This window comes from Empedobacter brevis (assembly GCF_965118635.1).
Classification (GTDB): domain Bacteria; phylum Bacteroidota; class Bacteroidia; order Flavobacteriales; family Weeksellaceae; genus Empedobacter; species Empedobacter brevis_A.
On the sequence record NZ_CBCPHV010000002.1, the window covers coordinates 173,015 to 230,685 of the forward strand.

Sequence of the window (57,671 nt, forward strand, 5' to 3'; positions counted from 1 at the left end):
ATTCACGAAGGTTCAGGAATTTTAAAAACAGGTTATGGGCAAATCGAATTCGAATATGGAGATTATTTGGTGATTCCACGTGGAATTATTTATCAACTTCATTTCAATGATTCAAATAATCGTTTATTTATTACAGAGTCTTTTAGTCCAGTTGAAACTCCTCGACGTTATCGCAATCATTTTGGACAATTAATGGAGCATTCACCTTTTTGTGAACGAGATATTAAACGCCCACAAAATCTTGAAACCAATGATGAACATGGAGATTTTAAGATTATGATAAAAAAGGAAGGATTGATTTATCCTTATGTTTATGGAACACATCCTTTCGATTTTGTTGGTTGGGATGGTTATCATTATCCATGGGCTTTTTCTATTCATAATTTCGAGCCAATTACAGGACGTATTCATCAGCCGCCACCAGTTCATCAAACTTTCGAAGGTGAAGGATTTGTGATCTGTAGTTTTGTTCCGCGCCTTTTCGATTATCATCCAAATGCAATTCCAGCGCCTTATAATCATAGTAATGTCGATTCTGATGAGATATTATATTATGTTGATGGAGATTTTATGTCGAGAAAATCGGTAGAAAAAGGACAAATTACGTTACATCCAGCAGGAATTCCACATGGTCCGCATCCAGGAACAGTTGAAAAATCTATTGGAGCGAAAGAAACACATGAATTAGCTGTGATGATTGATCCTTTTAGACCGTTAATGTTAACCGAACAGGCTTTGGAAATAGAAGATCCAGATTATTATAAATCTTGGCTTTACTAAGAAATTTTAATTCTAAGTTATTTTCATTTCGTAGTTAGAAGGAATCACAAAACATATTATTACATAATACATCAAAATAAAAACACAATAAAATGAGTACACAAACATTTGCAGAAAAAATAGCATTAGCACAAGATTTTCTTCCAATCAATGGAACAGATTATATCGAGTTTTATGTTGGTAATGCCAAACAATCTGCACATTATTACAAAACAGCTTTCGGATTTCAAGAAGTTGCTTATGCAGGTCCTGAAACAGGAGTAAGAGATAGAGCTTCTTATGTTTTACAACAAGGAAAAATTCGTTTGGTTTTAACTTCTGGTTTAAAATCTGATTCTCCAATTTGCCAGCATGCAATGAAACATGGAGATGGAGTGAAAATTTTAGCACTTTGGGTAGATGATGCGTATGATGCTTTTGAGCAAACAACAAAGCGTGGTGGGAAACCTTATTTAGAGCCAACAACTATTACAGATGAATTTGGAGAAGTAAAAATGGCTGGAATTTATACATATGGTGAAACAGTACATATGTTTATTGAACGTAAAAATTATGATGGTCCTTTTATGCCAGGTTATATAAAATCTGAATCGACATATCAACCAACAGATTGTGGTTTATTATATGTCGATCATTGCGTAGGAAATGTAGGTTGGAATCGTATGAATGATTGCGTAGCTTGGTACCAAGATGTAATGGGATTTGTCAATATTTTATCTTTTGATGACAAGCAAATTAATACAGAATATTCGGCTCTTATGTCCAAGGTAATGAGTAATGGAAATGGTTATTCAAAATTTCCAATTAATGAGCCAGCAGAAGGACAAAAGAAATCTCAGGTAGAAGAATATTTAGATTTTTATGAAGGAGAAGGAGTGCAGCATATTGCAGTTGCTACTAAAGATATTGTGAAAACTGTTACAGAGTTAAAATCTCGCGGAGTTGAGTTTTTATCTGCTCCGCCTGAAGCGTATTACGATATGATTCCTGAACGTGTTGGAGAAATTGATGAAGATATCAAAAAGTTACAAGATCTTGGAATTTTAGTTGATTGTGACGAAGAAGGTTATTTATTACAAATTTTTACAAAACCAGTTGAAGATCGTCCAACATTATTCTATGAAATTATCGAACGACATGGAGCACAATCGTTTGGAGCAGGGAATTTCAAAGCGTTATTCGAAGCGCTAGAAAGAGAACAAGAACGTAGAGGAAATTTATAAAATATTTATTTTTAAAAGCCATTGGATTATTTTTAATGGCTTTTTTATTTAAAGCTCGTTAAGAATACAACAGAATTTTGTGACAGAATTTTAAATAAAAACTCATCAAGTGTATTTTACACATTAAAATAAAAAAAAGTAAGTAAATAAGTGAAAATGAACTAAATTTTAAAAAGAATATCTTGGATGAGATTCTATATTTTGTAAAATAATGAAAGAATAATTTAACTAACATTCATTAGTTTTTGTAAAAAATCATTATCTTCAACGCTGAAAAACTGCAAAAAAACAAAATGAAGAATATAGAACTAACAATCCCAAAATTGGGAGAAAGTGTTGAGTCTGTACAATTGGTTCGTTTTACAAAAAACGTTGGTGATTTCATTCAAGAAGATGAAGTAATTGCCGAAGTTTCGACGGATAAAGTAGATTCTGACGTACCTTCTACAACAGCTGGGAAAATTATTGAATTTAGATTTAATGAAGGAGATGAAATTAAAATAGGAGAAGTTTTCGCCATAATTGAACCTTCAGAAAATCAACAGCAATCAGCTCAAAAAAATATAAGTAGTGAAGAAAAAAAGGTTGAAATTATAACTACTTCACAAACGACAAATTCAATTGATACGAATCAATTTTTATCGCCTTTGGTAAAAAGTATTATTCAAAAAGAGAATCTTCAATCAGCTGATATTTTACAAATAAAAGGTTCTGGTCGAGATGGAAGAATTTCAAAAAATGATGTTTTGAATTATATTGAAAATAAATCATTTATATCAAATGATTCAAGTAATACTTTAGGTGAAAATAATGTAATATCAAGTTCTTCTTTTGGTGCAAAAGACGAAATTATTGAGATGGATAAAATGCGTCAAATGATTTCGAAACACATGAAAAAAAGTAAACAAACTTCTCCTCATGTGACGGCTTATGTTGAACCAGATGTAACGAATTTTGTGAAATGGCGCGAAGAAAACAAAGTCGCTTTTCAAGCAAAATACAATCAGAAATTAACGTTTACGCCGTTAATTGTGGATTGTGTTGTTCGTGCAATTAAAGACTTTCCTATGATTAATGTATCAGTTGATGAAACTGAAACTAAAATAATCAAACACAATGAGATAAATATTGGAATTGCAACAGCTTTACCTAATAATAATTTGATAGTTCCTGTTATTCATCAGGCGAATGAATTAAATTTAGAAGGCTTAGCAAGAAAAGTAAATTCAATTGTAGAAAAAGCTCGAACAAATAAACTTTCACCAGATGATGTTCGTGGAGGAACTTTTACAATTAGTAATGTAGGAACGTTCGGAAATTTGATGGGGACGCCAATTATTAATCAACCAGAAGTAGCAATTTTAGCAACTGGTGTAATTAAGAAAAAACCTGCGGTTTTAGAAACTGAATTCGGTGATATTATTGTAGCAAGACAATTTATGTATTTATCACTCTCATTTGATCATCGTGTGATAGATGGATCGTTAGGAGGAGTTTTCTTGAAACGAATTTCAGATTATATGGAAAATTGGGATATTAACACACAAATTTAATCAGAATGGAAACCACAATATCAACAACAACTTTACTTAAAAAAGCATATGAATTATTGGTTACAGCAAAATCTTTAACCGAATTGTATGAAGAAAATAAAACTGTAACAAGTAAATATGTACACGCGACTTCTCGTGGACACGAAGCTATACAAATTGCTACTGGATTACAATTATTGCCACAAGATTATTTGAGTGCTTATTATCGTGATGATGCAATGTTATTATCAATCGGAATTACACCGTATGAATTAATGTTGCAATTATTAGCGAAACGAGATGATATTTTTTCAGGAGGAAGGACTTATTATTCACATCCAAGTTTACGTCGTGATAATATGCCAAAAATTCCACATCAAAGTAGTGCAACAGGAATGCAGGCGATTCCAACAACAGGAATTGCAATGGGAATGCAATACAAAGAATTAGAAGGGCTTTGCAATGAAGAAATAAAACCAATTGCAGTTTGTTCTTTGGGTGATGCATCTTGTACAGAAGGAGAAGTTGCAGAAGCTTTCCAAATGGCAGCTTTGAAACAATTACCAATTTTATATTTGGTTCAAGATAATGAATGGGATATTTCAGCTTCGGCAGATGAAATTCGTGCGCAAGATATTGCTCAATATGCAAAAGGGTTCAAAGGTTTGGAAGTTTTTGTTGTTGACGGAACTGATTTCTTATCTTCTTATGAAACGGTGCAAAAAGCAATTGAAATTATTCGTACAGAACGTCGTCCAGTTTTGATTCATGCAAAAGTTCCTTTATTGAATCATCATACATCTGGTGTTCGAAAAGAATGGTACAGAGATGATTTGGAAGAAGCTAAAGCTCGAGATCCTTATGATAAATTGAAGTATGTTTTATTAAATGAAGGTTTTGAAAAAGAAGATTTAATCGAAATTGAAACTAAGATAAAAGAACAGGTTCAAGCAGAATATCAAGCAGCTTTGAAGGCGGAAGATCCACAGCCAGAAGATTTATGTACACATGTTTTTGCTCCAACACCGATTACTGAAGAAAAAGGAAATCGTTCACCAGAAGGAAAAGAAAAAACAGTCATGGTAGATTCTGCATTATTTGCGATTCGTGAATTAATGGCAGAACATCCAGAAGCTTTATTATATGGACAAGATGTAGGATTACGTTTGGGAGGAGTTTTTCGTGAAGCAGCAACTTTAGCAAAACAATACGGAAAAAACCGTGTATTTAATACACCAATTCAAGAAGCATTCATTATTGGATCTACTGTTGGAATGTCTGCTGTTGGCTTAAAACCAATCGTTGAGGTGCAATTTGCTGATTACATCTGGCCAGGACTTAATCAATTATTTACTGAAGTGGCTCGTTCTAATTATTTATCAAATGGTAAATGGCCTGTTTCAATGGTTTTGAGAGTTCCAATTGGCGCATATGGTAGTGGAGGTCCATATCATTCAAGTTCAGTTGAAAGTGTTTTGACAAATATAAAAGGAATTAAAATTGCTTATCCTTCAACAGGAGCCGATTTAAAAGGGTTGATGAAAGCTGCATATTACGATCCAAATCCTGTTGTAATGTTAGAGCACAAAGGTTTGTATTGGAGTAAAATAAAAGGAACAGAAGATGCAGCAACAGTTGAACCTGATGAAGATTATGTGTTGCCTTTTGGAAAAGCACGCGAAGTTTTAACTGCTGAATCTTCTCAAAATCATAATTCTGTATCTATTATCACATATGGAATGGGAGTGTATTGGGCAAAACAGGCTGCAAAAAACTTTCCGAATCAAGTTGAAATTATTGATTTGCGAACATTAGTGCCATTAGATGAAGAAACAATTTTTAATAGTGTAAAAAAACACAATCGATGCATTGTTTTGACAGAAGAAGCAAAGCAAAATTCTTTTGCTCAGAGTATTGCAGGGTTAATTAATGAAGAATGTTTTGAATATTTAGATGCGCCAATTCGTGTTTTAGGAGCACAAGATATGCCAGCTATTCCATTAAATTCTATTTTAGAAGAAGAAATGTTACCAAATCCAGAGAAGTTAAAAGTATTGATAAATAATGTTTTAGGTTATTAAAAAGCGTTTTAAAAAATAATAGATGTAATTTTTACACTAAAAAAACTAACAAACGTTAGTTTTTTTAGTTTTTTTGATTAAATTTGTTAGTATCAAAAATCAAAATCTGCAAAAAAATTATGATATTTAATCCTGGTATAGAACAAATGCCAATTGAGAAATTGCGCGTTCTTCAGAATGAGAGACTTCAAAAGATGTTAAAAAAAGTGTACGAAAAAGTACCTTTTTACAAAGAAGCTTTTGATAAAGCTGGTGTAAAACTAGAAGATATTAAAGGTGTTGAAGATTTACATAAATTACCTTTTACCAAGAAAAACCATTTAAGAGAGAATTATCCTTTTGGATTATTTGCAGAACCAAAATCAAACGTTACACGTTTGCATTGTTCAAGTGGAACAACCGGTAAGCCAACAGTAGTTGGATATACAAAAAACGATATTGAATTGTTTTCAGAAGTAGTTGCTAGATCTTTAGCAGCATCAGGATGTGAACCAGGAATGACATTGCAGAATGCTTATGGTTATGGTTTATTTACAGGAGGTTTAGGATTGCATTATGGAGCTGAAAAATTAGGAATGACTGTTGTTCCTATTTCTGGAGGTAATACAGAAAAACAAATAATGTTACTAAAAGATTTTCAGGCTGATGCCATTTGCGCAACACCTTCTTATGCTTTGACAGTTGCCGAAGAAATTAAAAAAAGAGGTGAATCGTTAGAAAATTTTAATTTGAAATTTGCTATTTTAGGTTCTGAACCTTGGTCTGAAGCATTACGTCATGAAGTTGAAGATAGCTTAGGAATAAAAGCATCTAACATTTATGGATTAAGTGAAATTATTGGTCCTGGAGTTTCAAATGAAGATTATGAAGAACAAGGAACAGGTTCTTACATTTGGGAAGATCATTTCTTTCCAGAAATTGTAGACGAAAAAACAGGTGAGCCAGTTCCTTATGGAGAGCCAGGTGTTTTGGTTATTACAACACTTACAAAAGAGGCTTTGCCTTTGGTGCGTTATTGGACAGGAGATATCACAACATTAACTTATGAACATTCTAAGAAAAGAACACATATAAAAATGGGACCAATTATTGGTCGTGCAGATGATATGATGATAATTCGTGGCGTTAATTTCTTTCACACACAAATCGCTGATTTTATTCCAGATTTTCCACAGTTATCTCCAAATTACCAAGTGGTTTTAACGAAACCAAAAAATATGGATGTTGTAGAAGTTGGATTTGAAGTAAATCCTGACTATTTTGCAAAAAAAGGTTTAGCTTGCGAAAATTTGAACGAAGAATCTAATTTAGAATGTTGTAAATTAATCTCAAATATTCATAAAAAAATAAGAGATAACATTGGATTAGGAATGAATGTCAAACTATATCAAGCGAATGAACTTCCAAAAAGTGAAGGTGGAAAATTAAACCGCATTATCGATAATAGACATTTATAATAAATATGCCTAAACAAAGTAAAAGAGAACTGATTATTCAAGAAGCTGCACTAATCTTCAAACAAAAAGGTTATTCGGCAACATCTATGCGAGAATTAGCAGAGAAAGTAGGAATGGAAGCGGCAAGTTTGTACAATCACATTCGTTCGAAAGATGAAATCTTAGAAGAAATTTGTTTTAAAGTAGCCAATCAATATGTTTCTCATATTAGTTCAATTGAAGATACAAAAGAATCAAATGTTCAAAAACTAAGAGATCTTATTCAACTGCATGTTCGAATGATTATTGATGAACCAAATGAAGTTTCTGTAGCGAATAATGATTGGAAAAATTTATCAGAAACCAAAAAGGAATTGTATAAAACAATCCGAAAAGGATATGAAAAAAGAATCGCAAATCTAATTAAATCAGGAATTGAATCAGGAGAGTTTAAAGATCTTAATGTTTCAGTAGCTCTATTTACTTTATTATCATCGTTGCGTTGGATAGAATTATGGTACAAACCAGGGCGAGATATTACGCCAGAACAATTAGAAAACGATTTGATGACATTATTAATTAACGGATTTCAAAAATAATATGGCAATAAATTTTCATAAACTACGCGTCAAAAAAGTTAAAAAAGAAACACCAACTTGTGTGTCTGTTACTTTTGAAGTACCAGAAGATTTAAATCAAAAATTTAAATATAAACATGGTCAATATTTAACGTTCAAGAACCTTCATAATAATGAAGAAATCAGACGTTCATATTCAATTTGCTCTAGTCCTTTGGACGATGAATTGAGAGTCGCTGTAAAGAAAATCGAAGACGGAGTTTTTTCAACTTACATCAATGATCAAATCAAAGTTGGTGATGTTCTTGATGTAATGACTCCACAAGGAAATTTTTTCACAGAATTACACGAAGACAATAAAAAACTATATGTCGGAATTGTAGCGGGATCTGGAATTACACCTGTACTTTCAATCATCAAAACAGTTCTAAAAACAGAACCAAATAGCCAATTTGTGCTATTGTACGGAAATAGAAACAAAGGATCAATCATCTTTAAAGAAGAAATTGAAGCATTAAAAAATAAATACATGCAACGTTTTAGCGTGTACAATATTTTAAGCCGAGAAACAGCTGATGCTGAAATTTTAAGTGGAAGAATTGATAAAGAAAAAATCGAATATTTCTTACAATATATCATAAATCCAGAAGATGTTAGCGAAGTTTTCCTTTGTGGTCCCGAAGAAATGATTTTAAGCGGACGCGATGCATTTGTAGAAGCTGGAGTTGATGCAAAACATTTGCATTTCGAATTATTTTACAGCGCTTCTGCTGAAGCTAAAAAGGTTGAACGTCAAAAAGCGGTTAAGCAATCAAATGATACAATGAGTAAAGTAACCATCAAATTAGATGCAACAGCTTTACAAATTGATTTGGGATACAATGGCGATACAATCTTAGATGCAGCTTTACAAAATGGTGCCGATTTACCTTATGCTTGCAAAGGTGGTGTTTGTGCTACGTGCAAATGTAAAGTAGAGAAGGGTGAAGTAGAAATGGACATCAACTACTCACTTGAGCCAGATGAATTAGAAAGAGGTTTTGTATTAGCTTGTCAAGCTCATCCTCGTTCTGCTGAAGTCGTGGTAGATTTTGATGCCAAATAATCAACTTTAAAAACAGTTAAAATGAGTGCAAAAGAAATTGATTTTCAAGAAATCTTTGACAATAAGATTGAAAATGAAGTTCGTATCGAACCAAAAGATTGGATGCCAGATGCATACCGTAAAACATTAATTAGACAAATATCTCAACATGCTCATTCAGAAATTGTTGGTATGTTGCCTGAAGCAAACTGGATTACAAGAGCTCCTTCTTTAAACAGAAAGAAAATCTTGTTAGCAAAAGTACAAGATGAAGCAGGACATGGTCTATATTTATATTGTGCCGCAGAAACATTAGGAGTTTCTCGAATTCAAACATTAAATGATTTACATTCAGGTAAAGCTAAATATTCATCAATTTTTAATTATCCAACACTTACGTGGGCAGATATAGGAATGATCGGTTGGCTAGTAGATGGAGCTGCAATTTTGAATCAAGTTCCATTATGTAGAACATCTTACGGACCTTATGCTCGTGCAATGGTACGTGTTTGTAAAGAAGAATCATTTCACCAAAGACAAGGTTACGAAGCATTAGTTGTATTATCACAAGGAACACCAGAACAAAAAGCGATGTTGCAAGATGCAATGAATCGTTGGTGGTGGCCTACATTAATGATGTTTGGACCAAAAGATGAAGAATCTTCTAATTCAGAATTATCAATGAAATGGAGAATTAAACGTTTTTCGAATGACGAATTACGTCAACGTTTTGTCGATATATCTATTCCTCAAGCCGAATATTTAGGATTAACAATTCCAGATCCAGATCTAAAATTTAATGAAGAAACAGGACATTACGAATTTGGAGAAATCGATTGGGAAGAATTCTGGAATGTAGTCAAAGGAAATGGAAAATGTAATAAACAACGTTTAGACGCACGCCGAAATGCTCACAACGAAGGAGCTTGGGTTCGAGAAGCAGCTACAGCTTATCACGAAAAAAGAAAACAAAGAGAATTAGAACAAGAACAACGCAAAAACGCATAAAAAGATGGAAAATAGAGATTGGCCTTTATGGGAAGTATTTATTAGAAGTAAACAAGGATTAGATCACAAACACGTTGGTAGTTTACATGCTGCAGATGCTACAATGGCGTTAGAAAATGCACGAGATGTTTACACACGTCGTTTAGAAGGAGTAAGTATTTGGGTTGTTGAATCAGTTAATATTCATGCTTCAAATCCTGATGAATCTGAACAATTCTTTGATCCTGCAGAGGATAAAGTTTATCGTCATCCAACTTTTTATGATGTTCCAGAAGAAATAAAAAATATGTAATTCTATGACAAGTACAGTTTATCAAAACAATCAAAATTACATCGATTTTATTTTGCATTTAGCAGATACAAATCTTATTCTGGCGCAGCGTCTTTGCGAATGGTGTGGTCATGGACCAATTTTGGAACAAGATATTGCAATGTCTAACATGGCATTAGATTTATTGGGACAAACATCAAACTATTACAATTATGCGGCTGAAATGATTGGAAATGGAGCAACAGAAGATACATTGGCAATGTTACGTGAAGAACGTGATTACAAAAATTTATTGTTAGTCGAATTGCCAAATGGACATTTTGGAGATACAGTTGCACGTCAATTCTTTTATTCTAGTTATCACATCTTGTTATTAGAACAATTCTTGAAAGTGAAAGATCTTAAACTGCAATCTATTGCAGAAAAATCACTCAAAGAAGTGAAATATCATTTAAAATGGTCATCAGAATGGATGATTCGTTTGGGTGACGGAACACAAGAATCTCACGATAAAATTCAACAAGCTGTCAATGATATTTTACCTTATGTAAAAGAAGCATTTGTTTTATCAGATTATCAAAAAGCCTTGATAGAAGAAGGATTAATTGACAATCCAGAAGAATTTAAAGCAACTTGGTTAGCAAATGTAAAATCAATTTTAGACGAAGCGACAATTGTTGCTGATGTTGAAAATGCATTTGTTCAAAAAGGAGGGAAAGAAGGAGTTCATACAGAACATCTAGGTTTTATCTTGACAGATTTACAATATTTACAAAGAACATATCCAAATTCGCAATGGTAACAGAAAAAGAAATTTGGCAATTGTTGGAGGAAGTTCCAGATCCAGAAATACCTGTTATCAGTGTTCTTGATTTGGGAGTAGTGCGTAAAGTAGAAATTACAGAAGACGAAAAAGTAAATGTAACGATTACGCCAACATATTCAGGTTGTCCTGCAATGAATGCAATTTCTATTTCTATCCGATTAAAATTAATCGAAAAAGGATTAAAAAATATCAATGTTATCAATCAGTTAAGTCCATCATGGACAACTGATTGGATGACAGAGGAAGGAAAACAAAAAATGAAAGCGTACGGAATTGCGCCGCCAACAAAAAATCCTTCGAGCGATGCGCTCTTTTCTGATGAAGAAAATATCGAATGTCCACAATGCGGATCTCACGATACACGTCTCATCAGCCAATTTGGTTCTACGGCCTGCAAAGCTATGTATCAATGTAATAGTTGCCACGAACCATTTGATTATTTCAAATGTCATCACTAAAAAAATTATGGAAAATTCAACATCAATCCTATACACACAAGAGGGAGGAATTGCTACGATTACGTTGAATCGTCCTTCTGTATTTAACAGTTTTAATCAAGAAATGATTAAATCTCTTCAACATCATTTAGATGTTGCAGCACAAGACGTTTCTGTTCGTGCAGTTATTTTAACAGCTACAGGAAAAGCATTTTGTGCTGGCCAAGATTTAGGCGAAGTATTAGAAGAAAAGGAAATCGATTTCAATAAAATCGTAACAGAAAACTACAATCCATTGGTTCTAAAAATTAGAAATATGGACAAACCAGTTGTTGCTGCTGTAAATGGTGTTGCTGCTGGTGCAGGAGCAAATCTAGCTTTAGCTTGCGACATTGTAGTTGCAAAAGAATCTGCAAATTTTATTCAAGCATTTTCTAAAATTGGTTTAATCCCAGATTGTGGCGGAACTTATTTTTTACCACGTTTAGTTGGACTTCAAAAAGCAACAGCTTTAATGATGCTTGCAGATAAAATTTCTGCAGCAGAAGCGAAAGAAATCGGAATGATTTACGATTATTTTACAGATGATACATTTGAAGCAGAAGTATCGAAAATTGCGAATAAGCTAGCTAGTTTACCAACCAAAGGTTTGGCTTACACAAAGAAGTTATTAAATCAAACTTTTCAAAACTCAATTGAAGAACAATTAAAACAAGAAGGTGTTTTTCAAGATAAAGCAGGTAATACAGCCGATTACAAAGAAGGTGTAAATGCTTTTTTAGAGAAAAGAAATCCAATTTTTAAAGGTGAATAAGAAATGAGAAAAATAGGAATTATTGGTGGAGGAGCAATGGGATCTGGTATTGCGCAAGTTTTTGCTCAATCTGGTCATCCAGTTGTTTTATATGACACAAATAAAGAAGCATTGGATCGTTCGAAACAAAACTTAGCGAAGACTTTCGAGAAGTTAGTGGCGAAAGAAAAATATACAGCTGAAAAAGCACAAGAAATTCAAAATTCAATCGAATATGTAGAAAGTTTAGAACATTTTGCAGACATCGATTTGATGATTGAAGCAATTATAGAAAACTTAGAAATTAAGAAATCAGTTTTCAAGCAAGTCGAAGAAATCGTTTCAGATGATTGTATTTTAGCTTCAAATACATCTTCATTATCAATTGCTTCAATTGCTTCAGTTTGTTTAAAACCAGAACGAGTAATTGGAATTCATTTTTTCAATCCAGCTCCTTTAATGGCTTTGGTAGAAATTATTCCAGCAGTACAAACGAGAGAAGGTTTAGCGGAAGAAATAAAAACGTTAATTCAATCAGTTGGTAAATTTCCAGTAATTACAAAAGACACACCAGGATTTATTGTCAATCGTGTCGCTCGTCCATTCTATAGTGAATCAATCCGTTTATTAGAAGAAGGTGTTGCAGACGAAGAAACAATCGATTTTGCGATGACTTCTTTAGGAGGATTCCGCATGGGACCTTTCGAGTTAATGGATTTTATTGGACATGATGTTAATTATCGTGTAACAGAATCAGTATTCGAATCATTTTTCTATGATCCTCGTTTCAAACCATCATTTTCTCAAAAAAGATTATTCGAAGCAGGATTCTACGGAAGAAAATCAGGGCGCGGATTCTATAATTATGCTGAAGGTGTTGAAAAGAAAGCGCCATCACAAGATCAAGATTTATTAGAAAAAATCTACAAACGTGTTTTAGTTATGTTGATTAATGAAGCAGCCGATGCATTATTCTTGAATATTGCCAATCGTGAAGATTTAGATACAGCAATGACAAAAGGAGTAAACTATCCAAAAGGATTATTGAAATGGGCAGATGAATATGGAATCGAGAATGTGAAGAATGATCTAGATGAATTGTATCATTATTATCATGAAGATCGTTACCGTTTAAGTCCTATTATCCGCAATATGATTAAAGAAAACAAAACATTTTACTAAATAGTTATCAAAGAAATGGAACCACAAAAGTTATTGAATAAAATGCTTGACCACGATAAATTTAGTGAATGGTTAGGTTTAGAAGTAATCGAAGTAAAACCAGGATACGCAAAGTTGAAAGCTAAAATTCGTCCTGAAATGATGAACGGAGTAGGTTCTGTTCATGGCGGAGTTACGTTTGCAATGGCAGATTCAGCTTTCGCTTTTTCATGCAATATGTACAATAATATTTCGGTTGCATTAGATGTTCATATTTCCTTTACAAAAGCAGGAAGAGAAGGAGATATTTTCACAATAGAATCTCAAGAGATTTCTTCAACGAAAAGAACGGGAATATACGATATCAAAGTAACCAATCAACATAATGAATTAATTGCTTTATTCAAAGGAACTTGTTTTAGAACAGGTAAACCTTTAATCGAAGAATAAAAGGTAAGTTTTACGTTATAAATCTTTTGAATATATTGCGTAAAACATATCATGTAAAACGTATAAAAATGAACCAAACATATATTATAGATGGAGTTAGAACTCCAATTGGGAAATTAAAAGGAGGATTATCAGCTGTTCGTCCAGATGATATGGGAGCAATGGTAATCGCCGAATTATTAAAAAGAAACCCTTCGATTGATCCAGCATCTTTTTACGATGTTGTTTTAGGAAATGCGAATCAAGCTGGAGAAGATAACCGTAATATTGCTCGTATGTCTGCTTTATTATCAGGTTTACCTTATACAGTTCCAGGTGAAACAGTCAATCGTTTATGTGCTTCTGGCTTATCGGCAGCAATTTCTGCATCAAGAGCAATTCAAGTAGGAGATGCTCAATTAATGATTTCAGGAGGAGTAGAATCCATGACAAGAGCTCCTTTAGTGGTTTCAAAATCAGCTTCTCCATTTGGTGGAGATGCAAAAATCTATGACTCCACTTTTGGATGGCGCTTCATTAATCCTAAAATGAAAGAAATGTGGGGAGTTGATGGAATGGGAAATACAGCAGAAAACTTAGCTGAACGCGATAATATTTCACGCGAAGATCAAGATAAATTTGCTGTTTGGTCTCAACAAAAAACAGCAGAAGCTCAAGCAAATGGTCGTTTAGCAAAAGAAATTATGCCCGTTATAATTCCTCAACGCAAAGGAGATGCAATCATTTTTGATACAGACGAATTCCCAAAGAATAATACAACAATGGAGATTTTATCGAAGTTACGTCCAGCTTTCAAAGCAGATGGTACAGTAACAGCTGGTAATGCTTCTGGTTTAAATGACGGTGCTGCTGCAAATATTTTAGCATCCGAGCAAGCAATCAAAGACTTTGGTTTAACACCAATGGCACGTATTGTTAGTTCTGGTGTAGCAGGAGTAGAACCTCGTATCATGGGAATCGGACCTGTTAATGCAACTAAAATTGCACTTAAAAATGCCGGATTAACAATTGATGACATCGATGTAATCGAATTAAACGAAGCCTTCGCAGCTCAGTCATTAGCTTGTACTCGTGCTTTAGGTTTAGCAGATAACGATCCTCGTATCAATCCAAATGGTGGTGCAATTGCTTTAGGACATCCACTTGGAATGTCTGGAGCGCGTATCTTGAATTCTGCCGCTTACGAATTACAAGCAACAGGAAAACGTTATGCATTAGTAACAATGTGTATTGGTTTAGGACAAGGTTTCGCTGCAATTATCGAAAGAGCATAAAAATAGATTTTAGTATGGAGTAGTTAGCTCTTATATTTTCGTCATGCTGAACTTGTTTCAACATCACATTAATTTAATGAGATGCTGAGTTTATTTCAGAATAACAATTAAATAAATAAAACCTCATTACTCAATACTACGATCTCAAATCTATAAATTATGATTTACGAATTCAAAGGATACAAACCAGTTGTTCACCCAACAGCCTATATTCATCCACAAGCGGTTGTTACAGGAAATGTAATTATTGGTAAAGATGTTTACATTGGTCCAGGTTGTGCGTTACGAGGAGATTGGGGACAAATTATCATTGAAGATAACTGCAATGTACAAGAAAACTGTACAATTCATATGTTTCCAGGAACTACTGTTCGCCTTAAAGAGAAAGCACACATAGGGCATGGTGCAATTATTCATGGTGCAACCATTGGTCGTAATTGCATGGTTGGGATGAATGCCGTAGTAATGGACAATGTAATTGTAGAAGACGAATGTATTATAGGGGCTTTGGCTTTTGTAAAAGCTGATACGCATATTCCAACAAGAAGTGTAGTTGTAGGCAACCCTGCAAAAATCGTAAAACAAGTTTCAGACCAAATGATAGAATGGAAAGATCAAGGGACTCAACAGTATATGCAATTACCAAGTGATTGCCATGAGAGTTTAAAACCTTGTGAACCATTAACAGAAGTCCCTGATTATTATTATGATTCAATGGCTTCGAATTATAAAACTTGGAATGAAACCAAATAGTTAACTCTATATAATAAACACAAACAACAAAAAAATGGCTAAACAATTAGAAAATTATGCTTTAGGACAATGGACAAAAGGTTCGTCTGAAGGGCAAATGTTATATAACGCCATCAATGGCGAAGAAATAGGAACTGCATCATCTGCCGGATTAGACTTTGGTGCGATGATGGATTACGCTCGTACAGTTGGTGGACCAGCTTTGCGAAAAATGACTTTCCAAGAAAGAGGTTTAATGTTAAAGAAACTAGCCTTGTACTTAATGGAAAGAAAAGAAGAGTTCTATGCTGTTTCTTGGGCAACCGGAGCAACACGTGCAGATTCTTGGGTAGATATCGAAGGGGGAATTGGTAACTTATTTGCGAATGCTTCTTTGCGTCGTCAATTTGGCGATCAGCCTTTTTATGTAGAAGGAGAAACGCACAAATTATCAAAGAATGGAACTTTCTTAGGTACGCATATTCTAACACCAAAACGAGGAGTCGCTATACATATCAATGCATTCAACTTCCCAGTTTGGGGAATGTTAGAAAAAGTTGCCGTTAACTTCCTTGCAGGTGTTCCAGCAATTGTAAAACCAGCAACAATTACTTCCTTCTTAACAGAAACTGTTGTCCGTGCAATTATTGAATCTGGAATCTTACCTGATGGTGCATTACAATTAATCACTGGTTCGGCGAATGGTATCTTAGACTATGTAGAATCAGAAGATGTTGTAACCTTTACAGGGTCTGCATCAACAGGACAAATGCTAAAAGCTAATCCAAGAATTACTTCCGAAGGTGTTCCATTCAACTTAGAAGCAGATTCTCTTAACGCTTGTGTTTTAGGAGAAGATGTACAAGTTGGTTCTCCTGAGTTCGACATATTTATAAAAGAAGTAACGCGAGAAATGACAACAAAAGCAGGTCAGAAATGTACTGCTGTTCGTCGTGCATTAGTTCCTGCTCATTTAGTAGAAGATGTACAAATAGCTTTAGGACAACGTTTAGCTACAACTACCATAGGAGATCCAAATGTAGAAGGTGTTCGTATGGGAGCTTTAGCAGGTGCTGCACAAGTAAAAGAGGTTAGAGAAAAGGTAGAAGAATTAGCCAAAACACAAGAGATTGTCTTTGGAGACTTAGACAACTTCGATGTAAAAGGTGCTGATAAGAACAAAGGTTCTTTTATTTCGCCAATCTTATTCTTGAACAACGATCCATTCAATAAAACAGATGTTCATAATATCGAAGCATTTGGACCAGTTTCTACCATTATTCCTTACAACGGAACTGCAGAAGCAGTAGAATTGGTTCGCATGGGGAAAGGATCTTTGGTTTGCTCTATTGTAACAGCAGACAATGACATCGCAACAGAATTTGTCTTAAATGCAGGATCATTACACGGGCGTATCGTTATTCTAGATGCAGAATGTATCAAAGAATCTACAGGTCATGGATCGCCACTTCCATTGCTAGTACACGGAGGACCAGGACGTGCTGGTGGTGGAGAAGAAATGGGAGGTAAGCGTGGTGTATTGCACTATATGCAACGTACAGCCGTACAGGGTTCGCCAAACAAACTGACAGCCGTTACTCAACAATATCAATACGGAGCAGATTATATAGAAGAAGACAAACACCCATTCGCTAAGTATTTCGAAGAAGTAAAAGTTGGAGATACATTAATCACAGCAAAACATACAATTCAACAGTCGGATATTAATGCATTTGCAGCCTTGTCTGGCGATAACTTCTACGCTCACGTAGATGCGACTTCGCTAGAAGGTACTATTTTCGAACGCAATGTAGCACACGGATATTACTTATTATCTAAGGCAGCAGGACTATTTGTTTTAGCCAAAAAAGGTCCAGTTTTATTAAACTATGGCTTAGACGAATGTCGTTTTGTGAAGCCAGTTTACCCAGGTTCTACAATCGGAGTTCGTTTTACGTGCAAAGAAAAAATAGAACAAGAAAAGAAAGACGAGAACGATATTGCTAAAGGTATTGTTCGTTGGTTGGTAGATATCTACGACGAAACAGGGGAAACTGTTGGTATCGCAACAATCTTAACGATGGTTAAAAAATTAAATCAAGATTAATTTAATGTAACAATGTGGTAATTTGTTAATGAGAAGATAGTTTTTAAGTCTAATTCTTTTGATTGTCATGCTGAGCTTGTCGAAGCATCTAATGCTAGTAAAAGGTAATTTAATTTAAGTTCTTTTTCTTGTCATGCTGAGCTTGTCGAAGCATCTAATACTAGCGAAAGGTAATTTAATTTAAGTTCTTTTTCTTGTCATGCTGAGCTTGCCGAAGCATCTAATAGCAATAATTGGTTGAATTAAACAATAAAATATACCATGAATTAGTTATTAATTAAATTTGCTCATTACCACGTTTTAAAATTATCAAAATACTATGGAAGCATACGTAACATCAGACATACAGAACGGAATAGGGACAATAGAATTCTTTCATCCGCAAAGCAATTCAATGCCAGGCGTTCAATTAAGAAACCTTGCAACTGAAATTGAAAAATTAGGAAACGATGACAATGTAAAAGTTATCCTTCTGAAAAGTGCAGGCGACAGAACATTCTGTGCAGGTGCATCTTTCGATGAACTAATCGCTATCAAAGAACGCGAAACAGGATTAGAGTTTTTCTCGGGATTCGCACACGTGATCAATGCCATTCGCAAAGCACCAAAATTCGTCTTAGCCCGTGTACAAGGCAAAGCAGTAGGTGGTGGCGTAGGGATTGCATCGGCAGCAGATTATACATTTGCAACAGAATTTGCATCTGTCAAACTATCAGAGTTGGCGGTTGGTATAGGTCCGTTTGTTGTAGGACCAGCGGTAGAACGCAAAGTTGGTAATGCTGCTTTTACGCAAATGGCGATAAATGCTACAGAATTCCAAACGGCTCAATGGGCAAAAGAAAAGGGCTTGTATGCAGAAGTCTTTGCAACGGCAGAGGAAATGGACGCTTCTATTGCGACATTAGCAAATAAATTAGCCCAATCTAATCCTGATGCAATGAAACATCTAAAACGTGTTGCTTGGGAAGGAACAGAGAACTGGGACGAATTACTTATAGAGCGAGCTAAGATTTCTGGCGAATTAGTTCTGTCTGAATTCACGATTAATGCAATTAATCAGTTCAAAGCTAAATAAAAAAATAACTTACTCGATGATTCATTCATCATAAGAAAATACATCAATAATCCTTGTCTAGTTCCTGATAACTAAGCAAGGATTATTTGTTTTACAAGGTATAATCATCTGGCTGATAATGAGGTTTATAATACTATTCAGTATCTATTTATAGTATTCATAATTAGTTATTACTTAACTCCTGCTTAGGAGTTGCCTAACTCTTGCTTAGGAGTTGCCTAACTCTTGCTTAAGAGTTGCTTAACTCTTGCTTAAGAGTTATATAAGTGCTGCGGAGGTTTCATCTGAAAGGTATTTAGCTTGGTAATGGATTATCGTTTTATTGTTCGTCAATTCAAAATATTCAGTTTAAATTTGCAGCATGGGAGTAGCAGAATTATTACTTAAACGTAAACAAGAATTAGCGGAAAAGAATAAGACCGAAGGCTTAGCTTTTCGTGAAGAATATAAGTTGAAAGAAGGCGTTACCGAGACCGAAAGTGGATTGCTGTACGAGGTAATGACGATGGGCGAGGGTGTAAAACCAACGATGTCCGATACTGTTTTGTGTCATTATCACGGAACAAATATAAATGGAGAAGTGTTTGATAGCTCGGTTTTGCGTAAGAAACCTGCGGCTTTCCCATTGGAAAACGTAATAAAAGGTTGGGCAGAAGGTGTGCAATTAATGCCTGTAGGGAGCAAGTTTAGATTTGTTGTTAAGCCGGAACTTGGTTACAAAGACCGCGAAATATCGAAAGAATTAGGTCCATATTCTATGATGATATTCGAAGTGGAACTAATGGGAATTTTATAAAATAAAAGAGATGTCCGCCAAGACATCTCTTTCATTTTTAATAAATATACTGTTGCATCTTTTGATAGATGCGTATTTTATTTCTCGAGAAGCACTAGAATGCAACTGCAGATCCGCCCAAAGAAACACTCATCTTATTGTATTTTGCAGGTGTTTTCTTCTTCTTTACTTTTATAGAAAAGACAACAGGTTGCAGAGGCAGCTCTTTGTTGGTTTCTACTTCACTAATCTTTATGGCGTTGTTTAAGCCTTTTGTGATTTCGCCAAACACTGTAAAATCGTGATCTAAACGTGGTTGACCTCCATTCTTTAAGTATTCGGCACGTTGTTCTTCTGTGTATTTTATTCCTTTTTTTGCTTCTAAATCATCTAACTCTTGGGCTGTAATCTTTTTACCAACCACAAAATAAATTTGATTATAGTACGATGCTTTCTCAACATTACTGTCTCTACCAGCTCCTAGAGCGCCCATTTTATGAAAAGCTTTCGGGTTGAATTCTGGTGCTAATCGTATAGGTTTCTCCTCTGGATGCTGGGCTTCGCGTGCCAAAATAGGGTCGTCCAATTCGCCTCCTTGTATAACAAAGTCCTTTACAACACGATTGAATTGGGCATTTGTGTAGGTTCCTTTGTTGATTTGACTCAAGATTAAATCTCTATGTTTGGGTGTGAAATCGTACAACATCACATCAAATTTACCGTAATTCGTTTTGAATTTTAAGGTGTATGTCTGTGCCGAAACTAAACTCGAAACTGAGAATCCTATTCCGAGTGCAATATTTTTTAATAATTTATAATTCATAGTGAGTTTTCTTTGTTCTAAAGATAACAACAAATATCGTAAGATAAAGATGCCGATTAAGCGATTTATCTAACAGTTGCAAGTGATGTTACTTTTGCTGTTTGCTGTTCGAATTCTTAACGGATAGCATCTTATTGAAATAAACTTAGGTTGTATTGTTTTACTAAGTCTAAAATCATGTGATAACCTGCAACAGAGTTTCCGTGATCGTCTAATGAAGGACTGAAAACACCAATACCAATTTTGTTTGGCACTGCAACAGTAATTCCACCACCAACACCAGATTTACTTGGCAATCCAACGTTACGAGAATATTCGCCACTAAACTCGTACATACCAGCAGTTAACATTTGTGATTGAATTAATTGAGCAATTTCTGAATTTTTGTAAGTTGTATCTCCATCGAAACGTGTGCATTGGTGTGCAAAGAAATAACCAATTTTAGCCAAATCTTCTGCTGTAACTTCAATAGAACATTGCTTGAAATAGTTGTCTAGCTTGTCTTCGTTACCTTCTATCAATCCACTGTTTTTCATAATATAAAACATTCCTCTGTTTCGATGACCAGTTTCTCTCTCAGAATGATAAACGGACTTGTTGTAATCAATCGAGTCATTTTTGGTAATGTAACGAACCATCTCAAGGATTTTGATAAAAGGAATTTCGCCTTCACCTTCAATAATAGAAGTTGTTAATATCGCACCTGCATTCATCATCGGATTGAGTGGTTTTCCTGTTGTTTCAAGATTCCCGAAATGATTAAAAGGTCTATCTGTACCGTAATATCCCATTTTAGAAAATACATTTTCCTCACCTTTTTCAGAAACTGCAACCATCAACGCAATAATTTTAGAGATACTTTGAATGGTAAATTTTTGATTAACATCGCCAACGTTTATTACTTTACCTTTTTCATCTACAACAGAAAAGGCAATTTTATCGGCTTGCATTTTTCCAAGTTCAGGAATATAATCGGCCACTTTTCCTTCTTTGTAATCAGCTCTATTCTTTTCAAGAATGTCATTTAACGTTTTTTCGCTAATCTGTATACTTTTGGAAATATTCTTCGAAGTATTTTGTCCGTAGACAGTCTTATTGATTGGATTAAAACACGTTAAAGTAAGACTTAAAAGTAATGTTGAAAATGTATATCGTTTCATTTGTATTTAACTAAAGCACAAACATAAAAAATATTTGGTTGATTCGCCGATATAAAATAGTTTTATATAAAATGTTGAATCTATAATTTTATATAAATATGAGATATATCTGCCTGTTATTATCGAGTTTATCTTTTGCGCAATTCTATCAAGTAATCAATGAAGAAAATTCTTCTGTTAGTTACAGAGGTTTAGCTTTTCAAGATGCAAAAACGTTTGTCGTTTCTGGTTCGAAGAATACAATAGGAAAAACTACAGATGGCGGAAAAACATTTAGTTGGGTTAATCCAAAAGTAGTCGAAAACAGAGATTTTAGAGATATAGAAGTTTTGGGAAAAGACAATTACCTAGCCTTAGGAATTGATGCTCCTGCTTATATTTTACAAACCAAAGATGGTGGGAAATCGTGGAATAAAGTCTATGAAAATAATGAAAAAGGAATCTTTCTAGACGCAATTTATGTGGACAAAATCTCGAAGAAAATAACAGTTTTAGGAGATCCCATGTCGCCTGATAAGCCATTTGTACTAACATCTACCATTACGGATCCTACGAAATGGGAAGTTGCAAAATCTTTTCTTAATCAACCATTACGATTAAAAAATCCGAAAGAAGCTTTCTTTGCATCCAGCGGAAGTAATTTGTATGTTGATGTCAAACAAACCTTGATTGTAACTGGAGGAGAATTATCTAATTTATATTACTATACACCAAAAGGTGGACAAATGTATGCATTAGAGAAAACAAAAAGTTCTTCTTCTGGTATTAATGGAATGAGCTATGATGCAACGAATAATGTAGGTTATTTAGTCGGTGGAGATTTTACAAAGCCTGACGATTCGGCTAATAATTTTTACAAATTCAAGATTGTAAATGGAAAGATCGCTTTTCAAGATTCGTGGAAATATCCAACAGGATATAAATCTGGTGTAACCATTATTTCGAAAGAGCAAGTTTTGGTTTGTGGTTATTCTGGTGTAGATTATTCAAAAGATGGCGGACATAATTGGACAAATCTTACAAAAGATAGTTACAATACCTGTACAGTTTCTCCAGATAAAAAATATGTGATTTTAGTCGGAAATAAAGGTAAAATAGGAAAAGTAACATTTTAGGAAATAAGCGGAAGAGAACTTTCATTGTAAATTTTAAGTAAACAATGTATGGAAAGGTTAATCTGATTTTTGTTAAAATTAATCTTAAAGTCTTGAATTAATTCGTCTAACAGATTCATAATATTTAACTTTAAAAGAAACAATCTAAAAAAATATTTAAAATGAAAAGAAGTGCAAAAGCAGTTTGGAATGGTTCGGTAACAGAAGGATCTGGAACTTTAACTACGCAGAGTTCTGTATTAGACAATACGCAATATTCATACAAAAGTCGTTTCGAAGAAGGAATTGGAACAAATCCCGAAGAACTTTTGGCAGCAGCTCATGCTGGTTGTTTTACAATGAAAACATCTGGTTTATTAGGTGAAGCTGGTTATACAGCAGAAAAATTAGAAACAGAATGTAAAATTGTTTTTGAAGGAGGAAAAGTTGTACGTTCAGAATTAAGCTTAACAGCAAAAATTCCTTCGATCACAAATGAAGAATTTCAAAAAATAGCGAAAGAAGCAGAGGAAACTTGTCCTATAAGTGTTTCATTTAGTTTTGAAAAAGTTTTGGTTTCAGCAGTTCTTGAATAGTAGTTGATAGAATCCAACAAAAAAATCCAACAAATATTTGTTGGATTTTTCTATTATTTTAAAACAGGTACCTCGATATAAGAATCGTGATAAATGCGTTGTGTTTGTTTTGAGAAATCTTTTGAAGTTGCTTCGTAAACATTCATATATTGTTGTGGATTACGATCTGCTAGAGGAAACCATGAATTCTGAACTTGAATCATAATACGGTGCCCTTTCTTAAAAGTATGTCCAACATCTGGCATTGTATAGGTTACATCTGTTTTCTGATTTGGAACCATTGCTTCTGGCTTTTCAAAACTATTACGATATTTTCCTCGCATAATTTCAGCACGTATCAAATTTTGGTATCCAGCAATCAATTTTCCATTATATTTTGGTGTATCTTCAGGAAAAACATCAATTAATTTTACAATATAATCTGCATCTGTTCCTGTTGTTGAAACTAATAAATGATTGATAATTGGGCCAGTAATTGTCATGTCTTCTGTTAAAATATCAGATTGATAAACCATAACATCAGGACGAGTTGAAGCAAATCGTTGATCATCGACCATATATTCTCTAGAACGAGTCTCCAAAACTCCTCCTTGATAAGGAACAGGATGATTAGGATCGGCTACATATTCGTCGAAAGAAATGCTATTTGTTTGTTGAAATGCTATTTTTCCATTTGACTGTAAATACATTCTTTGTTTGGTTACATTTTTTGGAGGCCAAGTATCAAATTGTTTCCATTCGTTAGAACCTGTAATAAAGATTTGAGCTTCTGCAGGGTTGAAATTACCTTTATCTTTTAAATAATAATTAAAAAAAGGCAACTCAATTTTATGTTGATAATATTCTGCTGTTGGCGAATGAAATTGCATATCACCAAAGGCATCTCCTTTAGAACGTGTCCAACCTCCATGAAACCAAGGTCCGACAACTAAAATATTTGTACTATTCGGATTTTGTTTTTCAATTGCTTTATAGGTTTCAAAAGTTCCATAAACATCTTCTGCATCAAAGAAACCTCCAACTGTCATCACAGCAGGTTTTATATTCGTAAGATGTGGCAATACATTTCTTTCTTGCCAAAATTGATCATAATCAGGATGAGCAAATAAATCATTGTAAAATTTGATATTATCTTGAAAGTATTTATCCTTCAATTCCTTTACAGATCCACCTTCTAAATAAAATCTGTAATTATCTTTAATAGAATATTCTAATGATTTTGGTCCTTTATCAGGTGTAATAGGTTCTGGACGTTTTACACCAAAAGATGACATAAACTTGAAAGAATCATTCAAAAACAAAACACCATTATGATGAAAATCGTCACCCAAAAACCAATTCGTTACTGGAGCTTGTGGAGAAACCGCTTTTAAAGTTGGATGCGAATTTACTAAACTCATCGTCGAATAAAAGCCAGGATAAGAAGTACCATAAATACCAGCTCTTTGATTATAGTTTTTTAAATTCTTTAGCAACCATTCCAACGTATCATATGTATCTGTACTTTCGTCAATTGCTATCTTATTTTTCGATTTGTTAATTGGACGAACATCTTCAAATTCGCCTTCGCTCATCCATTTTCCTCTTACATCTTGATAAACGAAAATAAAACCTTCGCGCATTTCTGCAGGGAAATTTCCGAGCGATTTTTTATATTCATTTGCTCCATAAGGTGCAACCGTATAAGGTGTTCTATTAAGTAAAACTGGATATTTTTTCGATTGATCTTTCGGAATATAAATAGCCGTAAACAATTTCGTTCCATCTCGCATTGGGATTAATTGTTCGGTTTTTATATAATTATCCCTAACATAAGCAGAATCTGTTTTTGCATCTTGCGCATAACTTATTCCACTGATAAAAATAAGGCTGAGTAGAGTTGCTTTTTGTGTAAATTTTTTCATGTGATTATCAATTTTACAATCGGATAAATTTAAGTAAGTTTTGTATTCAATGGCGATAAATTATATTATTTTCTATTAGATAAATTTAATGTTATTAAGTTTCAATTATTTTATGAAACTCATAAAAAGGAAATAGCTTTTTTTGATTAAATTAGTTAATCAAAATTTTAATAAATGAAGCGAATTATAAAGTATAATTCAGCAACCTAAAAAATAAATAATGTCACAAATCAATAAATTTCTAAAACAATTAGAAAAAAATAATAACCGAGAATGGTTTACTGAACATAAACTTGAATTTGATAAAGCAAAAGCAGAAGCAGATTCAATTTTTACTGCGATTTATCAAGAATTAAGTAAAAAAGAAGAATTAGAACCGCTAAAGATTTATAGAATCTACAGAGATGTTCGTTTTTCACAAGATAAAACACCTTATAAGATTTATTTTTCTGCTCAAACAGGACGCAAAAAGCCACAAAATAGAGGAGGATATTATTTTCATATTCAACCAAACAATAGTTTTATAGGAGTTGGTTTTTGGGGACCAGAACGCGATGATTTACTTCGTATTAGAAAAGATATAGAATATTCTGATGAATTGGCAAAGATCCTTCAATCGAAAACGATTCAAAAAGAATTTGGTAAAATGCAAGGAGATGAGGTAAAATCCGCACCAAAAGGTTTTTCTAAAGATCATGAACGAATTGAACTATTGCGTAAAAAGCAATATCTATTTATCAAAAATTTTACTGATGAAGAAGTTTTAGCAAAAGACTTTCCACAAAAAGTTGCCAAATCAATTCAAATTCTTCAACCTTTTCTAGATTATATGACCGAAGTTTTAACAACTGATGAAAATGGTCAACCTTTATATTAAATCGATTAATAAAGAATAAATTAAAAACGCTCTTTATAGAGCGTTTTTTAGTGATATAATCTAAATCCTAATTTCAGTGCAATATTCGCATGTTTATCAAATAGAGCATGTACAAGTTCTTCTTCGTCATCAATTTCTTTTGCTAAACAAAAGTAATATTGATCTAGAATCGTACTCAATATCGGAGAAGGATTTACATAACCAGATAATGCTTTTGCGCCTGTAACATCTATAAAATATTGGAAACTTTCATCTTCCAAATCAAGATTCATTGTATTCGCAAAATGAACAATCTTATCAGTTAACTTTCCTTGAAAAATTTCAGCAACTTCTTCCAAACTGTAGTAATAATCATCAATTTGAATTTGATTTCCTTCGCCTTCAAAAACTAAATAGATGATTTTATAATCTCTAAAATATTTATCGTGATAAAGAAGATTGGCAATACTTTCTTCGAAACCTTCAAAACTATCTGTTGTTTTATACACATTAGTTAGCTGAAATTCACGCGCCAAATGTTCCAAAAATTCCAATAATTGCGAATCTTTTTGTTCTTCAATATCTTCAACACATTCCAAACAAAATAGCTTGAAATCATCTTCGTCTTGAACTTGTATAATATCTCTCATATAGTCTACTATTTTTCAAAGATAACTTCTAATTTTTAAATGATTTAAATCACAGCATTACTAAATATAATTTATTAATTTAGAATTATTCTATATAAATACAATTAATGAAAAATATAACTGAATTACAGGAGCTTGCGAAACAACTAAGTTGTCCAGATGGAGACGAAGGGATTGCAATTGGAGATGAAATGAATGAAAGTAATTTTGGAATGACGAAGAAAACAATTGATTATTTGAAATTACAAGATAAAGATCAAATTCTTGAATTAGGTCACGGAAATTGTAAGCATTTACCTTATGTTTTAGAACAAGCAAATGATTTAGAATATATTGGTTTAGAACTTTCTCAAGCAATGAAAAATAGTGCTATAATGAACAATTCTGATTATTTGAATGCAAATATTAGATTTGAAATGATTATGGACGAAAGAATTCATTTTTATGAAAAAAGATTCGATAAAATTTTTACAGTTAATACAATTTATTTCTGGAAAAATCCTGAACTTTTTCTGCGTGAAATTTATCGCGTTTTAAAATTTGATGGAAAATTTGCGCTTACTTTTGCTAAGAAAGATTTTATGGAAACTTTGCCTTTTACACAATTTGGATTCAATTTGTATACAGAAGACGAAGTTATAAAATTGTTAAAATCAGCTAAATTTTCAATTGAGAATACAAAAACCTTTTCAGAAAATGTAATGAGTAAAGCTGGCGAAAAAGTTGAAAGAGAGTATACTATAATTATTGCAAAAAAATAAAATGATTTTTATTGATAATAAACTTAATTTATTTCAGAAAAGAATGACGAAATAATTTCAAAAGTAGAAAGAATTAATAGAAATTTGTATCCTTATTTCAAGAATATGAAACAACCACAAAGAATATTCGATTTACCTCGATTTCAAGAAAAAAATACACCTAATATTTCTATTTTTTATCACAAAGAAAAAGAAGAATGGAAGGGAATTTCGACAATAGATTTTATTAATCGAGTAAATAGTATTTCGAAAGGTTTGATTGCAAATGGTGTTCAGCCAAATGATAAAATTGCGTTGATAAGCGAAAATCGTTTGGAATGGAATTTAGTCGATTTTGCAATTCAACAAGTTGGTGCTGTTGTTGTGGCAATTTATCCCAATATTTCAGATAATGATTACGAATTTATTCTAAATGATGCCGAAATCAAACTTTGTTTTGTTAGCAATCATAGTTTATATCAACGATTATTAGGAATTAAAGATCGAATTCCTAATCTTGAGCAAGTTTATACATTCAATACTTATCCGCATACACCAAATTGGATTGAATTAATTTCGAAAGGAATTTCTTTTTCTGATGAGGTTTTACAAGCTAAAATGGATCATGTAAAACCAACGGATTTAGCTACTTTAATTTATACTTCAGGAACAACAGGAAATCCGAAAGGAGTAATGCTTTCTCACGAAAATTTATTGGCTGATGTTAACAGTTCAGAATATTCTTTTCCTGTAAAAGCATACGAGAAAGCTTTGTCATTTTTGCCTGCTTGCCATGCTTACGAGCGCGTTTTTCATTACGTTTATATCAAAATGGGTTTATCAATCTATTATGCTCAATCAATGGATACGATTGGACAAGATATGAAAGAAATAAAACCACATATTTTTTCGGCAGTTCCTCGTGTTTTAGAGAAAGTTTATGATAAAATAATGGCGAATGGAGAACAGTTAACAGGTATTAAAAGAGCGCTCTTCTTTTGGTCAATTTCTTTAGGAGAAAAATATGATTTAGATGAATCAAAACTTTCTACTTGGTACAAAATTCAATTAAAAATTGCACGTAAATTAATCTTTTCTAAATGGAAAGCAGCGCTTGGCGGCAATATAAAAGGAATTGCTTCCGGAAGCGCAACTTTGCAAACGCGTTTATTAAAATTATATTTAGCTGCGGGAATTCCAATTTATGAAGGTTATGGTTTAACAGAAGCCGGACCTTGTTTGTCTGTAAATTGTGTGAAACGCGGAATGAAAATAGGAACTGTAGGAATTCCTTTGATTGATATTGAAATAAAATTAGCCGAAGATGGAGAAATTCTAGCAAAAGGAAAAAATATCATGCAAGGATATTACAAAAATCCTGAAGCTACGGCTGAGGTTCTGAAAGATGGCTGGTTATATACAGGCGATATTGGAGAATGGGTTGATGATAAATTCTTAAAAATTATTGATCGTAAAAAAGAAATGTTCAAAACTTCTGGAGGGAAATATATTGTACCACAACAGATTGAAAAAATTCTTTCAGAATCCAATTACATCGAACAAATAATGGTAGTTGGCGAAGGACGAAAATTTCCAGCAGCATTAATTATTCCTTCTTACGAAAATTGTATAGATTGGGCAAAAACAAATGAATCTTCATTGATTAATTTAACAAAAGAAGAATTCTTAACACATCCAAAAATTTATGAATTAATTGGAAATGAAGTTGGCCAACTAAATGTCAATTTTGGGAATTGGGAAAAAATCAAAAAGTTCTATTTACTTCCGTATGAATTTACGATAGAATCTGGAGAATTAACGCCAACATTAAAAATGAAACGTAAAATTATTACAGAAAAATATAAAAATCAGATCAACGAAATCTATCAATAAAATATATCCTATAATCCCTTTAATTTTATAAAATTAAAGGGATTATTATTTTCAATTTAGCTCAAAAAGATAAAAATATTTGAAATTTTCATCAATTTACGTTACTTTCGGCGAATTCTTTACTAAAATTACAAAAATATAAGCGCGCTATGGAAGCAACCAGAATTTTTGATTTACCAAAACGTCAGCTGGAAAAGTTTCCCGATTTATCCATGTTTGTATCAAAACAAAATGGAGAATGGAAACCGATGAAAACCACAACTTTTTTAGAACATGTAGATTCAATCTCAAAAGGATTGCTTGCTTGTGGAGTTCAACCAGGTGAAAAAGTAGGATTAATATCAGAAAATCGTGTCGAATGGAATATGATCGATTATGCAATACAACAGATTGGAGCTGTTGTTGTAGCGATTTATCCTAATATTTCTGACAATGATTACGAATATATTTTTAGCGATTCGGATATAAAATTGTGTTTCACAAGTAATATTGATTTGTATGCACGCATCGATCAACTGAAAACAAAATTACCTTCGTTAGAACAATTATATTCAATTGATGAATATGAAAATACAGAAAATTGGAATGTTTTAATTGAAAAAGGAAAATCAATTCCGAAAGAAGAAATCGATAAACGTGCGAAAAATGTAAAACACGAAGATTTAGCTTTTCTGATTTATACTTCAGGAACAACAGGAAATCCGAAAGGTGTTATGTTATCTCATAAAAATATTATCGCAGATGTTGTGGCTTGCGAATATTCTACTCCGCTAGATCCTTACGATCGTGCTTTAACATTCCTTCCAGCTTGTCATGCATACGAAAGAACGATTCAATATTTATATGTATATATGGGAATTTCAATTTATTTTGCCGAATCAATGGATAAAATTGGCGAAAATCTAAAGGAAATTAAACCACATATGATTACCGCTGTTCCTCGAGTAATAGAGAAAGTTTATGAAAAAATCATGCAAACTGGAGCGCAATTATCAGGTTTTAAAAAATCTATTTTTGATTGGGCTGTAAAAGTTGGTGATCAATTTGTACTAGAAGACGATAAACGTTCTGCACTTTATAATTTGAAATTAGCAATTGCAAGAAAATTAGTTTTACACAAATGGTACGAAGGACTTGGTGGTGAATTGAAAGCGATTGTAACTGGAAGTGCTTCTATTCAACAACGAATAGTTCGTGTCTTTTTAGCTGCCGAAATTCCAATTTATGAAGGTTATGGTTTAACAGAAGCTTCTCCTGTAATTGCTGTAAATTGTTTTCGTAGAGGAAAAAAAATCGGAACTGTTGGTCCTCCATTGAAAGGAGTTGAAGTAAAATTAGCCGAAGATGGAGAAATTCTAGTAAAAGGTGATATTGTAATGATGGGATATCATAATTTACCAGAAAAAACTGCCGAAGAAATAAAAGATGGTTGGTTATATACAGGTGATATTGGAGAATGGGTTGATCATAAATTCTTGAAGATTGTTGATCGTAAAAAGGAAATGTTCAAAACTTCTGGAGGAAAATATATTGTTCCACAACAAATTGAAATGAAAATGGTAGAATCTCCATTTATAGAACAATTAATGGTTGTAGGAGAAGGAGAGAAGTTTCCTGCTGCTTTTGTGGTTCCTAATTATATTAATCTAAAAAAATGGGCAAGCACAAATGCTCCAGAAATTCTAGATCTTCCGCACGATGAATTTCAGAAAAGTGATCGTGTAAAAAAGAAACTAGAGCAAGAAGTAAGTTTATTCAACTCTAATTTTGGACATTGGGAACAAATCAAAAAAATTGCGATTATTCCAAATGAATTAACAGTTGAAGGTGGAGAATTAACACCAACTCTAAAGTTTAAAAGAAAAATAATTTTAGAAAAATACAAAAAACAATACCAAGAAATATATGGTTAATCAGAAAAAGAGTCTCAAATTTTGAGGCTCTTTTTTTATAACCTTAAATTAAGAATAAAATCAATATTTTTGTAAAAAACGAAATCAGTTGAATTCAGTTAAAGTTTACGCAAAACAAACCAGCAATTGGGGATTATTATTTGGTAGTCTCTTATTTTTAGGCGGTTCTATCTATTTATTTTTTAATGCAAATCAGGTTAGTTCTCCACAAACTGCAAAAATATTAAGCGGAATATTATTCATTCCTAGTATATTATTAATCATTATATCAATCAAAAAGTTAATGAAAAAACAATTAATTTTATTGATAGATAAAAAAGGAATTGTGTACAAACCTTCCGATTCTTTGAATTATATAGAATGGGGAAAAATCCTAGAAATTGAAGAATTAAAATTACCTCGGCAACTTGTTATTAATATAAAAATTATTGATGGAGATGATTTTATCAATAACGAATCAAACAAATTTTTACAAGCTCGTATGAAGTTTTGGAAAAAAATGTATGGAGCAATAGTTTCATTTGATGCCAATACGTTAGATAAAAATCATTTCGAAATAATGAATCTTTTTGATGAATTTATGGAAGATTATAAAGCTAATTTAACATCAAATAAGGCATTTTCTTCTAATTGATAATTAATTTTATTTTAAAGAAAAAACATGAAAAATATTCAACCAACCAAAGAATGGTTAAAACTATACGAAGACAAAAAAAAATTTTTACAACCACAAAATGATTTGAATAATTATTTTACTGCTGATGAAATTTGTGATAAAAAATTATTTCATTTAGATGTAGGGAATTATACTTTTCCAACTGGCGAAATTCTGGTTCGCGATCCTTTGGTTTATCTCCAAAAAAGCGAAGAACCATATTTAGAAACAATTCCAAAAGGTTCTTTTCCACTTACAGTTTTAGTTGTTCAGTTCGAAGAAGATCATTATCGTTATGTAGGTTTCAGATTGAAAACAAAAGAAACAAAAGCAATTTTCCACAAAGAAGCATTGCTTGGAAATGAGAAATTGGAAGAGTTAGAAGAAGGCGAATATTTCGGTTTTGGAGTGGATGCAGGTTTGGCTACAATTGTAGATGTTGCTACGCGAGATGCTTATGCCAACTTTGAAGAAAAGTGGCAACAAGAAAATCCAGATGGAAATATTTATGATGATTATTTAGCCGATTTATTTAAGAAAAATTATCAAAATAATCCATCTTTTCAACGAGAAGGAGGAGATTGGATTCGATTCGATATTCCCGATACAGATTTAAGCATTCCAATGATTCAGAGTGGTTTTGGAGATGGTGCTTATCCTGTTTATTTTGGTTTTGATGATCAAAATGATATTTGCGAAGTAATTGTTCAATTTATTAATATAGAATTGACAATGGAAGGATATGAAGAACATGAGGATTAATTTTAAGATGTTGTTCAATTATTATTGAATTGTCACTATTTTTGCATTATGCAAATCGATTTACTTTATAAAAATTTAGGGATTAAAGATATGAATGCTATGCAACGTTCAGCATTCAAAATGTCCGAAAACCAACGAGATTTAATTCTATTATCACCAACAGGTTCTGGTAAAACATTAGCTTTTTTATTTCCTGTTTTAAGAGATTTAGATTCAGAAGCAAAAGGTGTTCAAGCCTTAATCTTAGTTCCCGCGCGAGAATTAGCTTTACAGATCGAAACAGTTTTCAAATCAATGAAATCTGATTATAAAGTAACATGTTGTTATGGTGGACACAATACAAAAGTTGAGCAAAATAATTTACTAGAAGCTCCAGCTGTTTTAATTGGTACTCCAGGTCGAATTGCTTATCATTTACGAAACGAAAATTTTGATCCTTCAACTGTTAAAACTTTAGTTTTAGACGAATTTGATAAAGCTTTAGAATTAGGTTTTCAGGAAGATATGAGTTTTATTGTAGAACAACTTTCTGATTTAAAACAACGTATCTTAACTTCTGCTACAGAAATGGACAATATTCCGGAATTTGTTGGTTTGAATGATGAAAAAATTGTCAGTTATTTAAAACAAATCGAAGTAAAACCAGATTTACATATGAAAGTGGTTAATACCATTTCAGAAGAAAAATTGGATACTTTATTCAATTTGATTTGTAAAATTGGAAACAAACGAATGTTGATTTTCTGTAATCACCGTGATGCTGTTGATCGCATTAGCAATTTATTGCATGAAAAAGGAATTGCGCGCGAAAGCTTTCATGGAGGAATGGAACAAGATGAACGAGAACGTGCTTTATTAAAATTCCGCAATGATTCGGTTCGAGTTTTAATCACAACAGATTTAGCTGCACGCGGTTTAGATATTCCAGAAGTAGATTCTATCATCCATTATCAATTGCCAGCAAAAGAAGCTGCTTTTATCCATAGAAATGGGCGTACAGCGCGTATGAATGCGAAAGGTTTTGTGTATTTAATCATTAGTAATGAAGAACATTTTCCTTTTATAAACGAAAACTTAGCTGTCGAAAATCTAGGCGGAACATATAAAATTCCAGAACGAACTCCTTTTCAAACAATCTATATTTCTGCAGGAAAAAAAGATAAAGTAAACAAAGTTGATATTGTAGGATTTTTATTTAAAAAAGGAGGATTAGAGAAAAACGATGTTGGTATTATAGAAGTAAAAGATACAACTTCTTATGTTGCTATTAATCGCAAAAAAGTTCCTGAAATTTTAAAAAAATTGAATGGACAAAAAGTAAAAAATAAAAAAGTAAAAATGCAAATCGCATACTAAAAATAGAATTTTATGTTAGCACACCACGTATTATTTTGGCTAAAAGATGATGTTACGCAAGAAGAAGTAAATACATTTCATCAAGCATTGAAAGATTTAGAACAAATTGCGTCTTCTGCATTTTTTCATGTCGGAACTCCAGCAAATATAGAAAGAGATGTAATTGATGCTTCATATTCATTTTCTTTGTTTGTAGCTTTCAAAACAATGGAAGAATTTGAAACTTATCAAAAACATCCACAACACATCGAGTTTTTGAATGGACCGAATAAGTTAGCAAAAAAAGTATTAATCTACGATGCTGATTAATCCTTAAAGATATATAAAATAAAATCCGTCAAATTGACGGATTTTTTTATGATAATAATTGATTCAAATAGTTCTAAATAGAATAATCACGAATTTCTATTAAAATAAACGAATAATCGTTACAAATACACGTAAATTTGCAAATGATTTCGAAAATAGAAATCAATAGAATTTAAGCAATGATTATAGAGACAGAAGAAGAGCTAATCGGAATGAAAAAAGTCAGCGAAGCTGTAGCCGTTACTCTTAAAGAAATGAAAGATTATGTAAAACCTGGAATGTCAACAAAAGAATTGGACGATTTTGGCGCAACCATTATGCACAAATTTGGTTGTAAATCTGCTCCTTTTGAGACGTATCAATTTCCTGGTTATACTTGCTTAAGCGTGAATGAAGAAATTTGTCACGGAATTCCAAGAGCTGATAAAATTCTGAAAGACGGAGATGTTATTAATATTGATGTTTCAGGAGAATTAGGAGGTTTTTGGGCAGATAATGGCGGTTCTATTGTCGTTGGAGAAGATGTAAATGGTTATCAAAAAATTGTTGATGCTTCGATTTCCGCTCTTCAAAAAGCTATAGCAGCAGTAAAATCTGGTGTTAAAATTGCAGATATTGGTGGAATTATAGAAAAAGAAGCAAAAAAACATCATTATCATGTAATCGAAAATTTAACAGGACATGGAGTAGGGCGTTCTTTGCACGAAGAACCTTTAGATTTGTTGAACTTTAGAGATCCAGATGATAAACGACGTTTTCGCAAAAATTCTGTAATTGCTTTAGAAACTTTTATCTCAGAAAATTCTTACGAAGCTATTGAACAAGCTGATGGTTGGACAATGATAGGAAATGAACCTGGCGTATTTGCTCAACATGAACATACAGTTTTAGTAACTTCTGAAGGACCTATGATTTTGACTCACATGAATGGTAATTGGTAAAATTATATGAAGAAAAACGAATATATTAAAGTTGACCGCGAAGTGGTTAAAAAAATGAGTGAAGATATTCAGGATTATTTAGTAGAAAATAATCTTGAACGTGTGAAAACAAAAAACATGATGCCTTTCTTGATTGAAAAAGGTTACTTCCCTCATGATCGTAAAAAAGGTTATCCTTTGAGACAAATCTTAACAGATTTAAAAAAATCGGAGGAATTACATTTACTTCCACAAGCCTTTCCGGAATATCTAGAAATAGAAAATAAAAAGACATCTACCTATTGGTATTTTAGTCCAGTAAAATAATATAAGAAAAACCACTTCTCTTGAAGTGGTTTTTTTATTGTTAACTATTTCGAAATCTTGTCTTTTTGGAATATAAATTGATTAGAATCTAATTGTTCTTTTACATAAAATTCAAGTTTTGTTATTTCTTAACTTATATCAATGAAATCTATTCCATCTCTAAACTAAATTTGTTCTATTAATTAGTGAAAATTAAAACATAGAAAATTTAATCTAAAGAATAGATAATTATTGTAAGTTAAAATCAAATCTAGAGTTTTCAATTATCAATACTAATTAAGTTTTTTTTAGATAAAAAATATAAGTTTAAAAACAGTGAATTTCAACACGTTAAAATCAATAACTTCAACTTTTTCTACAACAGAAAAAATGCCCGTTTTATTTTTAGGACATGGTTCTCCGATGAATGCAATCGAAGAAAATATTTTTGTTGAAGGTTGGAGAAATATTGGAAAAACGATTCCTAAACCAAATGCGATTATTTGTATTTCCGCACATTGGGAAACGAAAGGAACTAAAGTTACAGCTTTAGAACAACCCAAAACAATTCACGATTTTTATGGTTTTCCTCAAGCTTTATTCGATTTTGAATATCCCGCTTTAGGAAGTCCAGAATTAGCAAATGAAATAAAAGATTTAATTAAAACAACATCAATTGATTTGGATAAAATGTGGGGATTTGATCATGGTTCTTGGAGCGTAATCAAATTTCTTTATCCAAATGCAGATGTCCCAATGATAGAGTTGAGTTTAGATGTTCTTAAAACACCAAAAGAACATTATGAATTAGCTAAAGAATTAAATGCTTTGCGTTATAAAGGAGTTTTGATTGTAGGAAGCGGAAATGTTGTTCATAATTTAAGAGCGTTAAATTGGAATGAACCAAATGCTGGATACGATTGGGCTTATGAAGTAAATGATAGTTTCAAAAACATTGTGCAATCTGGTCATCACGACGAATTGTTCAAATTTGTCGAGAAAGGGAATGCATTTAATCTTGCTATTCCATCAATGGAACATTATTTACCTTCAGTATATGCATTAGCATTACAAGGAAAAGAAGAGGAAATAACACTTTTTAATGATAAGCTAATTTATGGTTCATTAGGAATGTTATCATTCAAAATAGGATAAATTAACGATTTAAGTAACAAATAAAAACAAAATATTATGGCAACAAAATGGAATTTAGATCCTTCTCACTCAGAAGTTCAATTTAAAGTAAAACACATGGTAATTTCTACAGTAACTGGAAATTTCGATGAGTTTAATGCAACTATAGAGACTAATGACGACCAATTTTCTGACGCAAAATTCGAGTTTAAAGCATTGACAGCTTCTATTAATACAAAAAATAACGACCGTGATACACACTTAAAATCTGCTGATTTCTTTGCAGCTGATCAATTTCCAGAATTAAAATTTGAAAGCACTTCAGGTATTAAAGACGGAAAAATTGAAGGTACGTTAGAAATTCGTGGAGAGAAAAAAGCAGTTACATTAGAGGCTGATTTTGGTGGAGTTATTACTGATCCATGGGGAAATAAAAGAGCTGGTTTTGAATTCTCAGGAGAAATTAATCGTAAAGATTTTGGATTAGGATGGAGCCAAGTAACAGAAGCAGGAGGATTAGTTGTTTCTGATAAAGTGAAATTAATAGCGAATTTAGAATTTATTCAAGGTTAATACTTGTGTTTCAATAATAATAAAAAAAACCATTTCGGATAGAAATGGTTTTTTTATTGTTATTTATTTTTGTTTTCCCAAAAAGTAGCATTTTTTATTCCAATTTCTGTAGGATTGAAATCAGGGTTTTTAATTCCTTTTTTACGTTTTTCTTTGTAGTCTTTCCAAACCTTAAGTCCAACTCCACTTAATAATAAAATAGCAATAATATTTACCCAAGCCATTAAACCTACACCAATATCACCAATTGCCCAAGCTGTTTCAGCAGTTTTTATTGTTCCATAATAAGTAGCGCAAAGAAAACAAACGCGCAAAATCCATACATAAACTTTTCTATTTCCTTTTTTGAAGATGTAGGTAATATTTGTTTCAGCATAGTAATAATAAGCCATAATCGTTGTGAACGCAAAGAAAAACAATGCAATAGCAATAAAACTATTTCCAAATGAAGGAAAATGATTTGAAACTGCAGCTTGTGTGAAACCTGTATAATCTACTCCTGGAAGATTTTGAGTGATGAAACTTCCTGCTTTTTCAGGATGATTCACATTATATTTTCCTGTAAATAGAATCATAAATGCTGTTGCTGTACAAACAAAAAAGGTATCAATGTAAACAGAAAAAGCTTGAACCAAACCTTGTTGTGCTGGATGATTTACTTCCGCTGCTGCTGCTGCGTGAGGTGCAGTTCCTTGCCCAGCTTCATTAGAATAAACTCCCCGTTTTATTCCCCAAGCAATTGCAGATCCAAAAACACCGCTATACAATGATTCTTGATTGAATGCTGATGAAATTATCAATTTTAAAATTGAAGGAACTTGATGAATGTTCATTCCGATGATAATGATTGCCATCAAAATGTATGCACCTGCCATAAAAGGAACAATAAATTCCGAAGCTTGTCCTAAACGTTTTACTCCTCCGAAAATAATCAAAGCCAATAACCCAATAATTACAAATCCAATAATATTAATTGGGATTCCGATAAAGTTATAAATAGGAATATCAAATGCGTTGTTTAATGCTGATGAAATACTGTTAGATTGAACTCCTGGTAGTAATAATCCGCAACTTATAATTGTGATGATTGCAAACAAAACTGCATACCATTTAATTCCCAATCCTTTTTCGATATAATAAGAAGGACCACCTCGATATTCTCCATCAATCTCTTGCTTATAAACTTGTCCTAAGGCTGATTCTATAAAAGCTGATGCACTACCTAAAAAAGCGATAAACCACATCCAAAAAATAGCTCCAGGTCCTCCCATTGCTATAGCCGTAGCAACACCAATAATATTTCCTGTTCCAACACGACCAGATATAGCTAAAGAAAAGGCTTGAAAAGGACTAATTCCTTTGTCTGATTTTTTACCACTAAATAGTAAACGAAGCATATCTTTGAAGTAAACGATTTGTAAAAATCCAGTGCGAATAGAGAAGTAAATTCCTGTTAAAGCGCAAAGTCCAATTAAAGCATATGACCAGACATAGCTGCTTATAGCATTTATGATATCATCCATTTGAGTATAAAATTTGTTTTTTGTGATTCTTTGTAATGCTAAAATGCTAAAAAAATATTAATATATGATGTTTATTATATCTTTTTTCTTCAATTCATATGAACAAAATAGACTCTTAAGGTAAAATGATTTATTAGTTACTTATTAAAGTTTTAATTTAGGATATTATATTTAACTCATTGTTAATAAATAAAAAAGGCTACATGATTCATGTAGCCTTTTTGTGTTTTATATTACGATCGAATGATCTTTAGTTTTGCAAAATTTAATAATAATTTCTTTTCTCCAGCATTATCGAAATGAATAATAGCTTTCATGTCGCTCGGTTCTCCTTGTAAATCTTTTACAATTCCTCGACCAAAACGATCATGAACAACGACTTGTCCAATTTGTAAACCTTGAGCATTTGCTGCAGCCGAAGAATTGCTTTTCGTTTGATTAACAGGTTTGAAATTTGCCTTTGGTTGAGCTGGCTCTACACGAGCTCTTGGATTAGGTCTTGCAACTGATTTTTCTCTTTGTTGATATTGTTGTGGAGTAGGTTCGTCTCCAAATAAATCTGCAGATAATCCACTATTGTTAGATGCTCTTACAGAAATATTTAGATTTTTCCATTCTAAGAAATCATCATCTATTTCTTCTAAAAAACGAGAAGGTTCACAATCGATAATTTTTCCCCAACGAAAACGCGAAACTGAATAAGTCATATAAGCTATTTTTTCGGCACGAGTTAAAGCAACGTAAAATAAACGACGTTCTTCTTCTAATTCTGCACGAGTATTAACACTCATCATAGAAGGAAAAAGATTTTCTTCTAAACCTGCAATAAATACAACAGGAAACTCTAAACCTTTTGCTAAGTGAACGGTCATTAGATTAACTTTGTTATCGTCATCTTCCTCATTATCAGCATCGGTTGCTAATGCAATATTTTCTAAGAAACCTCCTAAGGAAGCATCTCCTTCATCTAATTGTTGTTGCTCTTCTACATAACCTTGAATTGAGTTTAACAATTCTTGTACATTTTCCAAGCGCGAAACACCTTCTGGAGTAGAATCTTCTTTGAGAGCATTCAATAATTGAGTTGTTTTGGCCATTTCCATTGTTACTTCGTAAACATCGTGTGATTTTAGCATCACTTGGAAACGTTTAATCATCAAGACAAAATTGTTCAATTTTGTTGCTGTTCCTGCATTTATTCCAATTGTTGGTGCATACATTTCGATATTTTCAATCAAAGAAAATAAACTTATTTGATGCTGATCTGCTGCAACTAAAAGTTTAGAAATAGTAGTTTGACCAATTCCACGAGCAGGATAATTGATTGTTCTTAATAAAGCTTCCTCATCATTTGGATTAATCAATAATCGCATATAACCAACCATGTCTTTGATCTCTTTTCGTTGATAAAAAGATGTTCCACCAAAAACACGGTATTGAATTCCTCTTTTTCTCAGCGCTTCTTCCAAAGCACGAGATTGTGCATTTGTTCGGTATAAAATAGCAAAATCTTTGGGCTGAAGATGTTCATTCATCTGTCTTTCCCAAATTTGAGTTGCAATATAACGTGCTTCATCCGCATCAGAAAGTCCACGATAAATCGCTATTTTTTCGCCAGTTTCATTTGCTGTCCAAACATTTTTTTCTAATTGATCTTGATTTTGCTTAATAATTTGATTCGCAGCCTCTACAATCATCTGTGTTGAACGGTAATTTTGTTCCAACGGATATAATTTCGCATCAGGATAATCTGATTTGAAGGATAATATATTTCGAATATTTGCTCCACGGAAAGCATAGATAGATTGTGCATCATCACCAACAACACAAAGGTTCTCATAACGAGAAGCCAAAGCTTTTACAATTAGATATTGCGAATGATTGGTATCTTGGTACTCATCTACCATAATATATTTGAAACGTTCTTGATATTTTGCTAAAACCTCAGGGAAACGTGTAAGAATTTCATTTGTACGCAACAATAAATCATCAAAATCCATTGCACCTGATTTGAAACAACGATCAACATAAGCTCTATAAATATCACCCATTCTTGGTCGCATTGCTTCGTTATCGGCTTCGATTAAAGCTTGATTATTATGGTAAGCACGAACTGTAATCAAATTATTTTTATATTGAGAAATTCGTCCTAAAACTTGTTTTGGTTTATAAATATCTTTATCCAAATGCATTTCGTTAATAATCTTTGTCATTACCGAAACTGCATCTTGTTGATCATAGATTGTAAAATCGGATGGATAACCCAAAAGTGGAGCTTCAACACGAAGAATACGAGCGAACACAGAGTGAAAAGTTCCCATCCAAAGTGCTTTTGCATTAGATTCCCCAACAACATATCCGATACGTTCTTTCATTTCTCGGGCAGCTTTGTTGGTAAAAGTTAAGGATAAGATATTGAAAGCATCAACTCCTTTATTTAATAAATGAGCAATTCGATAGGTTAAAACTCTTGTTTTACCAGAACCAGCACCAGCAATTACCATTACAGGACCTTCGGTTGCTTCAACAGCTAAACGCTGTGGTTCGTTCAGTTTTTCTAAATAATTTTCTTCCATCTTTTGCAAAGTTAAACTTTGTACTTTAAAGGATAAAATAATTTTAAAATATTATATGTGTTTCATAAAAAGGTTTGTTGTAGAAAAAAGGATAATTATAAAATTATGTTATAAATACATAGAAAATTGATACTATAATGAAGAAATTATCGTTACTTTAGTACGGAAATAATATCTATCTTTACATAAATTTTTTATATGACAAACGAATCAGTAAAATCAAGTAATTACGAAGTAGTAAAACAAGTGTTTACAAATTTCTTGGAAGAACATGGACATCGTAAAACACCTGAACGTTATGCTATTTTAGAGGAAATTTATTTTACAGATGATCATTTTGATATTGATATGTTATATATCAAAATGAAAAATAAGAAATACCGCGTTAGTCGTGCGACATTATATAATACAATAGAATTATTAATGGATGCTAAATTGGTACGTAAACATCAGTTTGGTGATCAGCAAGCACATTATGAAAAATCATATTTTGATAAAAATCATGACCATATTATTTTGACTGATACAGGAGAAGTTTTAGAATTTTGCGATCCTAGAATTCAGTCAATTAAACAAACAATAGAGGAAGTTTTTGATATCAAAATTGATAATCATTCATTGTATTTTTACGGTACTCGAAAAAAATAATTAAACTTGATTTTATACAATATAAAGACTTTTTACAATTTAGTAAAAGGTCTTTTTGTGTTTCTAATTCATTAATTTTATATTATTTACTTTCATTCTTCTCTGTAATTTTTTTTGTGTTAAGAAAAGTAGATAAGATTTATAAATTTGAAGTCTTCATCATTTTGAATGATTTAAAAAGTTGATGAATTTTAATTATTCAAACGCATTATATAACGTGATAATTAATTTTTAGTACTAAAAAAATAACACTAATTTTGGCTATCATTTTTATAAATGAAAAAGAGGTTAAATCTAAAATAGAAATAATTGTTAACTAATTATATAAATAGAAATAAAATAGGTTTGAAAGTTGCTTTTTTGCTTTCATGTTTTCTAACAATACATACTTTTGCTCAACAGAAACCTAAAAAAGAAAAAGTTATTCTTAAACATGCTGATTTGACAGAAAGAAGTCCAAAACTTTTTGAAGGAAATGAATTCTTATCAGGAAATGTTGTAATAGAATATAAAGGTGATGTAATTTCTGCTGATAGTGCAGTTTTATATCGTGATAAAAACTTGGCTGTTGTTTGGTCGAATGCTCGTTTGGTAAGCAAAGACAAAACAATTACGGCGCATAAAATGGAATATGATGCTAACACAACCATTGCAAAAGCTTTTAAAGACGTTGTTTTAACAGATCCTGGTTCTCGTATAACGGCAGATTATATGGATTATAATCGAACAACTGAAATTGCAACAGGAATTGGAAAAGTAGAAGTAAGAACACCAACGCAACAAATCAGTTCAGAGAAAATGATTTTTGAGCGTTTGACAGGAAATATTATTGTTAACGATAATTACAAAACAATTGGTTCTGATGGAACTTTAGTCGAAGGACGAAATGTTGTATATAATGTCAAAAATAAATCAGCCAATTTTGGTTCAGAAGTTTTTATTACGAATAAAGATTATACGATTTATTCAAGAAAAATGACAACCAATGATATTACGGGAATTACAACTTTTCGCGATTATTCTAAAATTACACGCCGAAATGATCCTTCGCAATATATCATAACTTCTGACGGAGATTTTAATAAAAAAACTGGCGAAGCTTGGCTTAGACAAAACTCAAAAGTTTATTATCAAAACAAAACTTTAACTGCAAAAAAGCTTTATTTTAACGATAAAACAGGATTTGGAAAAGGAGAAGGAGATGTTTTTTTGGATGATCCTCTTGAGAAAAGATTTTTGAAAGGAGATTATGGAGAAGCATTCAAACATTTAGATTCGGCTTTTGTTACCAAAAATGCATATGCGGTAAAAGCATTCGACAAAGATTCGCTTTACATCAGTGCAGATACTTTGTTGGCAGTAAAACGCCACGATGTAGATTCTACTTCTTTTGTAAAAGCATTTCACAAAGCACGTTTTTATAAATCGAATGTAAATGGAAAATCAGATTCTTTGGTTTATAATCAAACAAAAGGATTGATGCAATTTTACAAAGATCCAATTTTATTTTCTGGAGATAATCAAGTAACCGGCGATTTTATTGAAGGATATATAAATGCAAAAACTGAAAAAATTGATTCGATGAAGGTTTTCAATAATGCATTTGTTATTGCAAAAGTCGATTCACTTACAGAAAATGAATATAATCAAATCAAAGGAAAATATTTAACGGTTCTTTTCCAAGATGATAATATTGATTTTATTAATGTAGAAGAAAATGCTGTAGCATTGACTTATATGGATGATACAGATCAGAAAACGAAAGAGAAAGAACGATATGGCGTTAATATTTCATATTGTGGAATTATAGAAGTTGATGTTGTAGGAAAAGATGTTGAATTGGTTGCTTGCCGAATAAAATCTGACGGAAAAATGTATCCTTTGACTAAGTTTCCCGAAGAAATGCGTTATTTACCAGATTTTAAATGGCGAATTTCGGAACGATTAAATACTTGGCGAGATATTTTTGTCGAATCGAAATAATCTTTTTACAAATTAATCGTTTAATTTCTAAAACTATAAATGAAAACTATATCTATCATATTATCTATTCTATTATTATCAAGTTGTTATACATACAAGTCTTTTGATCCTGAAGAATATGCAGCAGAATTAGCAAAAAATAGCAATCAATCGGTTAATATTCACGAAGCAAATCGTTCTAGAAATGATGTTAACGAAGTGAGAAGACAACGACTTAATGCTAGAGAAAATAAAATTTCTTCTGATTCAAAAGAAAATGAAGGATTGGCTGATTCAAAATCTAAACAACAAGAAAATAAAGAAGCAAATCAAATGATAGATCCATCTACAATTAAAATTTCTGATGTTATACAGCCTAACCAATTTTATAAAGTAGATTCACAAGGAAAAGAATATACAATAGAAGCTAAGCAATGGAAATCTGATACATTATATGCTGTTGTAAAAAGAACTGAAAAAGAATTAAAGTTTCACAAAAACGATATTTCATCATTCAAAATAAGAAAATTTTCAAAAGGTAAATCAGATGCTCTTACTGTTGCGTCGTATGCATTAGGTGGAGCTGCTGTACTTTTTTTATTAAAATAAAATGGGGACATTAAAAGAAGAATTTTTTCAATACCAGGCTCAAACAACAAATTTTGCTTCTGGTTTTGAAGTTGATTATGCAAAAGGCTCTTATATCTATGGGAAGGATGGAAGAGCCTATCTTGATTTTGTAGCTGGTGTTTCGGTAAATACGCTCGGACATAGTCATCCGCGTATCAATCAAGCAATTATAGATCAAGTAAACAAATATATGCATGTTGCTGTTTATGGTGAATATGCACAAGAAAAACCTGTCGAATTATGTAAACGATTGGTTGATGCTACGCCAGAAGGTTTAGAGCAAGTTTATTTGGTAAATTCAGGAACAGAAGCAATTGAAGCTTCTTTAAAATTAGCAAAACGTTTTACAGGACGTCGTCAATTAATTTCTTTTCGAAATGCTTATCATGGAAATACACATGGTTCGTTGAGCGTTTCTGGAGATGAACGCAAAAAAGCTGCTTTTCGTCCTTTGTTGCCAGAAGTTTATTTCATCGATTTTAATAACGAAGAAGATTTACAAAAAATTACCAAAGAAACAGCTGGTGTTATTGTAGAAAGTATTCGCGGCGCTTCTGGTTTTAGATTACCAGAAAATGATTTTTTCATTAAGTTAAAGAAACGTTGCGAAGAAGTTGGCGCTTTATTAATTATGGATGAAATTCAGCCAGGATTTGGACGAACAGGAAAATTGTTTGGTTTCGAACATTTTGGTGTTGTTCCTGATATTGTTGCAATGGGAAAAGGAATGGCAAGTGGATTGCCTGTTGGTGCATTTATGACTTCTAACAAAATTATGAGTTCTTTAAAACACAATCCACAATTGGGACATATTACAACTTTTGGAGGAAATCCTGTAATTGCTGCCGCTGCATTAGAATTGCTAAATGTATTGGAAGATGAAAAATTAATGGATGATATTGATCGTAAAGAACAATTATTTCGAGAAAATCTTCAACATCCAAAAATTAAGAAAATTCACGGAAAAGGTTTAATGCTTGCTCCAGAATTAGCTTCTCCAGAATATGCTTTGCGTGTTCAACAAGAATGTATGAACAGAGGTTTGATTCTTTTCTTTTTGATGTATAGCATCGAAAATTTAAGAATTACTCCACCAATTAATATTTCGGACGAAGATATTATAAAAGGTTGCAATATCTTAAAATCGGTCTTAGACGATTTAGATTAAAACATATAAACCGAGAATCATTAGATTCTCGGTTTTTTTATATAAAATGTTTATTGAAATGATTTTATAAAATAATAAATTGTATATTAATCTAATAAATAACACTAATAAAATGAAAAGATTAATTCTAACTTTATTTCTAATAATTTCAACGCAATTATATAGTCAGAAAGCTCCAATTCAAGTTTTACCTTCTGGACATATTATAGTAACAGCGAATATTGATGGTAAGGCAGGAAACTTTATTTTTGATACTGGAGGAGGAATTAATTTGTTTTTTGAAAACTTTGCAAAAGATTTTAAGCAAAAATCAACTTATAATTTTCTAACAGCTTATCGTGCAACTGGAGAAAAAATTGATGCTCCATTGTATGAGAATAATGAAGTTCTTTTTGCAGGGAAAAAGTTTCTAAAAGTTCCATATTCTACATTTGATATGAAAATAGAAGGAATTGATGGATTGATTTCTTTACAGATGTTTCATGATACAGATTTTATTATTGATTTTAATAAAAATGAAATTGAATTAACGGATTTTTCAACAAATAAAAATCTAAAATCTTTTGATATTCAATTAAGTACAAACGCTGATAAGTCAATTGATATATTCACTTATATTACTTTAAATGATAAGTATAAAATCCAAGTTTTATTAGATTCTGGCGCTGGGAACAATTCTTATTGGTTAAGCGATAAATTAATTTCAGTATTAGAACTTGATAAAGCTAAATTAGAAGTTAGCGAAAAGAAAAGTGAATTTGATGAAAAACTTACCACAAAATTTTACAGAGGAAATATAAATTCTATTTCTAATCAATATTTTACATTGAAAGATCCGAAAGTTGTTTTTGTAGAAGGATTAATTTATGAAGGAAAAACAAGCATCAATTGGTTTGGGAATAAAATAGGTATTAGTTTAAAAAATAAAAAAATCTATATTCTTGATTGATGATTTAAATTTTTCTTCCATACAATAATAATCGTTTGAATGAATAAATCGCAGGAAATTTGTTGTAATATTCTTTAATTCTAGCTTTAAATTCTGTCGTAAATAATTGTTGTTGTTCTATTGTTAATCGTTCCATATAAGGAATTAGAGCAGAACCAGAAATGAAATTATAAAATTCAGTTTCATCATTTCCATAAAGTGGATAAACTTTCATGCTGATGTTTAAATCTTTCAATCCATTATCAAACATAATTTTTGCATAATCATCTATTGTAAGTAAAGGAGAATCTTGATGAAAATTATTCAAATAATCGACAAATGGTTTTTCTTTAGCTAAATGACTTAAAATAATATTCAATGTATTATCTTTTTGACAAGGCATTTGTACTGCAAATTGGCCATTAGTATTCAATTTTGAGATTAATTTTGGATATAATTTTTCATGATTATCCGACCATTGCAAAGCTGCATTACTAAAAATTAAATCCCAATTCTTTTCAGAATGAGCAAATTCTTCAATCGTTTTTTGTTGAAAACCAAGATTTTGCAAATTAAACTCTTTTGATTTCTCAAGCATTTCTTTTGATGAATCGATTCCTAAAAAGTTCGCATTTTTAAATTTATTGGCAAGAATTGCTGTTTGTTCACCTGTTCCACAACCGAGATCTACACAACTATTCAAATCGTCCGCAGTTATCAAACTCGATAAATCATAAAAAGGTTGATAACGAATATTTTTGAATTGATTATATATTTCAGGATTCCAAGGCATTTTATAAGAGATTTTAATCTGATTAAAGTTAATAAAAAATTACAATATTTAGGATTAATATAAATTTTAACATGAAATTACTTTAAAATTTTGTTTATTTGAATTTTGTAAGAATACTATGAGTCAAGAATTAGAAACAATTGCAGATTATTATAATAAAATTAGTTTAGAACAAGCTAAATTGATGAATTCAGCTAATTTTGAAGATGATAAAGCGCATTTTAATATTTCTTTGCGTAAATATTGTAGCTTCAAAAGTCCATATGGTCGCCGAGATTATTACAAAATAAGTTTGTTGATTGGTGAAGGAATTTTTCGATATGGAAATGAGGAAACCTATATTTCTAAGCCAACGTTATTTCTTCCATCTCCTCATGTTACTTATACTTGGGAATGCAAATCGAGTTTTCAAGAAGGATATTTTTGTTTATTTAATCAACAATTTTTCTCGGAAAACAAAGAATTTGATATCTTCAAAAAAACATCCTTGTTTAAGGATTGGAGTTCTCCTTTTATTGAAATTCCAGAAGAACAATTGCCGTTAATTTTATCTTATTTCGAAGAAATGTATCGTTTGAAACATTCTGAATATCAATTAAGATGTTTTAGTATTCGTAATCATTTAGCAGCAATTTTTCATTATGTTTTAGAACAAAAAATGGAAGAAATAGATTCCGTAAAATTGCCATCGAATGTAAGATTATATAAGAAATTTGATGAATTATTGACTAAACAGTTTCCGCTTGATTCTCCAGCTCATCCATTAGTTTTAAAAACGCCAGCAGATTTTGCAAATCAATTGAATGTTCATGTCAATCATCTTAATTCATCTGTGAAATCTGTAACGAATCAAACAACAACACAAATCATTAAGCAAAAAATTATGGAAGAAGCAAAGAATTTGTTGTTGTACACAGATTGGGATATTGCTCAAGTTGGTTATGCATTGGGTTTTGAGGAACCTGCTCATTTTAATAATTTTTTTAAGAAACATACTTCAACTTCTCCTTTGAAATATAAGCAAGAAAGTTGATTTATTTGATTTTTGTAATTTTTTATTTGTCTTATTTAATTCCATAATTTCACATTCATTCTACTTTTGTATGGTAAAAAAAATGATTTATGTTGAGAGAAGCATCAGATAAGAGAAAAAAAATTGTAAGTATAATTGGTTTCTTTTCGATTCCAATTTCTGGATTTGTAACAGATATTTATTTACCTTCTTTTCCTTCGATGTCAAAAGCCTTGATGGTGAATGAAAGTAGTATACAATTAACGTTGACTTGTTTTTTGTTGAGTTATGGATTGTCACAATTATTTATAGGAAGTATTTTAGATGCAATAGGAAGATATTATCCAAAAATCGTAGCATTAATAGTTGTGTTACTTTCTAGCTTAGTTATCGCAAGTACAAATAGTGTTTTATTGATTTGTATTTTGCGTGTTATTCAGGGAATTTCGGTTGCAATTATTGTAATCGCAACACGAGCTTTGTTTATAGATATTCATAAACCTGAGCAAGCAAAACATTATTTGGGATATTTTACTATAGTTTGGTCTTGTGGACCGATTTTAGCGCCATTTTTAGGAGGTTATTTGGAAAAATTATTCAATTGGCATGCTAATTTTTATTTTTTAGCTATTTATGCTGCAACTATATTAGTGTTTGAGCTAATTTTTAGCGGAGAAAGTATTGCTAAAAAGAATAAACTGAATTTGAAAAGTATGCTTGATACATACAAAATGATGTTACAGAATAAGATGTTTATTTTAGGAATAATGATTCAGGCAGTTGCTTATTCAATTGTGATGATTTTTAATATCATTGGACCTTTTTTAATTGAAAATGTTTATCATTTCAATTCTGTTGTGATTGGTTATTCTACTTTAATTTTAGGATTTTCTTGGATGATTGGTGGATTTATCGGTAAAAAAAGAATGCATCTCGATTTTAATGAAAGTGTAGCTTTACCAGTTATTGTACAATTAAGCTTAATTTCTATTCTGATTATTGCAGGATTTTTTGTTCAAAATTTATATGTTTTATTATTCTTTGCTTTCTTTATTCATATATGTTCTGGGATTTTATTTACATCTTTTTTCACAAGTAGCATGATGACTTTTCCTAATAATTCTGGCGTAGCAGGAGGTTTGATGGGAGGAATGACTTATATACTTACGTCAATTACAAGTTTTATTATCTCTAGTTCAGGAAAAGTTAATACTCAAAATGGTTTAGCTATTCGGTATTTTATTTTTTCGATTCTATTAGCCTTTGTTATTTATATCATGTACCGAGTAAAAAGCTCGAAAAAGAGAATTGCAATAAGATAAAAAAAACGAACATTGTTCGTTTTTTTTTATCTTTATTTATTTCTAAAAAACTGCTTCAGCAACTCTTTTTGTATTGATAGAATTGCTCATTGTATAAAAATGTAAACTTGGAACACCGAAATCAATCAATTCTTTACATTGTTGAATGCACCATTCAATTCCAATTTCTTTAATATGTTCTTTATCTTTTGATTTCAAAACTTCCATTGCTAAATCCTGTGGCAAATCCAAATAAAAATTTTGTGGAATCTTTGTCAGCTGATTAAAAGTTGTCAAAGGTTTAATTCCTGGAATTATAGGAATATTAATGTCCATTTCGCGACATTTATTTACAAAATCAAAATATTTTTGATTATCAAAAAACATTTGTGTTACGATATAATCTGCGCCCAAATCTACTTTCTTTTTCAGATAATGTAAATCCATTGCAAGATTTGGTGATTCATAATGCTTTTCGGGATAACCGGCAACTCCGATACAGAAATTCATAGAATGAGTTTCTTGTAATTCATCATCAAGATAATTTCCTGTATTCAAAGCTGTAATTTGCTCTATTAATTCCGAAGCATAAGCATGTCCGCCAACTTCTGGAACAAAAGATTTTTCCGATTTAATAGCATCTCCACGTAAAACCAAAAGATTATCAATTCCCAAGAAATTTAAATCTATTAGCGCATCTTCTGTATCTTCTTTTGTAAATCCACCACAAATTAAATGAGGAATTGCATCTATTTTATAGTGATTTTGTATTGCAGCGCAAATTGCAACAGTTCCCGGGCGTTTTCTTACTTGATAACGTTTTAATAATCCGTTCTCTTTTTGTTTGTAAATATATTCTTGACGATGATATGTTACATCGATAAAAGCAGGGTTTAGTTCTACTAAAGGATCTAAGGTTTTGAACGTTGCATTGACATCTTGACCTTTTAAAGGAGGTAAAATCTCAACAGAAAACAAAGGTTTTCCATTTGCACGTTCTATATGTTCTATTACTTTCATTCTGTTTTTAATCTTAAAAATTTCGTTAATGAAAATTTATAATTTTTCTTTACTTTTTAATTCTTTTCTATGCTAAATTTGGACTTAACCATCGTTCAGCTTTGTCTAAATCGATTTTTTTGCGCTTAGCAAAATCTTCAATTTGATCCATTTTTATTTTTCCTACTCCAAAATATTTTGCTTCTGGATTTCCGAAATAGTAACCAGAAACAGACGAAACAGGATACATTGCTAAAGAACTTGTTAACTCGATTCCTGCATTTTTTTCGACATCTAATATTTTAAAAATTGTTTGTTTTTCTAAATGATCAGGGCAAGCAGGATAACCAGGAGCAGGACGAATTCCTTTGTATTTTTCGGCGATTAATTCATCATTCGATAATGTTTCATCTTTTCCATATCCCCAAATCTCAGTACGTACATATTTGTGCAAATATTCGGCATAAGCTTCAGCTAAACGATCGGCAATTGCTTTCACCATAATTGAATTGTAATCATCTAAATTTGTTTCGTAAGCTTTGGCTACTTCTTCAATTTCTTGACCAGCAGTTACGGCAAATGCACCGATATAATCTTGTATTTGAGCTTCTTTTGGAGCAATAAAATCAGCAATAGAAATATTTGGTTGTTCTTTCGATTTTTTAGCTTGTTGACGAAGTGTATAAAATTCTTCTATTTTATTATCATTTTCATCAAATAATTCAATCGTGTCATCATTAATTGTATTTGCTTTGAAAAGTCCAAAAACTGCTTTTGGTTTAGCTAAATTTTCAGTTTCAATTTTATTTAACATAGATAAAGCATCAACATATAATTCTTTAGCATTTGTTCCGACAATTTCGTCTTCTAAAATAGCAGGAAATTTTCCGTGTAAATCCCATGTTTTGAAAAATGGTGTCCAATCGATAAAATCTTTTAAATCAGAAACTGTTGCTTTGTGCGTGAAAATTCCTAATTTGTTTGGTTTGAATGGTTTGTTTTCTTCGAAATCTATTTTTAATTTATTTTTTCTTGCATCTTCGATCGATAAATATTCTTTTGATACAGCACGATTTAAGAAACCTTCTCTAATTTTTGTATAATCAGTGGTTGTTTCTGTAAGTAATTCTGATTGTTGATTTCCTATTAATTTTTGACAAATTGTAACAGAACGAGAAGCATCTAAAACATGAATTGCTTTATCATATTCTGGAGCAATTTTCACAGCTGTATGTGCTTTAGAAGTTGTTGCGCCACCAATCATTAAAGGAATATCAAGATTAAGACGTTTCATTTCTTTTGCAACGTGAACCATTTCATCAAGCGAAGGCGTTATCAATCCTGAAAGTCCAATAACATCAACATTATGTTTCTGAGCTTCATCTAAAATTGTTTCCGAAGAAACCATTACACCTAAATCTATAATTTCGAAACCATTACAACTTAAAACGACAGAAACAATATTTTTACCAATATCATGAACATCACCTTTTACAGTTGCCATTAAGATTTTAGAAGGCTCTTTTTCTGTTTTATTTCTAAGTTTTTCTTCTTCTAAAAATGGTGTTAAGTAAGCAACAGATTTTTTCATAACTCGAGCTGATTTCACAACTTGTGGCAAGAACATTTTTCCACTTCCGAATAAATCTCCAACGACATTCATTCCGTCCATTAATGGACCTTCGATAACACGCAAAGGAGAACCAATTTTTTCTAAAGCTTCTGCTGTATCTTCATCAATAAACTCTGTTATTCCTTTTACTAGAGATATTTCAATACGTTTTTCCAAAGGCAATTCACGCCAAGCATCATCTTTCTTTTTTTCTTTTGTAACACCTTTTAGATGTTCTGCAAAATCAATCAAACGCTCTGTTGCATCATCGCGTCTATCTAACAAAACATCTTCAACAAGTTCTAATAAATCTTTTGGAATATCGTCATAAATCTCAATCATTTCTGGATTGACGATTCCCATATCCATTCCGTGCTTTATCGCATGATATAAAAATGCTGTATGCATTGCTTCACGAACAGCATTGTTTCCACGAAAAGAAAATGATACATTCGAAACTCCACCCGAAACTAATGCATGTGGAAGATTTTCTTTGATCCATTTTGTAGCCTCAAAAAAGTCGATTGCATTACGTCGATGTTCGTCCATTCCTGTTGCAACTGGAAAAATATTAACATCAAAAATGATATTTCGTGGATTGAATTTTACTTGATTGACTAAAATATCATATGAACGTTTTACGATTTCTATTCGGCGTTCGTAATTATCAGCTTGACCTTTTTCATCGAAAGCCATAACAACTGTTGCTGCACCATATCGTTTGATTTTCTTTGCATGTTCAATAAACAATTCTTCACCTTCTTTCAATGAAATGGAGTTGACAATTGCTTTACCTTGAACGTTTTTTAAACCAGCTTCGATGATTTCCCATTTCGAAGAATCAATCATGATTGGAACTTTCGAAATATCAGGTTCAGAAGCAACCAAACGCAAAAATTTTACCATAGAAGCAACGCCGTCAAGCATTCCTTCATCCATATTGATGTCGATAATTTGTGCGCCTCCGTCAACTTGATCACGAGCTACTTGAAGAGCTTCTTCAAATTTTTCTTCTTTTATTAATCGTAAGAATTTTTTAGATCCTGTTACATTTGTACGTTCACCAACATTTATGAAGTTAGAATTTTCACGTACAATTAAAGGTTCTAATCCAGAAAGTTGAATTTTTAAGCCTGACATCGTTCACTAATTTTTCGTGGTTCGTATTTCGCTGCTAATTCAGCCATTAATTTGATATGTTCTGGCGTTGTTCCGCAACATCCACCCAAAATATTGACTAATTTTTTATCTAAAAAAGGTTTGATAAAATCTCGCATCATTTCTGGTGTTTCATCATATCCTCCGAAAGCATTTGGTAAACCCGCATTTGGATAAGCACTTACATAAAATGGAGCTTTTTCGGCTAAAACTTCTAAATAAGGAATTAAATCTGTTGCTCCTAAGGCACAATTTAATCCAACAGAAATTAAATCAATATGTTCTAATGAAATAAGGAATGCTTCTGTTGTTTGCCCAGAAAGTGTTCGTCCAGATTTATCTGTAATTGTTCCTGAAGCCATCAATGGAACGTTAATTCCTGTTTTTTCAATTGCATCTTGTATTCCGTAAAATGCCGCTTTAGCATTTAAAGTATCAAAAATTGTTTCGACTAAAAGTGCATCTGCACCAGCTTCTAACATTGTTTTTGCTTGACGATAATAGACATTTGCTAATGTATCGAAATCAACATCTCGGTAACTAGGATTATTAACTTGTGGTGAAATAGAAGCAGTTTTGTTGGTAGGACCTAAAGAACCGACAACTAAACGTGGTTTATCTGGCGTAGAATATTCTTCGCAAGCTTCTTTTGCTAAACGAACTGCTTCGTAATTTAATTCATCAACCAAATCAACCATATCATAATCAACCATTGAAATAATATTGGCATTGAATGTATTTGTTTCAATTAAATCTGCTCCAGCAGCCAAATATTCTTTGTGAATATCTTTTATAATTTGTGGTTGTGTTAAAACTAATAAATCATTATTTCCTTTTAGCGATGTATGAAAATCTTTGAATCGTTCTCCGCGATAATCTTCTTCTTGTAAATTATGCTTCTGAATCATAGTTCCCATTGCGCCATCTAAAATCACGATGCGTTCTTTTAGTATATCGTCTAATTTCATTCTAAATATTTTAAAAACCTTATGGGAAGAATTGTGAAGCAAGTCCTTATCTTTCTCTAATTAGAGTAGGATGTAGCACCCAACTTTACTTTGGGTTGCTAAGATATCGACGGGCCTAATCCCTCCATCTTTCTTCATAAGGTATGAGCAAAATTATCTATTCTTATTAAAATAAAAAAATGATAATGATTAAAATAAATGTTTGTAAAAAAGGAAATAAAAGAAGTTAATCATTATAAATTATGTAATTGTGTTTATTGTTAGAAATGTAGGTTATTTAGAAAAATATCCTATTTAATTTAATAATTTAGGAAATAATATTTTTAAGTTTATTTTATTAAGTTATTATTAGAATAATATTGTAAAATTATCTTCTTTTTAGAGTTTACATAAAAAAAGCTATTTCATTAACTTAGAAATAGCTTTTTTTAATATTTTTTGAAATTAATTGGTTACAATTTCAATTGTTTTTTATGCTTGTTAATAATTCTTTAGAATGCATATCTTAATCCGATTTGAATTTGATACGGGTTTCCAGAGTAAACTGTAGTACCAGCATTTGTATTAATATTATAAACAAATTCTTGTTTATTTGGATCAAAACTTTTTATTGAATAGATGTTTTGTTTTCCTAAGTTTTTAGCGCGTCCCCATTCTTTGTTCATTAAGTTTGCAACGTTAAAAATATCAGTAGAAATTTCAAAACTATGTTTGTTTACAATTTTTATTTTTTTAGATAAACGTAAATCTACATAACCGAAAAATCCGTTAATACCTCCGTTTCTTTCAGCAATTTTACCAAAACTATTTCGGATATATTTTTTTGTACTTTTTTCTACATTAGGATTATCTAAAATTGACTGAATACCATTTTTGATGTAAAGAGGTGTATTAGGATCATTAATATCATATACATAAGCTAAGTCGTTAGAATTAACAAAATCTCCATTCATATTTCCATTTACTCCCAAAGAATATCTTGTTCCTCCAATGGCAGAAAATCTAACTCCTGCATTTATTCCCCAAAAAGTTGGAGTAGTTCCGTAGATAACTACTTTATGACGAAACTGATTGTCAGAATATGTCATTTTACTCAGGTTTCTTGGATCATCATTAACCATTAATGATAATGTAGCAGAGTTGGCAACATTACCATTGAAAGAAGTATTGTCCTTTGTATCGTTCCATGTATAAGAAACTGATAGTTGTCCTTCTTTGTAATAATTCCATGTTCCATCCAACACAAAAGCAAATTGATTAACTTTTCCTTCGCTTACCATTTCTAAGGTACGACCTATTTTATCAGATTTTCTTCCCAACATCCAATCTGTAGCACCATTAGTAGTATTGATAGAATTTGCAGGAACATATACACCACGATTATCTTCTGCTGCAATTCGGAAGAAAGGTTCATCAACCATGTTTCTATCTATGTACATATAGTTATTTCTAGCTAAAGACATGTAAGCGTGAACACCTACTTTGAAACGGTTATTAAAGAAATGAGTAAAAGAAGCATTTGCTTTATAAACTACAGGAACCTTAGCATCAGATGCATTCATATTAATGGTTGAAATCTTAGGAATATTTGGATTGTTGAATAAATCAACTCCTGGAGCAGTCGTAGGATCTTCTCTATAACGAATAAAATTTGGTGTTGGAACTAAATTTCCTTGTACGTCAATAGAAGCAACTTTTGTTCCGTCAAAAACCATATTGTTAATCATTGCATAATTGTTGATGTCTGAGCCAAAAATCCCAGCACCAAAACGGATGATATCTTGTTTATTTTCATTTACATCCCAAGTAAATTGGAAACGAGGTTGAACTTGAAAAGTCTTTAAAACATTATCTGTTCTTAGTCCTAATTCATCATAAACCAATTGATTAAAGTTTCCTTTTTCAAAATAATGAGTGTAATCTAAGCGTAAACCTGTAATTAACTCCAATCCAGGAGCAAGTTTTGTTTGTAGTTGACCATATATTCCTGTAGCTAAAATGTTTTGTTTTACACGATTATCTTTATTTAAATAAACTTCTCTAGCATAACGATAAGGAGTTAAGTTGTCAAAATTATCCAATCCAGTAAAGTAATAACGTCCATTGATTTCACTACCATAAAGAGAATTCATATTTGTGTACATTAAATCAGCTCCTAACGTATAATTTACTTTTTCTGTATTCCAGTAAAGATTATCAGTTACTTGAAAAACATGGTTGTAGAAATTTTCAGGAGAATAACGTTGTCCACCAATTTGAATATTTGTAAAAACATCTTTTCCTCCAACAGAAGATTGAACACGTTCTACAATTGCACGCGGAATATTTGACTGTGGTAATTCTTTATTTGGAGTAGATTCTTCTGCTGTATATAAATGTTGAACTTTTAATTCATTTGTTACTTTTGAATTTATTTTTGTACGTAAACTAGCCATAAAGCTATTATCTACAGATTTTACATCACCAAATACTTCGTATAGATTGATTGTTGTATTATCTCCTAATCCTAAATTGTTTCTATCATTTACGTAATTATTGCGTATAGTCAATAAGTTACTTTCGTTAATTTGCCAATCCAAACGTAAGAATAAAGCATCTGTTCCTCTTTTACGATCAAATTGACCAAACTGTGGTGCCGATGAAACACCATATTTTCTTCTTGCTATATCAACAAAACGATCCAAAGATGTTTGACTTAAATTATATCTTTCTTCATCTTGAAGATTGTGTATATCTGCAATAATTAATGGAGATGAATGCGCTTGATGATCCCAAGCGAAGAAATAATGTAATTTATCTTTGATAATAGGCCCACCTAAAGTGAAACCATATTGATAAGTTGAGAATTTAGAATCTCTCTTATTTGCATTAATATCATATGGACTAGATAACCAATCTGTACGACCAAACATAAATGCACTTCCTGAAAGAGTATTCGTACCAGATTTTGTAACAGTATTAATTGTTCCACCGCCACTTCTTCCATATGTAACATCGTATGCATTTGTCACAACTGAAAATTCACGAACAGATTCCATAGAGATTGCATAAGGACCTCCATTACGATTCGTTGTTCCTCCAGAAGTTGGGTTTTTTGCTGTCATTCCATCAATAGTGAAATTGGTA

General features: G+C 31.9%; 51 protein-coding genes and 1 riboswitch (2 of these 52 running past the window's edge). Of the genes, 40 read left to right on the top strand and 11 right to left on the bottom strand.

All coding sequences use genetic code 11. The features are described from left to right. From ACMHJW_RS03135 to ACMHJW_RS03225, 19 genes are all read left to right on the top strand, one after another. On the top strand, window positions 1–780 hold the 3' portion of the coding sequence (locus ACMHJW_RS03135; protein WP_413531963.1) for a homogentisate 1,2-dioxygenase. Its footprint begins 378 nt before the window's first position; 780 of the gene's 1,158 nt are visible here — the last part of the coding sequence; its start codon lies off the left edge, out of view; it ends in the stop codon at window positions 778–780. Window positions 781–872: 92 nt separating this feature from the next. Next, the gene (gene hppD / locus ACMHJW_RS03140; RefSeq protein ID WP_413531964.1) at window positions 873–2,003 is read left to right on the top strand and encodes a 4-hydroxyphenylpyruvate dioxygenase; all 1,131 of its coding nucleotides are present in this window, start codon (window positions 873–875) and stop codon (window positions 2,001–2,003) included. Between the two features lie 293 nt (window positions 2,004–2,296). Next, the gene (locus ACMHJW_RS03145; RefSeq protein WP_413531965.1) at window positions 2,297–3,556 is read left to right on the top strand and encodes a dihydrolipoamide acetyltransferase family protein; all 1,260 of its coding nucleotides are present in this window, start codon (window positions 2,297–2,299) and stop codon (window positions 3,554–3,556) included. 5 nt (window positions 3,557–3,561) lie between these two features. Beyond that, window positions 3,562–5,616: a thiamine pyrophosphate-dependent enzyme gene (locus ACMHJW_RS03150; RefSeq protein WP_413531966.1), complete on the top strand. Its 2,055-nt coding sequence runs from the start codon at window positions 3,562–3,564 to the stop codon at window positions 5,614–5,616. Between the two features lie 119 nt (window positions 5,617–5,735). Further along, window positions 5,736–7,073 (top strand): phenylacetate--CoA ligase family protein, encoded by a 1,338-nt coding sequence (locus ACMHJW_RS03155; protein ID WP_413531967.1) that lies wholly within the window; start codon window positions 5,736–5,738, stop codon window positions 7,071–7,073. A gap of 5 nt (window positions 7,074–7,078) precedes the next feature. Continuing rightward, a complete protein-coding gene (locus ACMHJW_RS03160) occupies window positions 7,079–7,651 on the top strand; it encodes a TetR/AcrR family transcriptional regulator (RefSeq protein WP_413531968.1) in 573 nt (190 codons plus the stop codon). A gap of 1 nt (window position 7,652) precedes the next feature. Continuing rightward, on the top strand, window positions 7,653–8,735 hold the full coding sequence (paaE, locus tag ACMHJW_RS03165; RefSeq protein WP_413531969.1) for a 1,2-phenylacetyl-CoA epoxidase subunit PaaE: 1,083 nt from the start codon (window positions 7,653–7,655) through the stop codon (window positions 8,733–8,735). A 21-nt stretch (window positions 8,736–8,756) separates the two neighbouring features. Next, the gene (gene paaA / locus ACMHJW_RS03170; protein ID WP_413531970.1) at window positions 8,757–9,722 is read left to right on the top strand and encodes a 1,2-phenylacetyl-CoA epoxidase subunit PaaA; all 966 of its coding nucleotides are present in this window, start codon (window positions 8,757–8,759) and stop codon (window positions 9,720–9,722) included. A 4-nt stretch (window positions 9,723–9,726) separates the two neighbouring features. Beyond that, the gene (paaB, locus tag ACMHJW_RS03175; protein WP_413531971.1) at window positions 9,727–10,014 is read left to right on the top strand and encodes a 1,2-phenylacetyl-CoA epoxidase subunit PaaB; all 288 of its coding nucleotides are present in this window, start codon (window positions 9,727–9,729) and stop codon (window positions 10,012–10,014) included. Window positions 10,015–10,018: 4 nt separating this feature from the next. Then, window positions 10,019–10,795, top strand: a complete 777-nt coding sequence (paaC, locus tag ACMHJW_RS03180) for a 1,2-phenylacetyl-CoA epoxidase subunit PaaC (RefSeq protein WP_413531972.1) — start codon at window positions 10,019–10,021, stop codon at window positions 10,793–10,795. Next, window positions 10,789–11,277 (top strand): 1,2-phenylacetyl-CoA epoxidase subunit PaaD, encoded by a 489-nt coding sequence (paaD, locus tag ACMHJW_RS03185; RefSeq protein WP_413531973.1) that lies wholly within the window; start codon window positions 10,789–10,791, stop codon window positions 11,275–11,277. The genes paaC and paaD overlap by 7 nt, the downstream gene beginning before the upstream one ends. A gap of 7 nt (window positions 11,278–11,284) precedes the next feature. Then, window positions 11,285–12,070, top strand: a complete 786-nt coding sequence (locus ACMHJW_RS03190) for an enoyl-CoA hydratase-related protein (protein WP_413531974.1) — start codon at window positions 11,285–11,287, stop codon at window positions 12,068–12,070. A gap of 3 nt (window positions 12,071–12,073) precedes the next feature. Further along, complete coding sequence (locus ACMHJW_RS03195; RefSeq protein ID WP_413531975.1) at window positions 12,074–13,231, top strand: 3-hydroxyacyl-CoA dehydrogenase NAD-binding domain-containing protein; 1,158 nt, start codon at window positions 12,074–12,076, stop codon at window positions 13,229–13,231. Window positions 13,232–13,246: 15 nt separating this feature from the next. Continuing rightward, window positions 13,247–13,660 carry a hydroxyphenylacetyl-CoA thioesterase PaaI gene (paaI, locus tag ACMHJW_RS03200; RefSeq protein ID WP_413531976.1) on the top strand — a complete coding sequence of 138 codons (414 nt, stop codon included), beginning with the start codon at window positions 13,247–13,249 and terminating at the stop codon, window positions 13,658–13,660. Window positions 13,661–13,728: 68 nt separating this feature from the next. Continuing rightward, window positions 13,729–14,934, top strand: a complete 1,206-nt coding sequence (pcaF, locus tag ACMHJW_RS03205; protein ID WP_413531977.1) for a 3-oxoadipyl-CoA thiolase — start codon at window positions 13,729–13,731, stop codon at window positions 14,932–14,934. Between the two features lie 159 nt (window positions 14,935–15,093). Next, entirely contained in the window at window positions 15,094–15,687 is a 594-nt protein-coding gene (locus tag ACMHJW_RS03210) for a transferase hexapeptide repeat family protein (protein ID WP_413531978.1), read from the top strand. Between the two features lie 34 nt (window positions 15,688–15,721). After that, on the top strand, window positions 15,722–17,773 hold the full coding sequence (gene paaZ / locus ACMHJW_RS03215) for a phenylacetic acid degradation bifunctional protein PaaZ (RefSeq protein ID WP_413531979.1): 2,052 nt from the start codon (window positions 15,722–15,724) through the stop codon (window positions 17,771–17,773). Between the two features lie 319 nt (window positions 17,774–18,092). Continuing rightward, the gene (locus ACMHJW_RS03220) at window positions 18,093–18,848 is read left to right on the top strand and encodes an enoyl-CoA hydratase/isomerase family protein (protein WP_413531980.1); all 756 of its coding nucleotides are present in this window, start codon (window positions 18,093–18,095) and stop codon (window positions 18,846–18,848) included. Between the two features lie 361 nt (window positions 18,849–19,209). After that, window positions 19,210–19,644 (top strand): FKBP-type peptidyl-prolyl cis-trans isomerase, encoded by a 435-nt coding sequence (locus tag ACMHJW_RS03225; protein WP_413531981.1) that lies wholly within the window; start codon window positions 19,210–19,212, stop codon window positions 19,642–19,644. 94 nt (window positions 19,645–19,738) lie between these two features. Here the strand turns inward: ACMHJW_RS03225 and ACMHJW_RS03230 are convergent, their stop codons facing one another. Together ACMHJW_RS03230 and glsA are read right to left on the bottom strand one after the other, a co-directional pair. Continuing rightward, entirely contained in the window at window positions 19,739–20,446 is a 708-nt protein-coding gene (locus ACMHJW_RS03230; RefSeq protein WP_413531982.1) for a peptidylprolyl isomerase, read from the bottom strand. A 131-nt stretch (window positions 20,447–20,577) separates the two neighbouring features. Beyond that, window positions 20,578–21,606: a glutaminase A gene (gene glsA / locus ACMHJW_RS03235; protein WP_413531983.1), complete on the bottom strand. Its 1,029-nt coding sequence runs from the start codon at window positions 21,604–21,606 to the stop codon at window positions 20,578–20,580. 98 nt (window positions 21,607–21,704) lie between these two features. Between glsA and ACMHJW_RS03240 the strand changes: the two genes are divergently transcribed. Beyond that, entirely contained in the window at window positions 21,705–22,721 is a 1,017-nt protein-coding gene (locus ACMHJW_RS03240; RefSeq protein ID WP_413531984.1) for a WD40/YVTN/BNR-like repeat-containing protein, read from the top strand. A 161-nt stretch (window positions 22,722–22,882) separates the two neighbouring features. Next, window positions 22,883–23,296 carry an OsmC family peroxiredoxin gene (locus ACMHJW_RS03245; RefSeq protein WP_413531985.1) on the top strand — a complete coding sequence of 138 codons (414 nt, stop codon included), beginning with the start codon at window positions 22,883–22,885 and terminating at the stop codon, window positions 23,294–23,296. 53 nt (window positions 23,297–23,349) lie between these two features. Here ACMHJW_RS03245 and ACMHJW_RS03250 read toward each other — a convergent pair whose 3' ends face one another. Beyond that, a complete protein-coding gene (locus tag ACMHJW_RS03250) occupies window positions 23,350–25,200 on the bottom strand; it encodes a CocE/NonD family hydrolase (protein WP_413531986.1) in 1,851 nt (616 codons plus the stop codon). Between the two features lie 220 nt (window positions 25,201–25,420). Between ACMHJW_RS03250 and ACMHJW_RS03255 the strand changes: the two genes are divergently transcribed. Next, complete coding sequence (locus ACMHJW_RS03255) at window positions 25,421–26,077, top strand: DUF2461 domain-containing protein (RefSeq protein WP_413531987.1); 657 nt, start codon at window positions 25,421–25,423, stop codon at window positions 26,075–26,077. A gap of 47 nt (window positions 26,078–26,124) precedes the next feature. Here ACMHJW_RS03255 and ACMHJW_RS03260 read toward each other — a convergent pair whose 3' ends face one another. Continuing rightward, window positions 26,125–26,706 (bottom strand): DUF6642 family protein, encoded by a 582-nt coding sequence (locus tag ACMHJW_RS03260; protein WP_413531988.1) that lies wholly within the window; start codon window positions 26,704–26,706, stop codon window positions 26,125–26,127. A 107-nt stretch (window positions 26,707–26,813) separates the two neighbouring features. Here ACMHJW_RS03260 and ACMHJW_RS03265 point away from each other — a divergent pair, with 107 nt between their 5' ends. The 11 genes from ACMHJW_RS03265 to ACMHJW_RS03315 all read left to right on the top strand — a co-directional run bounded on the left by ACMHJW_RS03265 (window position 26,814) and on the right by ACMHJW_RS03315 (window position 37,267). Beyond that, entirely contained in the window at window positions 26,814–27,467 is a 654-nt protein-coding gene (locus ACMHJW_RS03265) for a class I SAM-dependent methyltransferase (protein ID WP_413531989.1), read from the top strand. Between the two features lie 105 nt (window positions 27,468–27,572). After that, complete coding sequence (locus ACMHJW_RS03270) at window positions 27,573–29,339, top strand: AMP-dependent synthetase/ligase (protein ID WP_413531990.1); 1,767 nt, start codon at window positions 27,573–27,575, stop codon at window positions 29,337–29,339. Window positions 29,340–29,488: 149 nt separating this feature from the next. Beyond that, window positions 29,489–31,252 (top strand): AMP-dependent synthetase/ligase, encoded by a 1,764-nt coding sequence (locus ACMHJW_RS03275; protein WP_413531991.1) that lies wholly within the window; start codon window positions 29,489–29,491, stop codon window positions 31,250–31,252. A gap of 88 nt (window positions 31,253–31,340) precedes the next feature. Next, window positions 31,341–31,886, top strand: coding sequence for an STM3941 family protein (locus ACMHJW_RS03280; RefSeq protein ID WP_413531992.1), 546 nt, complete (start codon window positions 31,341–31,343; stop codon window positions 31,884–31,886). A gap of 27 nt (window positions 31,887–31,913) precedes the next feature. After that, window positions 31,914–32,669, top strand: a complete 756-nt coding sequence (locus ACMHJW_RS03285) for a DUF4241 domain-containing protein (protein WP_413531993.1) — start codon at window positions 31,914–31,916, stop codon at window positions 32,667–32,669. A gap of 48 nt (window positions 32,670–32,717) precedes the next feature. After that, window positions 32,718–34,025, top strand: a complete 1,308-nt coding sequence (locus ACMHJW_RS03290; RefSeq protein ID WP_413531994.1) for a DEAD/DEAH box helicase — start codon at window positions 32,718–32,720, stop codon at window positions 34,023–34,025. Window positions 34,026–34,037: 12 nt separating this feature from the next. Then, window positions 34,038–34,334, top strand: a complete 297-nt coding sequence (locus tag ACMHJW_RS03295; RefSeq protein WP_413531995.1) for a Dabb family protein — start codon at window positions 34,038–34,040, stop codon at window positions 34,332–34,334. A 179-nt stretch (window positions 34,335–34,513) separates the two neighbouring features. Beyond that, window positions 34,514–35,275, top strand: coding sequence for a type I methionyl aminopeptidase (map, locus tag ACMHJW_RS03300; protein WP_413531996.1), 762 nt, complete (start codon window positions 34,514–34,516; stop codon window positions 35,273–35,275). Window positions 35,276–35,281: 6 nt separating this feature from the next. Beyond that, window positions 35,282–35,581 carry a hypothetical protein gene (locus ACMHJW_RS03305; protein WP_413531997.1) on the top strand — a complete coding sequence of 100 codons (300 nt, stop codon included), beginning with the start codon at window positions 35,282–35,284 and terminating at the stop codon, window positions 35,579–35,581. A gap of 315 nt (window positions 35,582–35,896) precedes the next feature. Beyond that, on the top strand, window positions 35,897–36,715 hold the full coding sequence (gene ygiD, locus ACMHJW_RS03310; RefSeq protein WP_413531998.1) for a 4,5-DOPA dioxygenase extradiol: 819 nt from the start codon (window positions 35,897–35,899) through the stop codon (window positions 36,713–36,715). Window positions 36,716–36,751: 36 nt separating this feature from the next. Then, a complete protein-coding gene (locus ACMHJW_RS03315) occupies window positions 36,752–37,267 on the top strand; it encodes a YceI family protein (RefSeq protein WP_413531999.1) in 516 nt (171 codons plus the stop codon). A 59-nt stretch (window positions 37,268–37,326) separates the two neighbouring features. Here ACMHJW_RS03315 and ACMHJW_RS03320 read toward each other — a convergent pair whose 3' ends face one another. Continuing rightward, window positions 37,327–38,790, bottom strand: a complete 1,464-nt coding sequence (locus ACMHJW_RS03320) for an alanine/glycine:cation symporter family protein (RefSeq protein WP_413532000.1) — start codon at window positions 38,788–38,790, stop codon at window positions 37,327–37,329. A gap of 233 nt (window positions 38,791–39,023) precedes the next feature. Next, on the bottom strand, window positions 39,024–41,366 hold the full coding sequence (locus tag ACMHJW_RS03325; protein ID WP_413532001.1) for an ATP-dependent helicase: 2,343 nt from the start codon (window positions 41,364–41,366) through the stop codon (window positions 39,024–39,026). 198 nt (window positions 41,367–41,564) lie between these two features. On the opposite strand from ACMHJW_RS03325, the gene ACMHJW_RS03330 reads away from it, so the two are divergent. From ACMHJW_RS03330 to ACMHJW_RS03350, 5 genes are all read left to right on the top strand, one after another. Next, complete coding sequence (locus tag ACMHJW_RS03330; RefSeq protein WP_413532002.1) at window positions 41,565–42,014, top strand: Fur family transcriptional regulator; 450 nt, start codon at window positions 41,565–41,567, stop codon at window positions 42,012–42,014. A gap of 309 nt (window positions 42,015–42,323) precedes the next feature. Beyond that, window positions 42,324–43,997, top strand: a complete 1,674-nt coding sequence (locus ACMHJW_RS03335) for an OstA-like protein (protein WP_413532003.1) — start codon at window positions 42,324–42,326, stop codon at window positions 43,995–43,997. 39 nt (window positions 43,998–44,036) lie between these two features. Then, window positions 44,037–44,585 (top strand): hypothetical protein, encoded by a 549-nt coding sequence (locus ACMHJW_RS03340; RefSeq protein WP_413532004.1) that lies wholly within the window; start codon window positions 44,037–44,039, stop codon window positions 44,583–44,585. A gap of 1 nt (window position 44,586) precedes the next feature. After that, window positions 44,587–45,774 carry an aspartate aminotransferase family protein gene (locus ACMHJW_RS03345; protein WP_413532005.1) on the top strand — a complete coding sequence of 396 codons (1,188 nt, stop codon included), beginning with the start codon at window positions 44,587–44,589 and terminating at the stop codon, window positions 45,772–45,774. A gap of 112 nt (window positions 45,775–45,886) precedes the next feature. Beyond that, the gene (locus ACMHJW_RS03350; protein WP_413532006.1) at window positions 45,887–46,723 is read left to right on the top strand and encodes a hypothetical protein; all 837 of its coding nucleotides are present in this window, start codon (window positions 45,887–45,889) and stop codon (window positions 46,721–46,723) included. A 4-nt stretch (window positions 46,724–46,727) separates the two neighbouring features. Here the strand turns inward: ACMHJW_RS03350 and ACMHJW_RS03355 are convergent, their stop codons facing one another. After that, on the bottom strand, window positions 46,728–47,495 hold the full coding sequence (locus tag ACMHJW_RS03355) for a methyltransferase domain-containing protein (RefSeq protein ID WP_413532007.1): 768 nt from the start codon (window positions 47,493–47,495) through the stop codon (window positions 46,728–46,730). A gap of 118 nt (window positions 47,496–47,613) precedes the next feature. On the opposite strand from ACMHJW_RS03355, the gene ACMHJW_RS03360 reads away from it, so the two are divergent. Next, entirely contained in the window at window positions 47,614–48,528 is a 915-nt protein-coding gene (locus ACMHJW_RS03360; protein ID WP_413532008.1) for a helix-turn-helix domain-containing protein, read from the top strand. A gap of 89 nt (window positions 48,529–48,617) precedes the next feature. Next, window positions 48,618–49,829: an MFS transporter gene (locus ACMHJW_RS03365; protein ID WP_413532009.1), complete on the top strand. Its 1,212-nt coding sequence runs from the start codon at window positions 48,618–48,620 to the stop codon at window positions 49,827–49,829. Window positions 49,830–49,871: 42 nt separating this feature from the next. Here ACMHJW_RS03365 and metF read toward each other — a convergent pair whose 3' ends face one another. The 4 genes from metF to ACMHJW_RS03385 form a co-directional block, all read right to left on the bottom strand. Then, window positions 49,872–50,828 carry a methylenetetrahydrofolate reductase [NAD(P)H] gene (gene metF, locus ACMHJW_RS03370; protein ID WP_413532010.1) on the bottom strand — a complete coding sequence of 319 codons (957 nt, stop codon included), beginning with the start codon at window positions 50,826–50,828 and terminating at the stop codon, window positions 49,872–49,874. Window positions 50,829–50,895: 67 nt separating this feature from the next. Further along, complete coding sequence (metH, locus tag ACMHJW_RS03375; protein ID WP_413532011.1) at window positions 50,896–53,559, bottom strand: methionine synthase; 2,664 nt, start codon at window positions 53,557–53,559, stop codon at window positions 50,896–50,898. Continuing rightward, on the bottom strand, window positions 53,547–54,545 hold the full coding sequence (locus ACMHJW_RS03380) for a homocysteine S-methyltransferase family protein (protein WP_413532012.1): 999 nt from the start codon (window positions 54,543–54,545) through the stop codon (window positions 53,547–53,549). Before ACMHJW_RS03380 ends, metH begins: the two co-directional genes overlap by 13 nt. A gap of 43 nt (window positions 54,546–54,588) precedes the next feature. Continuing rightward, window positions 54,589–54,688, bottom strand: a riboswitch (SAM riboswitch). Window positions 54,689–55,036: 348 nt separating this feature from the next. Continuing rightward, window positions 55,037–57,671, bottom strand: the 3' portion of a protein-coding gene (locus ACMHJW_RS03385; protein ID WP_413532013.1) for a carboxypeptidase regulatory-like domain-containing protein. The gene runs 524 nt beyond the window's last position; only the last 2,635 of its 3,159 coding nucleotides appear in the window; its start codon lies off the right edge, out of view — the gene reads right to left on this strand; the stop codon is at window positions 55,037–55,039.

Excerpts from the sequence above, each read along its gene's own strand:
- hppD (WP_413531964.1), top strand. The coding sequence starts at position 873 with ATGAGTACACAAACATTTGCAGAAAAAATAGCATTAGCACAAGATTTT.
- ACMHJW_RS03145 (WP_413531965.1), top strand. The coding sequence starts at position 2,297 with ATGAAGAATATAGAACTAACAATCCCAAAATTGGGAGAAAGTGTTGAG.
- ACMHJW_RS03150 (WP_413531966.1), top strand. The coding sequence starts at position 3,562 with ATGGAAACCACAATATCAACAACAACTTTACTTAAAAAAGCATATGAA.
- ACMHJW_RS03155 (WP_413531967.1), top strand. The coding sequence starts at position 5,736 with ATGATATTTAATCCTGGTATAGAACAAATGCCAATTGAGAAATTGCGC.
- ACMHJW_RS03160 (WP_413531968.1), top strand. The coding sequence starts at position 7,079 with ATGCCTAAACAAAGTAAAAGAGAACTGATTATTCAAGAAGCTGCACTA.
- paaE (WP_413531969.1), top strand. The coding sequence starts at position 7,653 with ATGGCAATAAATTTTCATAAACTACGCGTCAAAAAAGTTAAAAAAGAA.
- paaA (WP_413531970.1), top strand. The coding sequence starts at position 8,757 with ATGAGTGCAAAAGAAATTGATTTTCAAGAAATCTTTGACAATAAGATT.
- paaB (WP_413531971.1), top strand. The coding sequence starts at position 9,727 with ATGGAAAATAGAGATTGGCCTTTATGGGAAGTATTTATTAGAAGTAAA.
- paaC (WP_413531972.1), top strand. The coding sequence starts at position 10,019 with ATGACAAGTACAGTTTATCAAAACAATCAAAATTACATCGATTTTATT.
- paaD (WP_413531973.1), top strand. The coding sequence starts at position 10,789 with ATGGTAACAGAAAAAGAAATTTGGCAATTGTTGGAGGAAGTTCCAGAT.
- ACMHJW_RS03190 (WP_413531974.1), top strand. The coding sequence starts at position 11,285 with ATGGAAAATTCAACATCAATCCTATACACACAAGAGGGAGGAATTGCT.
- ACMHJW_RS03195 (WP_413531975.1), top strand. The coding sequence starts at position 12,074 with ATGAGAAAAATAGGAATTATTGGTGGAGGAGCAATGGGATCTGGTATT.
- paaI (WP_413531976.1), top strand. The coding sequence starts at position 13,247 with ATGGAACCACAAAAGTTATTGAATAAAATGCTTGACCACGATAAATTT.
- pcaF (WP_413531977.1), top strand. The coding sequence starts at position 13,729 with ATGAACCAAACATATATTATAGATGGAGTTAGAACTCCAATTGGGAAA.
- ACMHJW_RS03210 (WP_413531978.1), top strand. The coding sequence starts at position 15,094 with ATGATTTACGAATTCAAAGGATACAAACCAGTTGTTCACCCAACAGCC.
- paaZ (WP_413531979.1), top strand. The coding sequence starts at position 15,722 with ATGGCTAAACAATTAGAAAATTATGCTTTAGGACAATGGACAAAAGGT.
- ACMHJW_RS03220 (WP_413531980.1), top strand. The coding sequence starts at position 18,093 with ATGGAAGCATACGTAACATCAGACATACAGAACGGAATAGGGACAATA.
- ACMHJW_RS03225 (WP_413531981.1), top strand. The coding sequence starts at position 19,210 with ATGGGAGTAGCAGAATTATTACTTAAACGTAAACAAGAATTAGCGGAA.
- ACMHJW_RS03230 (WP_413531982.1), bottom strand. The coding sequence starts at position 20,446 with ATGAATTATAAATTATTAAAAAATATTGCACTCGGAATAGGATTCTCA.
- glsA (WP_413531983.1), bottom strand. The coding sequence starts at position 21,606 with ATGAAACGATATACATTTTCAACATTACTTTTAAGTCTTACTTTAACG.
- ACMHJW_RS03240 (WP_413531984.1), top strand. The coding sequence starts at position 21,705 with ATGAGATATATCTGCCTGTTATTATCGAGTTTATCTTTTGCGCAATTC.
- ACMHJW_RS03245 (WP_413531985.1), top strand. The coding sequence starts at position 22,883 with ATGAAAAGAAGTGCAAAAGCAGTTTGGAATGGTTCGGTAACAGAAGGA.
- ACMHJW_RS03250 (WP_413531986.1), bottom strand. The coding sequence starts at position 25,200 with ATGAAAAAATTTACACAAAAAGCAACTCTACTCAGCCTTATTTTTATC.
- ACMHJW_RS03255 (WP_413531987.1), top strand. The coding sequence starts at position 25,421 with ATGTCACAAATCAATAAATTTCTAAAACAATTAGAAAAAAATAATAAC.
- ACMHJW_RS03260 (WP_413531988.1), bottom strand. The coding sequence starts at position 26,706 with ATGAGAGATATTATACAAGTTCAAGACGAAGATGATTTCAAGCTATTT.
- ACMHJW_RS03265 (WP_413531989.1), top strand. The coding sequence starts at position 26,814 with ATGAAAAATATAACTGAATTACAGGAGCTTGCGAAACAACTAAGTTGT.
- ACMHJW_RS03270 (WP_413531990.1), top strand. The coding sequence starts at position 27,573 with ATGAAACAACCACAAAGAATATTCGATTTACCTCGATTTCAAGAAAAA.
- ACMHJW_RS03275 (WP_413531991.1), top strand. The coding sequence starts at position 29,489 with ATGGAAGCAACCAGAATTTTTGATTTACCAAAACGTCAGCTGGAAAAG.
- ACMHJW_RS03285 (WP_413531993.1), top strand. The coding sequence starts at position 31,914 with ATGAAAAATATTCAACCAACCAAAGAATGGTTAAAACTATACGAAGAC.
- ACMHJW_RS03290 (WP_413531994.1), top strand. The coding sequence starts at position 32,718 with ATGCAAATCGATTTACTTTATAAAAATTTAGGGATTAAAGATATGAAT.
- ACMHJW_RS03295 (WP_413531995.1), top strand. The coding sequence starts at position 34,038 with ATGTTAGCACACCACGTATTATTTTGGCTAAAAGATGATGTTACGCAA.
- map (WP_413531996.1), top strand. The coding sequence starts at position 34,514 with ATGATTATAGAGACAGAAGAAGAGCTAATCGGAATGAAAAAAGTCAGC.
- ACMHJW_RS03305 (WP_413531997.1), top strand. The coding sequence starts at position 35,282 with ATGAAGAAAAACGAATATATTAAAGTTGACCGCGAAGTGGTTAAAAAA.
- ACMHJW_RS03315 (WP_413531999.1), top strand. The coding sequence starts at position 36,752 with ATGGCAACAAAATGGAATTTAGATCCTTCTCACTCAGAAGTTCAATTT.
- ACMHJW_RS03320 (WP_413532000.1), bottom strand. The coding sequence starts at position 38,790 with ATGGATGATATCATAAATGCTATAAGCAGCTATGTCTGGTCATATGCT.
- ACMHJW_RS03325 (WP_413532001.1), bottom strand. The coding sequence starts at position 41,366 with ATGGAAGAAAATTATTTAGAAAAACTGAACGAACCACAGCGTTTAGCT.
- ACMHJW_RS03330 (WP_413532002.1), top strand. The coding sequence starts at position 41,565 with ATGACAAACGAATCAGTAAAATCAAGTAATTACGAAGTAGTAAAACAA.
- ACMHJW_RS03340 (WP_413532004.1), top strand. The coding sequence starts at position 44,037 with ATGAAAACTATATCTATCATATTATCTATTCTATTATTATCAAGTTGT.
- ACMHJW_RS03345 (WP_413532005.1), top strand. The coding sequence starts at position 44,587 with ATGGGGACATTAAAAGAAGAATTTTTTCAATACCAGGCTCAAACAACA.
- ACMHJW_RS03350 (WP_413532006.1), top strand. The coding sequence starts at position 45,887 with ATGAAAAGATTAATTCTAACTTTATTTCTAATAATTTCAACGCAATTA.
- ACMHJW_RS03355 (WP_413532007.1), bottom strand. The coding sequence starts at position 47,495 with ATGCCTTGGAATCCTGAAATATATAATCAATTCAAAAATATTCGTTAT.
- ACMHJW_RS03360 (WP_413532008.1), top strand. The coding sequence starts at position 47,614 with ATGAGTCAAGAATTAGAAACAATTGCAGATTATTATAATAAAATTAGT.
- ACMHJW_RS03365 (WP_413532009.1), top strand. The coding sequence starts at position 48,618 with ATGTTGAGAGAAGCATCAGATAAGAGAAAAAAAATTGTAAGTATAATT.
- metF (WP_413532010.1), bottom strand. The coding sequence starts at position 50,828 with ATGAAAGTAATAGAACATATAGAACGTGCAAATGGAAAACCTTTGTTT.
- metH (WP_413532011.1), bottom strand. The coding sequence starts at position 53,559 with ATGTCAGGCTTAAAAATTCAACTTTCTGGATTAGAACCTTTAATTGTA.
- ACMHJW_RS03380 (WP_413532012.1), bottom strand. The coding sequence starts at position 54,545 with ATGAAATTAGACGATATACTAAAAGAACGCATCGTGATTTTAGATGGC.